45 protein-coding genes and 1 rRNA gene (2 of these 46 cut by a window edge) are annotated in these 57671 nt (G+C 53.9%); 9 read left to right on the plus strand and 37 right to left on the minus strand.

Annotation, left to right across the window (positions count from 1 at the left end):
- Together ACZ52Z_RS19560 and ACZ52Z_RS19565 are read right to left on the minus strand one after the other, a co-directional pair.
- A 16S ribosomal RNA gene (locus tag ACZ52Z_RS19560) occupies positions 1-1359 on the minus strand (it extends 201 nt beyond the left edge of the window).
- A 427-nt stretch (positions 1360-1786) separates the two neighbouring features.
- Entirely contained in the window at positions 1787-2077 is a 291-nt protein-coding gene (locus ACZ52Z_RS19565) for a hypothetical protein (protein ID WP_464268447.1), read from the minus strand.
- A gap of 321 nt (positions 2078-2398) precedes the next feature.
- Between ACZ52Z_RS19565 and ACZ52Z_RS19570 the strand changes: the two genes are divergently transcribed.
- Positions 2399-3457, plus strand: a complete 1059-nt coding sequence (locus tag ACZ52Z_RS19570) for a CNNM domain-containing protein (RefSeq protein ID WP_464268448.1) — start codon at positions 2399-2401, stop codon at positions 3455-3457.
- A gap of 53 nt (positions 3458-3510) precedes the next feature.
- Here the strand turns inward: ACZ52Z_RS19570 and clpB are convergent, their stop codons facing one another.
- The 3 genes from clpB to ACZ52Z_RS19585 all read right to left on the minus strand — a co-directional run bounded on the left by clpB (position 3511) and on the right by ACZ52Z_RS19585 (position 7232).
- Entirely contained in the window at positions 3511-6099 is a 2589-nt protein-coding gene (gene clpB / locus ACZ52Z_RS19575) for an ATP-dependent chaperone ClpB (RefSeq protein WP_464268449.1), read from the minus strand.
- Positions 6100-6429: 330 nt separating this feature from the next.
- Complete coding sequence (locus ACZ52Z_RS19580) at positions 6430-6756, minus strand: IscA/HesB family protein (RefSeq protein WP_464268450.1); 327 nt, start codon at positions 6754-6756, stop codon at positions 6430-6432.
- Positions 6757-6899: 143 nt separating this feature from the next.
- Positions 6900-7232: an IscA/HesB family protein gene (locus ACZ52Z_RS19585; RefSeq protein ID WP_464268451.1), complete on the minus strand. Its 333-nt coding sequence runs from the start codon at positions 7230-7232 to the stop codon at positions 6900-6902.
- Positions 7233-7615: 383 nt separating this feature from the next.
- Between ACZ52Z_RS19585 and ACZ52Z_RS19590 the strand changes: the two genes are divergently transcribed.
- Together ACZ52Z_RS19590 and ACZ52Z_RS19595 are read left to right on the plus strand one after the other, a co-directional pair.
- Positions 7616-8704, plus strand: a complete 1089-nt coding sequence (locus tag ACZ52Z_RS19590) for a 6-phosphofructokinase (RefSeq protein ID WP_464268452.1) — start codon at positions 7616-7618, stop codon at positions 8702-8704.
- A 7-nt stretch (positions 8705-8711) separates the two neighbouring features.
- Complete coding sequence (locus ACZ52Z_RS19595; RefSeq protein ID WP_464268453.1) at positions 8712-9356, plus strand: endonuclease III domain-containing protein; 645 nt, start codon at positions 8712-8714, stop codon at positions 9354-9356.
- 133 nt (positions 9357-9489) lie between these two features.
- On the opposite strand, the gene ACZ52Z_RS19600 is transcribed toward ACZ52Z_RS19595, so the two are convergent.
- The 3 genes from ACZ52Z_RS19600 to rnr form a co-directional block, all read right to left on the minus strand.
- Complete coding sequence (locus tag ACZ52Z_RS19600; protein WP_464268454.1) at positions 9490-10233, minus strand: RNA methyltransferase; 744 nt, start codon at positions 10231-10233, stop codon at positions 9490-9492.
- 100 nt (positions 10234-10333) lie between these two features.
- Positions 10334-10840 (minus strand): hypothetical protein, encoded by a 507-nt coding sequence (locus tag ACZ52Z_RS19605; RefSeq protein WP_464268455.1) that lies wholly within the window; start codon positions 10838-10840, stop codon positions 10334-10336.
- Positions 10841-11088: 248 nt separating this feature from the next.
- A complete protein-coding gene (gene rnr, locus ACZ52Z_RS19610; RefSeq protein ID WP_464268456.1) occupies positions 11089-13209 on the minus strand; it encodes a ribonuclease R in 2121 nt (706 codons plus the stop codon).
- A gap of 304 nt (positions 13210-13513) precedes the next feature.
- On the opposite strand from rnr, the gene ACZ52Z_RS19615 reads away from it, so the two are divergent.
- Positions 13514-15619: a RelA/SpoT family protein gene (locus ACZ52Z_RS19615; protein WP_464268457.1), complete on the plus strand. Its 2106-nt coding sequence runs from the start codon at positions 13514-13516 to the stop codon at positions 15617-15619.
- A gap of 194 nt (positions 15620-15813) precedes the next feature.
- Here ACZ52Z_RS19615 and aat read toward each other — a convergent pair whose 3' ends face one another.
- From aat to zwf, 3 genes are all read right to left on the minus strand, one after another.
- Positions 15814-16494, minus strand: a complete 681-nt coding sequence (aat, locus tag ACZ52Z_RS19620) for a leucyl/phenylalanyl-tRNA--protein transferase (protein ID WP_464268458.1) — start codon at positions 16492-16494, stop codon at positions 15814-15816.
- Positions 16495-16658: 164 nt separating this feature from the next.
- Positions 16659-17315: a PEP-CTERM sorting domain-containing protein gene (locus ACZ52Z_RS19625; protein ID WP_464268459.1), complete on the minus strand. Its 657-nt coding sequence runs from the start codon at positions 17313-17315 to the stop codon at positions 16659-16661.
- A 250-nt stretch (positions 17316-17565) separates the two neighbouring features.
- The gene (gene zwf / locus ACZ52Z_RS19630; protein WP_464268460.1) at positions 17566-19020 is read right to left on the minus strand and encodes a glucose-6-phosphate dehydrogenase; all 1455 of its coding nucleotides are present in this window, start codon (positions 19018-19020) and stop codon (positions 17566-17568) included.
- Between the two features lie 262 nt (positions 19021-19282).
- Between zwf and ACZ52Z_RS19635 the strand changes: the two genes are divergently transcribed.
- Positions 19283-21067 (plus strand): AAA family ATPase, encoded by a 1785-nt coding sequence (locus ACZ52Z_RS19635; protein ID WP_464268461.1) that lies wholly within the window; start codon positions 19283-19285, stop codon positions 21065-21067.
- 48 nt (positions 21068-21115) lie between these two features.
- Here ACZ52Z_RS19635 and ACZ52Z_RS19640 read toward each other — a convergent pair whose 3' ends face one another.
- The 6 genes from ACZ52Z_RS19640 to ACZ52Z_RS19665 all read right to left on the minus strand — a co-directional run bounded on the left by ACZ52Z_RS19640 (position 21116) and on the right by ACZ52Z_RS19665 (position 32816).
- Positions 21116-23074, minus strand: coding sequence for a peptide transporter (locus tag ACZ52Z_RS19640; RefSeq protein WP_464268462.1), 1959 nt, complete (start codon positions 23072-23074; stop codon positions 21116-21118).
- A gap of 38 nt (positions 23075-23112) precedes the next feature.
- Positions 23113-25104 carry a DUF6785 family protein gene (locus tag ACZ52Z_RS19645; protein WP_464268463.1) on the minus strand — a complete coding sequence of 664 codons (1992 nt, stop codon included), beginning with the start codon at positions 25102-25104 and terminating at the stop codon, positions 23113-23115.
- Positions 25101-29963, minus strand: a complete 4863-nt coding sequence (locus tag ACZ52Z_RS19650) for an FtsX-like permease family protein (RefSeq protein ID WP_464268464.1) — start codon at positions 29961-29963, stop codon at positions 25101-25103. The genes ACZ52Z_RS19645 and ACZ52Z_RS19650 overlap by 4 nt, the downstream gene beginning before the upstream one ends.
- On the minus strand, positions 29953-30681 hold the full coding sequence (locus ACZ52Z_RS19655; protein WP_464268465.1) for an ABC transporter ATP-binding protein: 729 nt from the start codon (positions 30679-30681) through the stop codon (positions 29953-29955). Before ACZ52Z_RS19655 ends, ACZ52Z_RS19650 begins: the two co-directional genes overlap by 11 nt.
- Positions 30682-30759: 78 nt before the next feature.
- Positions 30760-31410, minus strand: coding sequence for an ABC transporter permease (locus ACZ52Z_RS19660; RefSeq protein ID WP_464268466.1), 651 nt, complete (start codon positions 31408-31410; stop codon positions 30760-30762).
- Positions 31411-31490: 80 nt separating this feature from the next.
- A complete protein-coding gene (locus ACZ52Z_RS19665) occupies positions 31491-32816 on the minus strand; it encodes a BamA/TamA family outer membrane protein (protein ID WP_464268467.1) in 1326 nt (441 codons plus the stop codon).
- Between the two features lie 129 nt (positions 32817-32945).
- Between ACZ52Z_RS19665 and ispH the strand changes: the two genes are divergently transcribed.
- Entirely contained in the window at positions 32946-33863 is a 918-nt protein-coding gene (gene ispH / locus ACZ52Z_RS19670; protein ID WP_464268468.1) for a 4-hydroxy-3-methylbut-2-enyl diphosphate reductase, read from the plus strand.
- Here the strand turns inward: ispH and ACZ52Z_RS19675 are convergent.
- Genes ACZ52Z_RS19675 through ACZ52Z_RS19715 form a run of 9 tightly spaced genes read right to left on the minus strand, consistent with a single transcriptional unit; the run spans position 33839 to position 43183 of the window.
- Positions 33839-34642, minus strand: a complete 804-nt coding sequence (locus ACZ52Z_RS19675) for a polysaccharide deacetylase family protein (RefSeq protein ID WP_464268469.1) — start codon at positions 34640-34642, stop codon at positions 33839-33841. The genes ispH and ACZ52Z_RS19675 overlap by 25 nt on opposite strands.
- Before the next feature lie 11 nt (positions 34643-34653).
- Positions 34654-35793 (minus strand): glycosyltransferase family protein, encoded by a 1140-nt coding sequence (locus ACZ52Z_RS19680; RefSeq protein WP_464268470.1) that lies wholly within the window; start codon positions 35791-35793, stop codon positions 34654-34656.
- Between the two features lie 5 nt (positions 35794-35798).
- Positions 35799-36416: a histidine phosphatase family protein gene (locus ACZ52Z_RS19685; protein WP_464268471.1), complete on the minus strand. Its 618-nt coding sequence runs from the start codon at positions 36414-36416 to the stop codon at positions 35799-35801.
- Complete coding sequence (locus ACZ52Z_RS19690) at positions 36413-37540, minus strand: glycosyltransferase family 4 protein (RefSeq protein ID WP_464268472.1); 1128 nt, start codon at positions 37538-37540, stop codon at positions 36413-36415. Before ACZ52Z_RS19690 ends, ACZ52Z_RS19685 begins: the two co-directional genes overlap by 4 nt.
- Before the next feature lie 16 nt (positions 37541-37556).
- The gene (locus ACZ52Z_RS19695) at positions 37557-38831 is read right to left on the minus strand and encodes a glycosyltransferase family 4 protein (RefSeq protein ID WP_464268473.1); all 1275 of its coding nucleotides are present in this window, start codon (positions 38829-38831) and stop codon (positions 37557-37559) included.
- A 2-nt stretch (positions 38832-38833) separates the two neighbouring features.
- On the minus strand, positions 38834-39793 hold the full coding sequence (locus ACZ52Z_RS19700; RefSeq protein WP_464268474.1) for a divergent polysaccharide deacetylase family protein: 960 nt from the start codon (positions 39791-39793) through the stop codon (positions 38834-38836).
- Positions 39771-40793, minus strand: a complete 1023-nt coding sequence (locus ACZ52Z_RS19705; protein ID WP_464268475.1) for a polyprenyl synthetase family protein — start codon at positions 40791-40793, stop codon at positions 39771-39773. The genes ACZ52Z_RS19700 and ACZ52Z_RS19705 overlap by 23 nt, the downstream gene beginning before the upstream one ends.
- Positions 40771-42750, minus strand: a complete 1980-nt coding sequence (locus tag ACZ52Z_RS19710; RefSeq protein WP_464268476.1) for an ATP-dependent DNA helicase — start codon at positions 42748-42750, stop codon at positions 40771-40773. The genes ACZ52Z_RS19705 and ACZ52Z_RS19710 overlap by 23 nt, the downstream gene beginning before the upstream one ends.
- Positions 42743-43183 carry a HEAT repeat domain-containing protein gene (locus tag ACZ52Z_RS19715; RefSeq protein WP_464268477.1) on the minus strand — a complete coding sequence of 147 codons (441 nt, stop codon included), beginning with the start codon at positions 43181-43183 and terminating at the stop codon, positions 42743-42745. Before ACZ52Z_RS19715 ends, ACZ52Z_RS19710 begins: the two co-directional genes overlap by 8 nt.
- A 159-nt stretch (positions 43184-43342) precedes the next feature.
- Between ACZ52Z_RS19715 and ACZ52Z_RS19720 the strand changes: the two genes are divergently transcribed.
- Complete coding sequence (locus ACZ52Z_RS19720) at positions 43343-45160, plus strand: response regulator (protein ID WP_464268478.1); 1818 nt, start codon at positions 43343-43345, stop codon at positions 45158-45160.
- Between the two features lie 130 nt (positions 45161-45290).
- Here the strand turns inward: ACZ52Z_RS19720 and ACZ52Z_RS19725 are convergent, their stop codons facing one another.
- The 5 genes from ACZ52Z_RS19725 to ACZ52Z_RS19745 all read right to left on the minus strand — a co-directional run bounded on the left by ACZ52Z_RS19725 (position 45291) and on the right by ACZ52Z_RS19745 (position 50265).
- Positions 45291-46526, minus strand: a complete 1236-nt coding sequence (locus ACZ52Z_RS19725) for a hypothetical protein (protein ID WP_464268479.1) — start codon at positions 46524-46526, stop codon at positions 45291-45293.
- Between the two features lie 221 nt (positions 46527-46747).
- Entirely contained in the window at positions 46748-48607 is a 1860-nt protein-coding gene (locus ACZ52Z_RS19730) for an FG-GAP repeat domain-containing protein (RefSeq protein ID WP_464268480.1), read from the minus strand.
- A 158-nt stretch (positions 48608-48765) separates the two neighbouring features.
- On the minus strand, positions 48766-49476 hold the full coding sequence (locus tag ACZ52Z_RS19735) for a hypothetical protein (protein WP_464268481.1): 711 nt from the start codon (positions 49474-49476) through the stop codon (positions 48766-48768).
- Positions 49477-49601: 125 nt separating this feature from the next.
- On the minus strand, positions 49602-50084 hold the full coding sequence (locus ACZ52Z_RS19740; protein WP_464268482.1) for a hypothetical protein: 483 nt from the start codon (positions 50082-50084) through the stop codon (positions 49602-49604).
- A gap of 1 nt (position 50085) precedes the next feature.
- A complete protein-coding gene (locus tag ACZ52Z_RS19745; protein ID WP_464268483.1) occupies positions 50086-50265 on the minus strand; it encodes a hypothetical protein in 180 nt (59 codons plus the stop codon).
- Between the two features lie 25 nt (positions 50266-50290).
- On the opposite strand from ACZ52Z_RS19745, the gene ACZ52Z_RS19750 reads away from it, so the two are divergent.
- Positions 50291-51526, plus strand: coding sequence for a glycosyltransferase family protein (locus ACZ52Z_RS19750; RefSeq protein ID WP_464268484.1), 1236 nt, complete (start codon positions 50291-50293; stop codon positions 51524-51526).
- Between the two features lie 2 nt (positions 51527-51528).
- Here the strand turns inward: ACZ52Z_RS19750 and ACZ52Z_RS19755 are convergent, their stop codons facing one another.
- From ACZ52Z_RS19755 to ACZ52Z_RS19780, 6 genes are all read right to left on the minus strand, one after another.
- Entirely contained in the window at positions 51529-51969 is a 441-nt protein-coding gene (locus ACZ52Z_RS19755) for a cereblon family protein (RefSeq protein ID WP_464268485.1), read from the minus strand.
- Positions 51932-53512 (minus strand): uroporphyrinogen-III C-methyltransferase, encoded by a 1581-nt coding sequence (gene cobA / locus ACZ52Z_RS19760; RefSeq protein ID WP_464268486.1) that lies wholly within the window; start codon positions 53510-53512, stop codon positions 51932-51934. Before cobA ends, ACZ52Z_RS19755 begins: the two co-directional genes overlap by 38 nt.
- Before the next feature lie 58 nt (positions 53513-53570).
- The gene (gene hemC, locus ACZ52Z_RS19765; protein WP_464268487.1) at positions 53571-54503 is read right to left on the minus strand and encodes a hydroxymethylbilane synthase; all 933 of its coding nucleotides are present in this window, start codon (positions 54501-54503) and stop codon (positions 53571-53573) included.
- Between the two features lie 66 nt (positions 54504-54569).
- A complete protein-coding gene (locus ACZ52Z_RS19770; protein ID WP_464268488.1) occupies positions 54570-55523 on the minus strand; it encodes a GSU2086 family protein in 954 nt (317 codons plus the stop codon).
- A 49-nt stretch (positions 55524-55572) separates the two neighbouring features.
- Positions 55573-56157 carry a D-sedoheptulose-7-phosphate isomerase gene (locus ACZ52Z_RS19775; RefSeq protein WP_464268489.1) on the minus strand — a complete coding sequence of 195 codons (585 nt, stop codon included), beginning with the start codon at positions 56155-56157 and terminating at the stop codon, positions 55573-55575.
- A 103-nt stretch (positions 56158-56260) separates the two neighbouring features.
- Positions 56261-56935 (minus strand): adenylate kinase, encoded by a 675-nt coding sequence (locus ACZ52Z_RS19780; RefSeq protein ID WP_464268490.1) that lies wholly within the window; start codon positions 56933-56935, stop codon positions 56261-56263.
- Positions 56936-57254: 319 nt separating this feature from the next.
- On the opposite strand from ACZ52Z_RS19780, the gene ACZ52Z_RS19785 reads away from it, so the two are divergent.
- Positions 57255-57671 carry the 5' portion of a homoserine dehydrogenase gene (locus tag ACZ52Z_RS19785; RefSeq protein WP_464268491.1) on the plus strand. The gene runs 894 nt beyond the window's last position, so only the first 417 of its 1311 coding nucleotides appear in the window; its start codon is at positions 57255-57257; its stop codon lies beyond the right edge, outside the window.

Here is a 57671-nt window from a genome sequence, read left to right on the forward strand (position 1 = left end):
TTCCGACTTCATGGAGTCGAGTTGCAGACTCCAATCCGGACTGAGACCGGCTTTTCGGGATTTGCGCCTTCTCGCGAAGTGGCTGCCCTTTGTACCGGCCATTGTAGTACGTGTGTAGCCCTGGTCATAAAGGCCATGAGGACTTGACGTCATCCCCACCTTCCTCCGGTTTGACACCGGCAGTCCCTTTAGAGTGCGCAGCCGAACTGCTAGCAACTAAAGGTAAGGGTTGCGCTCGTTGCGGGACTTAACCCAACATCTCACGACACGAGCTGACGACAGCCATGCAGCACCTGTCACCAAGTTCCTTCTAATGAAGGCACTTTTCTGTTTCCAGAAAATTCTCGGGATGTCAAGACCAGGTAAGGTTCTTCGCGTTGCATCGAATTAAACCACATACTCCACCGCTTGTGCGGGCCCCCGTCAATTTCTTTGAGTTTTAATCTTGCGACCGTACTCCCCAGGCGGTGAACTTAATGCGTTGGCTGCGGCACAGAAGGGATCAACACCTCCTACACCTAGTTCACATCGTTTACGGCGTGGACTACCAGGGTATCTAATCCTGTTTGCTCCCCACGCTTTCGCGCCTCAGCGTCAGTATTCAGCCAGAAAGTCGCCTTCGCCACCGGTATTCCTCCTGATATCTACGAATTTCACCTCTACACCAGGAATTCCACTTTCCCCTCTGATACTCAAGCTTGGCAGTTTCAAATGCACTTCCACGGTTAAGCCGTGGGCTTTCACATCTGACTTACCATGCCGCCTGCGCGCCCTTTACGCCCAGTAATTCCGAACAACGCTTGCACCCTCCGTATTACCGCGGCTGCTGGCACGGAGTTAGCCGGTGCTTCCTTTAAAGGTACCGTCAAACATAACAGGTATTAACTGCTACGCATTTCTTCCCTTTTGACAGAGCTTTACGACCCGAAAGCCTTCCTCACTCACGCGGCGTCGCTGCGTCAGGGTTTCCCCCATTGCGCAATATTCCTCACTGCTGCCTCCCGTAGGAGTCTGGCCCGTGTTTCAGTGCCAGTGTGACGGATCATCCTCTCAGACCCGCTAACCATCGATGCCTTGGTAGGCCATTACCCCACCAACTAGCTAATGGTACGCAGACCCCTCCTCATGCAGTAGCTTATATCAGAGGCCACCTTTGCTTATTACACTTATGAAAAACAAGCACATCCGGTATTAGTCCACCTTTCGGTGGGTTATCCCAGACATAAGGACAGGTTATCTACGCGTTACTCACCCGTGCGCCACTCTACTAGTCTTCCGAAGAAGACGTTCGCGTTCGACTTGCATGTGTTAAGCACGCCGCCAGCGTTCGTTCTGAGCCAGAATCAAACTCTCCAGTTTAATATCTTCTGCTCAATCACTAACGATTGGACTTACAAACTTCAAAAAAACCAAAATCAATTGGCCCGCTTGTTATTACTGTTCAGTTGTCAAAGATCAAGGTGCGTCCTATAAGACACGCCTGTAAGCTGCGCGGCACATCAATGCTGCGAAGCTTGTTGCTGTGTTGTTCCAATGTCTCTCTTGCGAGAGAAGTGATACTTTACAGCTCTGTTCAGAGAATGTCAACAGAAAAGAGAGCGGCACGATGATTGCCGACCGCAAATCCGTTGACCCTTTGAAGCAGGGACTAGCAATCTACACTATGCTGCTTTTCTCGTCAATGAAAAAGTATGGTGTTCTTTTTCCGTTCTCCGACTGTGGGCGAGGTACCTACGGGGGGGCGTTTGATAGGATAGAAATGGAGAAGTATCATATTTTGCAAGGGTTATTTCTTGTCAGCTGTCCACCGGGTCAGCGTCTGAATGATTTTTTCCGCCTGGGCGGCGCTGGATATATTAAATTTAGACTTTGGCAGATACTGGCCGTTTCGTTTTTGGTATCGGCGTATGGAGTATTTGTGGGGGCCGTATTCATCCTTGCTCCGGTTGTACTCCTGGTAGCAGAAGAGGATGGTGGTCCATGCGCCTTTGGTCAATATTTCCTTGTCGAGCTCTTTGACGATCAGTACACCGTCTTCTTCGTAATTAATTGTTAAATCGTCTACTTCCGTTGCCATGGGTCAATTTCCTTGTAAAGTAAGGTGAATAGAGAGCAGTAAATTTTCTGCACGCTATGTATCCTACTGGTGATAAAATGGCAATCCTTGAATAATCCGATAAAGATCCTTTTGTTGTCAGTTCGAAACTGGTGTGTGCCCATTTTTTCGCTCCGTTGAGGTGGTTGCTGCCAGCTGGCTAAATTGGGTCTTCATTACGAAAAGGAGGGAATTGGGGTTGTTTTTTTTTCTATCTGCAGTGATATATACAGCAATGATTACGGGAAGGAGATAGCTGCTATTCGGTCCCCTTAATTTATCCATTTTCAGCCGGGAGTAGGCATGTTGCTGCTGATTGTATATATATCACTAGCGCTGGGGGTATCTTTTCTTTGCTCCATCATGGAGGCTGTGCTACTCAGCGTATCCTCCTCTTTTGTTGCCCAAATGGAACAGGAGGGGAAGGCTGCCGCAGCACAGTTGCAGCAGTATAAAAGTAACATTGATCAACCCCTTGCAGCTATCCTCAGTCTCAATACCATAGCCCATACCGTTGGCGCTGCAGGTGCCGGAGCGCAGGCCGCGATCGTTTTTGGAGAGGCATACCTGGGTGTCATCTCGGCCATACTGACGTTTCTTATTCTTGTTTTTTCCGAAATCATCCCCAAAACCCTTGGAGCGGCCTACTGGCGTCAGATGGCTTTGCCTGTGGTATACTTGTTGAAGTTTACTTTGTGGGGGATGTGGCCGCTGGTAAAGATGGCAGAACTCCTGACCCGGCTGTTAACCCGAGGAAAACAGCATGGATTGATTGAACGTAAGGAGTTTATTGCCCTGGTTGATCTTGGCCGAAAAGAAGGAATTTTCCATAAGTACGAGAGTCGGATACTGCACAATCTCTTCTATATACGAGATATCCGTACCCGTGATATCATGACCCCCCGCACTGTCGTTTTTGCCCTTGACGAACAACTGGAGGTGGCGCAGGCGATGCAAATGCACCCGGAAATTCCCTTTTCTCGCATTCCGTTGTCCACTGGTTCCATTGACAGGATTACTGGCTTTGCCTTAAAACACGAAATTCTTCGTGCTGTTTTTGAGTCGCCGAAGGAGCCATTATCCACTATACGTCGACCACTGCATGTGGTGGAAGGTGGGCTTAGCGTGCACGAGCTTTTTGCCAGGTTGATGCAGGATGGCGCACATATCGCCCTGGTGGTGGATCCCTACGGGGGTACCGAGGGTATTGTGACCATGGAAGATGTTTTTGAGACCCTCATCGGGCTGGAAATAGTGGATGAGGCGGATACTGCTGAGGATATGCAGGAGTTGGCAAGGAAACAGTGGGAAAGGCGGACCCGTTTGCAGGAGAAATTGCTGATCGTGAAAAGGAACGGCTAGAGGCTCCGCTTTATGCAAAACGGAGCCTTCTGTGGGACATATTTTTTCTCTGTTTACTGTCTGCAGAAAGTGAGTTGGTTGTTGGCAGCGTCCACCAGGATGTGATCGCCTGGAGCAAATTTGCCTTCAAGGATTTCCAGCGCCAGCGGATCCTCGATATATCGCTGAATAGCCCGTTTGAGCGGACGAGCGCCAAAAGCAGGCTCATACCCCGCATTCACCAGAAACTGTACGGCGTTGTCCGTAAGCGTCAATTGGAATTTCTGGTTAGCCAATCTCTTTTTCATCCGTCCTGTCTGGATGCCGACGATCTGCTCGAGATCATCTTTCGTGAGGCTGTGAAAGGTGATGATTTCATCCACCCTGTTGAGAAACTCCGGCTTGAACTGCCGGTGTAGCAGGTCGTCAATCTGCCGGCGCATTTCCTGTGGATCGGTTTGGCCCATTTCCATGATTAGGTGGCTGCCAAGGTTGGAGGTCATGATGAGCAGGGTGTTCTTGAAATCTACCGTCCTTCCTTTGCCGTCGGTCATGCGGCCGTCATCGAGCACCTGAAGGAGGACGTTGAACACATCGGGATGGGCTTTTTCGATTTCATCTAGCAGGATCACCGAATAAGGGCGTCGGCGAACCGCCTCTGTCAGCATGCCGCCCTCGTCGTATCCGACATAGCCTGGGGGCGCTCCGATGAGTCGAGCAACCGAATGCTTCTCCATGTATTCCGACATGTCGATCCTAATCATCGAGCTTTCCGAGTCAAAGAGGAAATCGGCAAGCGAGCGGGCAAGTTCGGTTTTGCCCACGCCAGTCGGCCCGAGAAAGATGAAGGAGCCCAGCGGTCGATCAGGATCCTGGAGGCCTGCTCTCGCTCTGCGGACGGCGTTAGCCACCGCGTGGATGGCCTCTTTCTGGCCGATAACCCGTTTGGCAAGCACCTTGTCGGCGTGGACAAGTTTCTCCTTTTCTCCCTCAAGCAGCTTGTCTACCGGAATGCCCGTCCATTTGGCGACCACTGCGGCGACATCCTCTTCGGATACCTCTTCCTTAAGCATCTGGTTGCTCTCCTGGATGCCTGCCAAGCGGCTGTTGGCTGCTTCAAGCTCTTTTTCCAGTTCGACAATTCTGCCGTAGCGAATTTCCGCCACTTTGCTGAGGTCTCCGCTTCGTTCAGCCCTTTGCTCTTCCATCCTGGCTTCGTCGATCTGGGCTTTGATGTCGCGAATAGACTGGATAATCTCACGCTCCAGGCTCCACTGGCCCTTCATTGCCTTGAGGCTGTCTTCCAGGTTGGCCAGACTTTTTTTCAGCTCCGTCAAGCGGTCTTTGGAGGCCTGGTCCTTTTCTTTTTTTAGCGCCTCCTGTTCGATCTCCATTTTTATTTTTTTTCGTTCCAGCTGGTCAATCTCCGTGGGCATTGAATCGATCTCTATACGCAGTCGTGAGGCTGCTTCGTCAATGAGGTCTATGGCCTTGTCTGGAAGGAATCGGTCGGTAATGTACCTGTTGGATAAGGCGACCGCCGCGACTGTCGCCGCATCCTGGATGCGGACGCCGTGGTGTACTTCATATTTTTCCTTAATGCCGCGTAATATAGCCACAGTATCCTCTTCGCTGGGCTCCTGAACAAGTACAGGCTGAAATCTTCTCTCCAGGGCGGCATCTTTTTCTATGTGCTTACGGTATTCATCGAGGGTGGTGGCTCCAACGCAGTGGAGTTCACCACGTGCCAGTGCGGGTTTAAGCATGTTGGAGGCGTCCATGGAGCCTTCGGCAGCTCCGGCGCCTACAAGGGTGTGCATTTCGTCGATGAACAGGATGATTTCGCCTGCCCGTTTTTCAACTTCCTTGAGAACGGCTTTGAGTCGATCTTCAAATTCACCGCGATACTTGGCTCCGGCCAGGAGCGCTCCCAGGTCAAGAGAAATCACCTGTTTGTTTTCCAGGGTAGAAGGGATGTCTCCGTTGACGATTCGTTGAGCAAGTCCTTCGACAATAGCGGTTTTTCCCACTCCCGGCTCCCCTATAAGGACCGGATTGTTTTTGGTCCGGCGGGAAAGCACCTGGATAATCCGTCTGATCTCATCATCGCGTCCTATGACGGGGTCGAGTTTTTCCTGCCTGGCCACATCAGTCAGATTGCGGGCATATTTTTCCAGGGCTTGATATTTCTCTTCCGGATAAGGATCAGTAACTCTCTGGTTGCCGCGAACAGTTGTCAGGGCCTGAAGGAAGGCGTCGCTAGTGACTCCCATGCGATTGAGCATAGAGGTAACTTTGAGCTTTGGAGTGGCAAGTATTGTCAGAAAAAGGTGCTCCTGGGAAACATATTCATCCTGCATGCTGCTTGCGGTCTTAAACGATTGTTCCAGTAAAGAGCGAAATTGGGCAGACGCATACGATTGGTTTGCTGCAGCCCCTGTTACCTGGGGAAGGTCATTGATAAGTTTATTGGTCTCATTTAAAATAACACTTGGTGTGATGCCCATTTTTTGGAGTACAGGAACAACAACCCCTTCAGGTTGTTCCAGGATTACCTTGACTAAGTGCTCGGGCTGTATCTCCTGATGACCCCGGTTTTGGGCAAGGGTTTGGGTGCTTTGGATTGCCTCTTGTGACTTGAGTGTGAATTTATCGAGTTGCATCTCTTTCTCCTTGTTATCCTGTGGCAGGTTTAACCCGTATTACGCAAAAGCATTTTGTCTATTTAAGAAAATCTGTAGGAATTCAACTCCGTTCTGTTAAGGCGAATCGGATAAAATTTCGACAAAATGCTCATCAAGGGTCAGGGCCTATGACGCCGCCTGAACTGATGAGCAATCCGGGCTACGGTTCATTGCGTTTTTTCAAAAGAGAAAGTAAGGATGAAAGCAGGGGTGTCAATATTTTGGCATCACTAGAGTATCATTTTGTTATCAATAAAAAAAGCCTCTGCCTTTTGGCAGAGGCTGTGACGTGCTCTCCTGCAGTCGCGATCAACCGCAAGAACCAGAGGTGCAGCTTCCGCATCCTCCTCCGCCTACCGGGTTGGTCGAGGTTATGGAAAATCCTGAACGACTACCGGCTTGGATGAAATCCACTTTTATCTCCCCGCACATTGTAAGCAGGCTCTCCTCAATCAGGAAGTCCAGGGAACCTTCTCTGAAGGTTGTATCGTTCTCTTTCGCTTCATCAAGTGCCAGGCCCAATGCCTGCCCTGAGCAGCCACCAGCCATAAGGGCAACTCGGACGGCAGATTCCACATTATTCTCTTGGAGGTAGGATGTCAGGTTTTCAAGTGCTGTCGGGGTAATTTGAAACATTTTTTCTCCTGATAGGTTTTTTGAGTTAATCAGCAGTTTACCGCTGAAAAGTTGAGGTTTCAGGCAGGCAGCCGGCAGAAAAGTATAAAAAAAAAGCCCCTTGCCGCTACGGCAAGGGGCTTGGTCAAGACCTTGTGTCTCTTTTAGCCGCAGGAACCGGACGCGCAGGATCCAGAACTGCATCCGCCGCCGCCAACCGGATTGGATGAGGTGATAGAAAAGCCGGATCTGTATCCTGCTTCAATAAAGTCTACTTTGATTGCACCACAAGTGGTCAGTAGGCTTTCTTCTACCAGAAACTGTATATTTTCTTCTTCAAATGTCTTGTCGCTGTCTTTTGGCTCATCCAGAGCCAATCCCAAGGATGGGCCTGCTCAGCCCCCTTGCATAAGAGCGATACGGACAGCAGAGTCAATGCTGTTCTGCTCCATATAGGATTTGAGATTCTTGATTGCGGACTCCGTTACTTCAAACATTCATACCTCCTGGGTTTCCTTGCTTGTTCCCAAAACGGGAGATGTACTGTTACATCTATCATGGTAAGCCTCCTAACGTGCAAAGTCAATGCAGGTGGAGACCCATCTGTATCATCTCCAAGAATTTACGCAAACGAAAACTAAGCCCTTTACCACAGAAAGAAAAAAGATGAAAGTAATGTATAAGCCAGGCAACGCATCGGCTATATGGCCCCTGTCTGGTACGGTGTTAGCATGATGTTGAAAGATGTTGTCAAAACGAGGGTTACTCTCTACATTTTATGGTGGGGCTCGTGCCCCTGTCGACATGGGGGTGACTGGCTGTTGATACCTGGTCACCCAAGGGACTAGAGCTCATTTAGAGAGAGATAATAATACGGGATATGGGAAAAAAAATTTTAATATCAACCGGTGGCGGAGATGCGCCTGGACTGAATGCCGTTATCTTTGCGGTAGTGAAAGCTGCAGCCCTGCGAGGGTGGGAGGTTTACGGCAGTAGGTCCGGGTATGGCGGGCTGCTCGAGCGGGACGATCTTATCCGTCTTACTCCGGAAATAGTTGAAGGTATCCTGCCTGTTGGGGGTACTATTCTTGGTTCCACCAACAAAGGCAATCCTTTTGCGATGCCGGTGGAAAACCTTGCCGGTGAAATAAAGGTGTTGGATATTTCCGATAAAATCCTGCAGAATTTCAACCGAATGGGCTTTTACTGCCATATCGCTGTCGGCGGTGACGGCAGTCTGGAGATCGCGCATCGATTCGCACAAAAGGGAATGCCGGTCATCGGGGTGCCGAAAACCATTGACAATGACCTTGAAGTAACGGATCGCACCTTCGGGTTTGATACTGCGGTGGCCACGGCCACCGATGCCATTGACAAGCTGCACTCCACTGCCAAATCTCATGATCGGGTGATGGTGGTAGAGGTCATGGGCCGGGAGTCGGGATGGATAGCTCTCTACTCGGGGATTTCAGGTGGTGCTGATGTCATATTGCTGCCAGAGATACCTTTCAGTCTTGACGCAGTGTGCGAGAAGATTGCTGACAACGAACTGCACGAAAAGCACTACTCCATAGTGGTCGTTGCAGAAGGGGCCTGTTCCAAAGGCGGGCAGATCATCTGTAAGGGCATGGGGGAGTTGGGCAGGGATGAGGTGGTGTTGGGAGGCATTGGAGAATGGGTGGCCTCGGAAATCAGGGAAAGATTGGGCAAAGATACCCGATCGTTGGTACTCGGTCACCTGCAGCGAGGAGGGTCTCCAACAACCTTTGACAGGCTCTTGGCGCTGCGGTTTGGCGCGGCGGCCGTGCGCATGGCGGAAGCAGAGATGTTTGACCACATGGTCGCCTGGACGCCGCCGACAATGACTTCGGTTCCCATAGCCGATGCCATCTGCCGGCGCAAGAAAGTGGATTTAACCTCGGATAAGGTCCTGACCGCCAGGGAAATAGGCATTTGTCTGGGGGATTAGCGAACAGATGACAGCAAGAGAGACGCTGCTCGAGGTGTATGAACGGCTGCTCGACCATTTCGGCCCGCAGCAATGGTGGCCGGCGCAAACCCCTTTTGAGGTGATGGTTGGCGCGATACTCACCCAGAACACCAACTGGAGCAATGTAGAAAAAGCAATTCAGCGGCTTAAGGATGTTGATTGTCTCCGAATAGAGAAAATGGCTGCCCTCCCGCCTGGACTCCTTGCCGAATATATCCGTCCGGCAGGGTATTACAATATCAAGGCCGGGCGCCTGCTCAACCTGTGTCGCTGTATCGCTGATCAGGCGGAGGGCAGGGTTGATGTTTTTCTTGATCAGCCCCTGGACAGCCTGCGAACCATACTGCTTGAGGTGAAAGGTATAGGACCGGAGACCGCTGACTCCATTCTGCTCTATGCCGCCCACCTGCCGGTTTTTGTCGTTGATGCCTACACTCACCGGATATTGAGCAGGCATCATCTGGTCGAGGAAGAAATCGACTACCACAGCCTGCAGGATGTGTTTATGGATACGCTGGAACCTGATCCGGAACTTTTCAATGAATACCATGCGCTGCTGGTCCAGGCCGGCAAGTATTACTGTCGTAAGAACAATCCGGACTGCGCCCACTGTCCCCTGGAAGGGGTATAACTGAAGGCAGGAGTATGCACGGGGCAATGATCTGCCATTTCCGTTGCATGATCCCGGAGGATGGGAGCAGCGTAACCACCATGAGGCGGCTGGTGCCAGGTGGGAAAAGCGGGGAGCAGTTTGGCTGAAATTATCACTGTGATTGGTGCCAGAGCAATTTTCGGCAGATGCCACGGATCATGCTGGCTTCCCTTTTCTTGAGCCGCACTCGGCTGAGAAACTGACGAATATTGCGCATCCAGTAGATACGGTTGTTGTCCTCGAGAAAAGTGACCTGGTGAAGCGCCTCTTCAATATGTGCATACATGCCTTCCAGGTCAAAAGAGTTGGCATATTCCTGATCCTGATCCTGTGGAGGAAATGCCTCGGGAAGAGCGGTGTAGAGCTCGTAGCAATGAATAGCCACGGCCTGGGCAAGGTTGACCGAGGAAAAACCCGCAGTGGGTATGGTGGAGGTGAATTGGCAGAGGTCAACATCTTCGTTGGTAAGTCCGGTGCTTTCCGGACCGAACATGATCGCCGTGTTGTTGCCGGCGGCCAGCGGGGCGAAATCCTGCATCACCTGGCGCGGGCTCATCTCTTGCGGGCGCTGACGTCCCTGTCGGGCTGTGGTGGCAACGATAAAGTGAAAAGGGGCGGTTGCTTCTGCAGTCGTTGCATGGCGCTCCATGGTATGGATCAGGTGCGCGGCTTTATGGGTCGCCATCTTCAGCATGCGCTCCTGGTCGTGCTCTTCATCGGAAACGAGGATCAGCTTATCCATGCCGAAGTTGTAAGCTATGCGGGCTGAGGCGCCGATGTTTTCCGGGTATTTAGGTCGGACCAGAATGATGGCTCGCATTCCGGCTGGAGAGGGGGGCTGATGTTTACGTGTCATTCATTTTCCGGCAGGAGGGGTCGCTTCGGGTGTGCAGAGGGGCAAGCCTCCTGCTCTGGCCCCCTGCAGGGACCAAGGCAGGAGGTCGAGTACAGGCAGATCAGCTACCGGTGGATTCTTCAAGCTCCAGCGGCCGCTTGGACGGTTTCTCTGGGGGGGTGGTCGAGGAGGTGGTCATTCGTTTGAAAAAGGGAATGATCCCTTTTTCTGCCCGTTTAATTTCCTCTTCCGCCTCTTTGAGGGTAATCTGCCAGGCAGGGGCGAAACCCGGAGATTTTTCGAACATAATCTCCACTGCCTTCTGGTAAACCTGGGTTTGGCGCAGTTCCTGCCGACCTGGTTTCTGGTTAAGGACCTGCACCATGTTGCGTAAGTTGTCCCGCTCCTGCTTCACCTTGTCCATTTCCGCTTTACGGCGCTCATTTTCTTCTGAATCTATTTCCAGTTTGGTGTGGAGGTGTTCACGAAGTTTTTTGAGGCTGATATTAAGGCCGCGGATTTTAAAGAGTGCCCGAACCCAGAGAATGAGGGCTATAAGCAAACCTATCAGGAGGCCGCGCAGAAAAGGGTTGCCGAGTATGCTGCCTATCCAGCTTGTTTCTTCCATGTGTATACCTCTTTAGTAGAGCGAGTGATGTGTGTAGTTATCCGGTGGACGAAAATGGTCCGGAGCAGGGGTACGGCCTGGATGCTTTCCGGCCGTGCAGGATGCACGTTGCGGGTTCCGGTGCGATATGTCCACAGTCTGTTTGTTGTTATCCGCCAGGCGCATATCGCCTGTTTATTTTTCGACCAAGCTGGTTTTTTATTTTATATGTTCTGCTTCGTCAAGAGAAACTCGCCGCTGTTCGTTCCTCAGTGGTCAGCAGACAAAGCAGGCTGCTTGAGCGAAAAGGTGAGCCGTTTGCTGAGGATGTTCACCTCCTCAAGTGCAACCTCTACGGTGTCTCCAAGCTGATAGATCCGGTTGGTGCGTTCTCCGATGAGGCGGTGTCGTTTGGCATCATGGAGGAAATAGTCAGTATCCATGGATGCCACCGGTACCGCACCGCTGACAAAGCAGTCCTCCAGTTCCACGAACAGGCCAAACGAGGTGACCCCTGAGATCACGGCAGTGAACTGTTGACCGACCTTATCGTGCATGAAGACGGCCGAAAGCCGTGAGTGAACGTCCCGTTCGGCCTCGATTGCTGTGCGCTCGCAACGCGACAGTTCCTTTCCTGCCTCCGTCAAATTCTGGCCGCCGGCTGAGGCTGGGAAAAGGCGGTCTCCTTCCGGGGCGCGGGCGAGCAAACCGGCAAGTGCGCGATGGGCAATCAAATCAGGGTAGCGCCGGATAGGGGAGGTGAAGTGGAGATAGTGGGTGGCGGCAAGACCGAAATGGCCGCTGTTTTCAGGTGCGTAACGCGCCTGCTGCATGGTGCGGAGCAGCAGGTTGTTGATCACGTATTCACGGGGGGTGCCTGCGGTCGTTTCAATCACCGCTGCAAACCAGGCTGGTGTCTTGGCGGATTTGGGGAGTTCCACCCCCAGGGCCTTGCAGACTTCGAGAAAGCTCTCCACTTTGATCGGGTCGGGCTCTTCATGAATTCTGTACAACACCCGGCGATGGTTGTTCTCCAGTGTTTCTGCGACCGCTTCATTGGCCGCGAGCATGCACTCTTCAATGAGCTGGTGGGCCTGGTTCCGTTCATGGAGGGTGATAGCCTGCACTTTCCCGTCACGCAAACAGATGGTGGGCTCCGGGATATTGAAACCCAGGCTGCCTCGCTCCATTCGTTGTCGATGAAGCAGCACCGCCAGCGCCTTTGCTCCCTCAAGCATGGGAAGGAGGGCTGAATGCTCCTGTTGTAGCTCCGGATCTTCCTCGTAGAGCAAGCGCTGCACCGTGGTGTAGGTGAAACGGTGGTGGCTGCGAATCAGGCTCCGGGTATAGCGGGAGCCGGTGCGTTTACCCTGATGATCGAATGCCAATATGGCTGTAAACGCTGGTCGCACCTCATCCGGTACCAGGCTGCATAAGTCATTGGAAAGGCGTTCCGGAAGCATGGGGAGAACCCGGTCCGGCAGGTAGACGCTGGTGCCTCGGAGGTAGGCCTCCCGGTCGATGGCTGAGCCGGGGCTGACGTAGTGGCTGACATCGGCAATGGAAACGTACAGGGTGAAGCCGACGTCGGTCGCTTCTACGGCAATGGCATCATCAAAGTCGCGAGCGTCGGCACCGTCGATGGTGACATGGGGGATGTGCTGGAGGTCCTGTCGCCCCTCACTGCTGGTGGTGAGTGGGTGTAACTGTTCGGCCTCTGCCTGGACTGCGTCGGGAAAGGTGTCGCGGAGCTCCTGTTGCCGAATGGCCATCTCCGTCTGCACGCCGGCATCGAACGGGTCACCAAGGAGCCGCGTCACCTCGCCCTTCGGTCCACTGCCTTCTGCCCCGTAGTCAGTTATTTCTACAACTACTGCCGTCCCGTCCTCTGTCTGCAAGGTATGGCCTTTGGCTATCAGGACCGTGTAGGGGAGACGGTTATTGTCAGGGGTGACAAACCCGCCGCTGCCGCTGGCGTTGAATATGCCGCACAGAGAGGTGTGAGCCCGGGAAACGACCTTCACTATCCTGCCTTCCCGGCGACCGCCTGCTGAACGGGTGATGGTGACCAGCACCTGGTCGCCATGGGAAGCATTGTTCAGGTTGGCGGCTGCAATGAATATGTCTTTCTCATGAGGAAGCTGATTGTCGGCAGTGACAAAACCAAACCCTTTGGCCGTCACTTCCAGGGAGCCTTGGACCTGAGGCCCGTGATCAGGCAGGGTGTAGCGTTTCCCTTTTTTCCAGATTTTTTTGCCCGATGCCATTTCCTCCAGCAATCCGGCCAACAGGGACCTGTCTCTTCGCGGGAGCCTGAGCTCGCCGGCAAGGGCTGAAAGGGTGAGCGGTTTGCTGGCCGAGGCGAGGATGGACAGTACCCTGTTCTCCATCGGCGATCGATGGGAGGGACGTGGAGTCTTCGTTGAGCGCCGCTTTGCAGCTTTGGCATGAAATCTATTCTTTTTTCTGGACATTGCTCAGGATATTCGTAGATTGAGAAGAATGATGCGGAAAATTTGCTTTGTCGGCCAGGAGCTATCTGCTACACTGCCCGGTGGCCCGCAGGAATGAATAGGGAAAGATACAGGCAATGCGCAGGTTTATGCAGTTTGGTACATTGCGTCCCGATGATCAGGGGTAATCCTACACGATTTGTAGGAGAAAAACAGAAAAAGTCAGCTTAAGGCCGGTTGAATGCAGTACGCTACCTTTGATGTTGCAGGGTATAAAGAAGTCATGCGCGGCTTCATTGGTCAGGGGCCGGAAACCCAGGTGTTCTGGGATGCGCTGGACTTTGCCCTCGAGGCCCACGGTGACCAATGGCGCCGTTCAGGTGATCCCTATATCGTTCATCCGTGCAGTGTCGCCCGGATCCTCGCCGAAGAGCTTGACATCACCGATGCCGAGATGCTGGCGGCCGCCCTCCTGCATGATACAGTGGAAGATGTCGAAACGGTGAGCAATGATACCATTCGCCACCATTTCGGAACAACGGTCGAGGCAATCGTCGATGGGTGTACGAAAGTCACCCACTACTCCGGTGATCGGCAGACCTTTAAGAAGCTGGTGCACCGGAAAATTTTCAGCGGTGCCGCTGCCAGACTGGAAGTAATGCTGGTCAAGATGGCGGATAGACTACATAATCTGCGAACACTCTCTTCCATGCCCCGCCACAAGCGGCAGAAAATCGCTGCCGAGACCCTGGATATTTACGCACCGTTGGCGACCATACTTGGACTGTTTGACATCAAGCGCGAGCTCTATAATCTGGCCCTGGCGTACAAATATCCCCGTCAGGGCAATAAATTGCAGTTAAAAATCAATAAGCTGGAAAATGATCCGACCTCAAAAGAGATTGTCGGCAACGTACACAAGGCGTTGCTCGCAGAGCAGATAGCCAGTGAGGTCAGCCTGCGTACCAAGGGTCTGTGGGGCTATTATGACTTTCGCCACCGTATCCTGGTCCAGGAGATCGATACTCCCCAGGAAGTGTTGATCTTGGTCAAGCAGCGGAAAGACTGCTATGCCGCGCTCGGCACCCTGAACGTTATCTATCCACCGATTCCCCGTACCATTCGAGACTTCATCGCCAACCCCAAACCGTCCGGCTATCAGGGGCTGCATGCCCGGGCCAATATCGGGGGGCGAAAATATCTCTTTAAGATACGTACCGAAAATATGGCCCGTCGCGCCCAGCGCGGCCTGGTACGGGACTGGAAGGAAGGGGGCAAAACCAAAGCCCGCTTTTTCAACGAGATACAGGAAATGTTCGACATCCTCGGCAGCGAAGACTCCGTCTCTTACCGGGATCTGATCGCCGCAAGAGGAAGAAAAGAAATTTACACCTACACTCCCCAGGGAGACCTCATCTGCCTACCGTTGAATTCAGTGGTGCTTGATTTTGCTTTTCGGGTGCATACGGCCATCGGCCATACCTGCATTGGCGCCATGATCGGTAATCGCAAAGTCGGCGTCGACACCAGGCTCAGGGATGGCAATGTGGTCAAGGTGCTTCGCCAGGACCAGCCGGTCAATTTCGATTATGATACCCAGAAAAAATGCCAAACGCCCCGTGCCCGTTCCGAGTTGGCCAAAGCCTTTCGCCTACGTAGGGAAAAGGTGCTTTCCGATATCGGTGCTTCCATTCTTCGCCAGGAGATGCGACGCTATGGGGTTCCCTTTGAGGTGATCGACAAGCCGGGTATGCGTGATATCCTGGCCTATTTTGATCTCGAATCGTCGGAAGAGTTGTTTCTTCAGCTTGGAGTAGGCAGGGTTCGCCTGCGTGAGTTGATCTACGAAATCCGCAACGGGCTCTATGTGGGGCGGCCAACCCTGTACCAGCCGACCGGGGTCTTTAACCGGGTTGACCTGGCGACACTGGATCCCGTGGTGATGAAGTCCTCTGCCTGCTGTAAGCCCACCCCGCTCGATAAAGGGGTTATCGGTCTCCTGAGTGAACGTGGATTGTCGCTGCATCGAAAAGACTGCGAACAGCTGCAGCGGATCAAATTTCAGCGGGAAGATGCGGTGGAGGTGCGCTGGAAGCTCAAAGAGACAAAAATCGAGCGGGTTCAGAAAATGATTGTCATGGAGATCAACCGGCAACGGTTGTTTATGCTGCTCTCCGTCGCCCCGCAGGAAATGAAGGTGGTGGATATCATTTATCTGGGCAAAGGGGCTTCCCTGAACGGCGACTGGGAGATCAACTTCACGGTAACCAACCTCTACGGGCTGAAAAAATTTAACCGCCATCTTGCCCGAGCGGCTTTGCGCTATGAATTCGATCTGGATGTGTAATTTTTTTTCTTGACTTCCACATTGTGGTACTTACAATTAAGGCATGGCAGGAGGAAACAACCTGCCAAGGTTGATAACTGTATGGCAGTGCAGGATCAACCGCACCATTTGAAGAGTTGAAATCCTTCACCTTCAAATGGTGAACATGTCCTTCCTGATAGGCGTCTGTATGCAGGTCCCCTCCTTACCTGATCTTACAGACGCCATTTTTTTTGCGGTCTGCAAGGAGCGATGTGGCTCTCCAGCTGCTCCTGAAACTGTTCCCTGGAAATTTCCCGCGCACCGAAGCGCAGGAGGTGCTCGGTGGTCATCTGGCAGTCGATGAGGGATATGTTATGTTTGGCTGCCGCATTGACGAGCGTCGCCAGGGCCACCTTGGAGGCATCGGAAATGCTGGTGAACATGGACTCGCCAAAAAAGATCCCGTCCAGGCATACCCCGTAAAGCCCGCCGGCCAGGGTGCCGTTCTGCCAGCATTCGATGGAGTGGGCAAAACCCAGCTGGTGGAGAAGGATATAGGCCTGCTGCATCTCCTCGGTGATCCAGGTGCCTGGCTGGTCGCGGCGAGGTGCACGAGCGCAGGCCCTGATCACGTCGCCAAAGGCAGTGTCCGCGGTGACCGAAAAGGTCCCTCGCCTGATGGTCCTACGCAGGCTGCGCGGGCAGTGGAACTCCTCGGGAAACAGGACCAGTCGCGGCGCCGGCGACCACCAGAGCAGGGGCTCGCCTGGCGAGTACCAGGGGAAGATACCGTTGGCATAGGCCATGATCAGCCGCTCCGGCGACAAGTCGCCGCCAATGGCCAGCAACCCGTCAGGTTCGGCCAGGTCAGGGGCAGGGAAGATCAGGTCATCGATAAGGCGAAAGACTGGCATGTGTGAAAGGAAGTGTGCGTGAGAGTGTTTAGTGCCGGTGTGTTGGAGATTGAACTTAAAGGGAATATACCCAGGAACAGGAGAATTGCACTAGGAGATAGGTGCGGAAAAAGAAAAAAGGCAGACCCGAAGGCCTGCCTTGGAAAGCGAAGAGATAGGAACGACTACTTGCGCATTTTTCTTCTGCCGATGCTGGCCAGGGCGGCTATGCCGGTACCAAAGAGGAGCATGGTGGTTGGCTCGGGTACGGGATCGGCGATGAGTTGGCTTTGGTGATACTCTAAAATTGTACCATCATCTTTGTATCTGACTATATTCATGACTTGGACATTTCCGGCTATATTCCAACCTCCTAATCCGTCAACATAGGTTAAAAAAGAGTCGTTGCCAGGATAATTACCCTCTCCTTCAATCTCCCAGATTGATTCCTGTACGAGGTTAGCAAGAGTATCTCCGCTTCCATATGCAGAAAGATCGCCATAGAGGTAGTTCCAGTATATCCAGGCCGTTTTAGGATCAATAGGGTCGTGCCCACTGGCATCGGCGCCACTTCTTCCACCTTCTTCAGCAGCATTACTGATACTGGAGATTACATATTCCTTGCTTAGTGTTATAAACTCATCTCGTTCTAGGCAGAAACTAATATAGTTTGGAGCTGATGATCCGTTGACAAAAATATTGAACTCGCCTCCACTGGTCGTCCCATAGGTCCCCTCTTTGTTAAGTACCACTTTATCCCCAACAGAAGGAAGGGCAAAAGCGTTTACGGAAAACAGTGATATTAGGGAAAGAGCAGTAAGTGCTATCTTGAATTTCTGCATGTTGACCTCTTCTTCCTAAATTTTGGAATGAATACACGTTGAAGCTCGTGTGTAGAGTTCGATGCAGAAAATGTACCGCAGGTAAACTGTTTGCTTAACCTTTTAATATGATTAGAGAAATATTGAAAATATTATGCGTAGTGCTGCGGGATGGCGAAATTCAAAATCATTTTTTTCGCAAATGTGGTGCATATGCGGCGAGTGATTCCGGAATTTTGGAAAAATCGAGATGCGTGTCCGTGCAACCTGTTTATAACTCCTCACTGCCAGCCCTGTAAAAATGGAGTTGCTGGCCATTGTCGCACTGTTCGCACGCCTCCAGTACCGGGGTGAGGAATTCCCAGGAGGCCTCGATCCCGTCCTGGCGCCAGAACAGCATATGGTCGCCGAGCATGCCGTCGAGCAGGACCCGGGCATAGGCATCCAGGGAGGGGGCCTGGTAATGCTCGTCGTAGAGAAAGTCCATGGTCATGGTGCGCAGGCACAGCTGGGAACCGGGGCTTTTGGTTTGGAAGGTCAGGCGGATGGCCTCTTTGGGGTATGTCTCTATTATGAGACTGTTGGCGCGGATGGAGTCGCCGAGCGAGGCGGCAAAGAGCTTGTGCGGCACTTCCTTGAAGCGGATCTCAATCTTAGTCTCCTTGCGCGCCATCCGTTTTCCGGAAATGAGGAAAAACGGGACATCCTGCCAGCGCCAGTTGTCGATGTACGCCTCCAGCCGGGCGTAGGTCGGGGTGGTGGAGTCAGAGGCAACATTCTTCTCCTCCCGGTAGCCACTGACCCGTTCGCCGTCAACGGTGCCAGCGGTGTACTGGGCCAGGTGGATACTGGAGCCGTTGTCCGGGGAAAAATCCCTTAAAGAGCGGATGACCTTGACCTTCTCGTCCTGCACCGCCTCTGCTTCCAGCCGGGACGGCGGTTCCATGGCGGTCAGGACCAGCAGCTGCATCAGGTGGTTCTGGAACATGTCGCGCAGCACCCCGGCCTGTTCGTAAAAGCCGGCGCGGCTGCCCACCCCCAGTTTTTCGGCGGCAGTAATGTGGACCGATTCGATATAATGCCTGTTCCAGATCGGTTCAAAGATGGCGTTGGCAAAACGGAAAACCAGCAGGTTCTGGATGGTTTCTTTGGCCAGGTAATGATCAATACGAAAAATCTGGTGTTCCTGGAAATGATGGTGCAGGGTGGCGTTCAGTTTCCTGGCGCTTTCCAGGTTGTGGCCAAAGGGCTTCTCTACCACGATCCTCGCCCACCCATCATCTTCGGTTGCAAGCCCGGCTTGGCCCAGGAGTTCGGCAATCACCGGATAGAGCTGCGGCGGTACTGCCAGATCAAAGAGCCGATTGCCTTGGGTGGCGAATTGTTCGTCCCTGTGGTGAAGGAACGCACCCAGCTCGGCAAAGCTCTCCGGTTCATAGCTGAGCGGATGGTAGAACAGGCGCGCAGCAAAAGTATCCCACCGGTCGAGGTCGACACCTTGTTCGGTGAGTTTTTCGCGGAGGAGATGACGAAAGTGTTCGTCGTCCATGGAGGTGCGGCTGCAGCCGACAATATAGAAGGTATCCGGCAGCTGTCCTTCAAGGAAGAGGGAGAAGAGTGCCGGAATGAGTTTGCGGCTGGTCAGATCTCCGGAGGCGCCAAAGATGACGATCCCGCAGGGTGTCGGCCGAGGGGCGCTGAGTATGTCGCAGGCATGGGCTGGCATGGAGGCTCCTTGATGGTGAGTTCCGTAGAATATAAATAATAATGGAAAAAAAAGGAATGTCCAGCTCTTTACCGGTGCTGTAGACAATGTCGAACGGTCACCGGCTGGCGGCAAGGGGCACGGAAAATGAAAAAAAGCAGGGGCCGGAGCAAAAAGAGGTTTACAGGAGAGGCTAAGTCATTGATAATCGATTGACTTGTGATAGCATGGAGCGAAAAATGCTGTCTTCTCTTTTTTTCTCAAGATTTTATATATTCGAGCAATGTATCTGGAACACTTTGACCTGCATCAAGCACCGTTTAAGGAAGAGCCTGATATACACATCTTTTATCCAGGCGGTCAACGGGAGGCCGTCTGCCAGGCGTTGATCAGCGATGTGATCGTGGGCAAACCCCTGATCAAATTTATCGGTGAAGAAGGGGCGGGAAAAACCCTCATTTGTCGGGTGCTCGCCGAGCAGGTGCCGACCGACTATGACGTCGTCTATATAGACAATCCCATTGGTTCCTATGATGACCTCCTGCGGGTCATCTGCCTGGATCTGGGAATGCACCCTTCGGGCGGGCATGAGTCGGTAAATTTTGTGCACGAGCTCCATGGCCAGCTGGACAGGCGGCGCCAGGAAAACCGCAAGGTGCTGATTATTGTCGATGAGGCGGAAAAGCTGTTTCTCGCTACCCTGGAGCGGCTGGTTCGCTCTGTGTGCGAGGCCGGGGAAGTGGATGTTCTGCGGATTGTCCTTGCCGGACGTCCGGGCCTGGATGCCAACCTGGAACAGCTCGCCATCTACTGTGCCAATGTGGATATCAATGCCGGCCACTACCTGGAGCCTCTCAGTGCAGAGGAGACCCGTGATTACCTGATGTATCGTCTCGAAGCAGCAGGGCTTGCGCAGGACCAGGTGGTGGATTTTTTCTCTGAAGGAGCTGTGGCCAAGATCCATGCTTCCGCCAAAGGGAACATGCGGATGATCAATATTCTGGCTGAGGAGTCCCTGCAGAATTCTTTTTCCGTTAAGTCCTTTATGGTGCTCTTGGACCATGTCAGCGTCGAAGAAAACCCAGAGGAAAGACCGGTCGGCAGCCTTCCTTCCCTTATCCGGGAAAAGGCGAACGCGGCCATAAGAGTTTTCCAGGAGAACAGATTGCTTGCCGGGGCCGGGGGAGCCGCTCTGGTGTTGATCATCCTGATCGGGTTGCTTGTATCCGGCGGTGAGGAGCCGGCAACGGTGATTGACCGGTCTCAGCCGACGACTGCAGAAGAAGCCGTTAAGGTTCCCTCGCCTGTGGAAAAGGTGGAGATGGTCATAGAGGAAGAGGCATCGCCCCCACTTCCGGTCACAGAGGAACAACCGCAACTCGAAAGCGAAACACCGCCGTCTGCACCTGCATCAACTGAGGTGGCGGAAGTCTATCCCCTGGAAGAGGAAGATCCGCTGGAGGAGGTGATCGAAGAACCGCTTGACACCCCTGCCGAGGTGGCGGAGCAGCCGGCGACGGCCGATATATCACCGCCTGTGCCATCGGTGATCAGAGAACAGGAAAAGACTCCCATCGAACAGCCGACAGTGGTCATTGTCGGGCCTGAGCGAAAAAAGCGTGCGCCCGGTGCACCGGCAGAGGTGGAAACTGCCCCATCATCGGAAAAGGCAGTATCCCCGCCTCCAGCGCTGGAGAAAAAACCAGAGAAGATTATCGTCAAAGGACGCGACGGCGAGCTGTTGTTTCGTGAACGGCGACGGGCCAGTGCCGGGTGGTTGGCTGAAGCGTTTCGCGGCGGATACACCATCCAGTTGATGATGCTGACCTCCAATCAGGCAGAGGAAAATTTGAAAAGAATGCTGGTGCAGGATCAGTATTATGCCATCAGAGATAACCTCTATATCCTGCGCAAGAAGACTACCCCGCCGACCCTGTTTGTTTACTATGGCATATACGAATCAATGGATCATGCGCGGCAGGAGCGAAACACCATGCCGGTATTTCTGCGGAAGCATCATCCGTATGCCCTTTCTATAAGTGATGCGTTGAAAAAGTCAGAAAGTTAGGCCCACGACTGCTATCCCATCTTTTGATCAGCCCCCGGTTGCGGGGGCTCAGTAAGCCATGTAACTCAGTGATTTCAAGATGAGGGCAAAACCCATGGCAAACATACCGGTCAGCCCCATTCCGCAGGAAAAGCCAGCCAGCAGGACCGGTGCATACTGCCGCCACATTGCACCGTAGCGTTTGTGAAAATAGTAACGGCCCAGCAGCGCTCCGGCCACCTCCAGGATAATGCCATGGGGGGTGGATTGCCCAAGCCCCCTGACGACACCATAGATAAGCAGGACCGGTAGCCCGAACAGGGTGAGCAGCATATACATGACTACCCCCAGGCCAAGTCCGGAAAGGACATAGGTGCCTTTGAGCGCCTGAAAAAAGAGGGAATTCCCCTCCAGAGTCGATGTCTGCATCAACAGGGTGTTGAGCGCCTGTAGATGCCAGAGCTCCTGGGCGTAGGGGTAGCTGGAGGAGGGGATGGGTGCAAGCCTCCAGATGAATTGGGAGAAGAGGAGGCTGGAAATCATCACCACTGGAAAGACGACCAGTTCAGCCTTTATAATTCCCCGCAGAGAGGTGCCGGTCAGTTCTATTTCTCGAAAGCCGACTGTTGCCTCTCCATAGTTATGGATGGGAATCGGGGCATACCAGATCTCTATCCCCTGATAACCGAAGTATTTAGCCCCGGCAATAAAACTTGCTTCCCGGACGAGTGGCAGGCTGACGAACTGACCGGCAATCCCTTCCATTCGTGCGGTGATATAGGAGATGATCGGGGTATAGATAAAGCCGTAGCCCAGAAAAAATATCCATGGGAAATTGGGCACCAGCCAGATGCAAAGCAGGACATAGGAGAGGGTTGATGCCACATAGATACCAATGGATATCCAGAAATTGAAATCACCTCGCCCCGGGGGTGGGTGAAAGAGGTCCTTGAGGGTTCCCCGCTCCGACCCGCTGTTGCCGAACGATCGAATAACCGACCATATGCCGATTACCCCTATGGCCAAGCCCAGGCCAATGCCGAAGCTCATGTAAAAATCGAAATTGTTGGCAAACACTGTGTCTACCGTTCCCATACCCTGGTGCCAGCGGTTGAGAATGCCCTTGTCCCAGAGTATGGGGTTGAGAACAATGGTGATGATGAGGCCGATCATGCCGCCGATGACCGCCCAGAATGGAAGCACCATGCCGATAAAGACCAGCCCCAGGTCAAGCTGAATACCTGTGGCAACCGCTGGCAGCACCTCTTCAGTGTGCCGGGTGAGCTCTATCCATGGGATGGGGATCAGGCGGATCGGTTCGGTGAAAATCAGTCCGGAAACCACCGGGAGCAGGACATAAACCCCTCCAAAGGCAAGACCGATCACCGCGCCAATGGAAAAGACCCTCCACTTCCACCCCTGTTTTTTTTCTTCGGTAGATTCTGCCAGGGCCATGGTACCCAGAGCACCGACCGGTGCCATGGGAAAGGGCAGTTTTTCTACATCCGAGGTGATGCGGTAGAGGGCATACCCCAGACCGAAACGATCTACACGCTGAATAATCTGGGAACCGACCAGCAGCAGAATGGGAATGAGCCAGTCACGGTGGAGAAAGGTTCGCTGGAGGATTGATTCGGAGCTGGCGGCCGGTGCGATCCAGGTCGGGATAAATTCTGTGACACCGAGCATTTTCGCAGCATCGGATTGGACAAGGTATTGGTTCCATAGCAATCCCTGAAAGGGCGAGGCGAGAGCTGCTCCGGCCATGTAGTAGAGAATGAAGATTTCCTGCTGCCGCAGATTGGTGTGGGCGCGTTTGGCAATCTCGGCAAAGAGGATGATGGTTACCCACCTTGCCGCAGGACCGATGCCTGAGCCGATAACCAACTGCAGGTACATGGAGCCGGGCATCATGAGAAAACCGATAAAGACCGCACCGACCACGGTCTTCCAATCAAACCCTTCTTCAAAGTGCTCAGGGGTCTGGAGCAGGTCGCGATATTCTTTTAATTCCTTATCATCATACATGCGGTTTTTCCGTCTGTTTTATTCGATACCCTCTACCACTAATCAGGGAGAACTTGATAACTACCGTCGGCAAGCAGGCCGACAATGGCCCATGTGCCGCCCATGAATAAGTCGCCAATGATCAGCCCGATAAAGAAAAAGCGCAGCTTTTTAAAAAGGACTACGCCACCGTACCGCATGCAGAGCGCATTGCACAACCAGCCGAGAAAAAAGGAAAACCAGAGGATGCGCATGGCCGAAGAGTATGCCGTAAGGTAGCCGAGAGGATGGATGGGCCACCAGTAAAATCGGTGGTAACAGGTAACAAGCAATACCATTACCCCAGCCCCAATCACGGAAAAAATGGTTACCCATCGCCCTGGTTCGACCCCGGTGTCGTTGAGGCGGACAATGTTTTCATAGACCCCGAGCGTTGTGCGGGTGGCCCACTCAAGCTGCAGCTCCCGGATACCGTACTTGTAACACAGGGCTAACATGGCAATGAAGGATACCGTCACCGCTGTGAGAAGTGTCAGTCCTATGCCAAAGAGAAGGAGGCGACGGTTATGGAGGGTATGGTGCACTTCCCGGGCATGTAACAACGAAGGCGTCAGGGATTCCCTCAGATCGACAAACAGCACTTTTTGGGCGACTGCGGCTATAAGGAGACCTGCTTTGCTGAATAATGCCGGGCCAAAGATAACCAGCAGGCCGTCAATGGGGGCTGCAGTCAAGGTGAAATACCCCAGGCCGCCCTGGCAGATAATGCGGGAAGCAACAAGGGTGATCATAAAAAAGACCAACACCAATAGGATTGCGGCGATGGGACGCATGCCGAAAAAAACAGCCCAGCCGACAATGGCGGCCATCCCGGCGACAGCGATCCAGAAAGCGAAACGCGTGGAGAACCACTCAGTATTGGTGGCCAGAGGTTTGGTACTGAACGCCTGGCGCACGATGTGCTGCAGATGCTGGCGGGAAAGCCAGACAAGAAAGAGAAAAAAGACTCCGTACGCACCAATCATCTGGGTTTCTTCCGGTCGTGCCAGGGTGGGGCCAAAGGTCACCCCGAGAGATGATGCGGGAATATTGTAGCCAAGAACGGTCAGCAAACCAAAGAGCAGGCTGCCGAGCAGAAAAAACAACCAGAAGGAGAGCGATATCTGCCGGGCAGTAAGAAAGGCGAAGCCAATGAACACCGGATAGATATAGATTTTCAGTTTGATGAATCCCGAAAGCAGGCCGACCTTGGGAAAGTATGGTCCAGCGAGGATCAATGTCGGAATGGAGGGGACCGAAGGGTAATAGTAGTTCAATCCATTAAGCAGGTGGAGGGTAATTGGTACCGAGAGTCCCCATAATAGATAGGGGTTGAGTAGAAAGCCGCGTAATCCTCCCTGGTCGAAACTCTCACTCATCAGCAGAGGAACCCTGAGCAGGGGGAAATTCATGCGCTCGTTGTGGATCCATTGGCGTGACAACAGGTTGATCAGCGCAATCATCACCGTGTAACAGAGCAGAATAAACACTCCCCAGGCGATGAGCGGACGGGACCAGTAGTGCCAGGGAATGGCACCGAGTACCTCCATCCACCCCATTTGACGTCCTTCGGTTAGCCCGTTATAGAGCGCGTCTATGGCTCCGGGTTGAGGATAGAGCAATTCTGGAAGCAGCGGGTGGAGGATGTTCTGCCAATTGTTTTCCGCAGTAGCGAACTGAAAGGGAGCGGTCAGGTTGATGAAAAAGGTGCGGGTCAGTCCGGTATAGGCAATTCCTGAGGCAATGACCATCTGCACCCAAATAACCAGCAGCTCCTGTCCGGTGAGAAATCGCGCCCTGGGAAAAAGTCTGCCGACCACGCCCGCCAGCAGGGTCGTGAGCAGCAGAACGTAGAAGGGGGCCAGTGGAAAATGTCCACCGCCCAGCGGCGTGGCCTGATTGTATACATTGTTGACCGGTGTCAGCGCACAGATGATCGCGGCGAGCAGAGTGCCGATGACTACTGCCCGTACGCGAATTATGCCGGAAGGCCTGTTGGTGGAGGAACTCATGATTGCTCCTTGACGTGATCCGGTGATGTTGCCTGTCGAAGTTCAGCGGCATAGTGGAGGTGGGTTTGTTCGTCCAGAGACCGCCAGACAAGCAGCTGTTTGCGCAGGGTATGGATGAAAGCGGTGTTTACCCGTCGCCAGACACCAAATTCACCGGCCAGCCTGGTCAGCGTAACGCTGATTTCCAGGAAGTCCTCTCCTTCTTTTGCATGACAGAAACGGAGATCGACCCACTGCATGATGCCAAAGTCAAAAGGGGCGAGCCAAACCTTTGCCCGCAAATGCAGGCAATCGTCCACCATGGGAAACCGCTGCAGGCCAAAACTGTTCATTTGGGAAGCGTCAACAATTTCAATCGGCCCAGTGGAAAAGATGCCATGGGAAACATTCTGGTGGGCACCCAAATAGGCGTAAAGAAAGCCGCAGATGGACGCATGTTCATGATATCGCATCAGAAAGGGGAGGGTCACTGTCAGGGTATCATCCTTTGCCTCGGGCATGACCCAACTCCGGTTGACATCGGGAATAGCAATGGCCGCAGCCACCCGGGAAGGGTAGATAACAGAAAGCAGCACCACTCCCATGACCAGCAGCATTGCCGCAACTCCGGCGGTGGATGAATAATTAACGGTCAGCCCCTGCCACAACCAGCTCCCGGCGAGCAGCCCAGCGCTAGTTTGGGCAAGCAGGTAGCCGAGAACCACTGAAATCACAGCAAATGCCAGCGCCTCGGCGATAAACAGAAACGAGACGTGGGTCGGTGCAAGGCCGACAGAGGTATACACGGCAATTTCCCTCTTACGTTCATACACCGAACTGATCATGGTGTTGAGTACGATCAGCGTTGAAATCACCAGCGGGATAAGAATATTGGGCATTCCTGAGTATTGCATGGTGTCGCTGGCATTGTAGACGTAGACGCCATCCGGTTCACTGGAAAACAGGGTGAGGTTGAATCGGTCGGTGAGCATTGTCAGTTGCTCATCGCTGATGGGGGATGGCGTCCTGAGGGCAACACTCTTCAGTTCTCCTCCCAAAGTCAGCAGGGTTGCAGCGGGTAGAATCACAACCTCGCCGGTGCCGACATGGCTGTACCGTCCCTGAAAGGTATGAACATCCTCACCGGATTCCAGGGCCTCTTGTTCCACTTCAGTCATTTCTCTGGAGGTTGCGGCGGGATAAATAGCCGGAGTCACCGGCTCTCCGTCAAGATCGGTAAAGTCCTGAAAAAGTTTATCCGAATAGATTCCGGTAACCTGAAAGGATTGGCCCCAGAGGGTAAGCGGTGGTTGATCCGGACGATCGGGGTCAATATCCATGTGTTCGGCCAAACTTGCGGGAATGATCACCCCGTTTGGCTCGTTTTCTGTAAACCAACGGCCCTTTAAGAGAATGGTATCCATCCCGCTGACTTGTGGTTCCTCTGGAGAGAGGCCGGTCAGTCCCTGGAGCAGAAAAGGCTGGTTTCCGTAATACAGGGGGATTTTTGCCGCCCGTGTCGGTTCATCTGCACTGAGCCAGATCCTTGCTCCGACCAGCGCCTGTCCCTGGAAGAGAGAGTGGAAGGTGGAGAGGGTCTCTCTGGGAAGCGTTTTCCAGCCGATATCTTTAAAGAGTACTCCCTGGTAGGAGCCGCGTTGCTCAAAATCGAGTTTGTTTTGCCTGCGCAGGCTGCTCACCGAGGTGAAGCTCATGATGGTAAAAGTGAGAATAATCAGGGTCAGACAGGTGAGTGCTGTCCTGAGGCGGCGTCGACGGAGGTTGGAGACGCCAAGGTAGAAGGCGGCCATGAATGCCTTCCAGGTGGAAATTTCCACCGTCCGTTTGTGGGATGCCCGTCGCTGGAGGAGCACCATTTCTCCTTCAAACCTGACGACAATGATCATCGTTACCAGAAAGGACAGGCCGATGATGAAAAAGGCAAGGATGACCACCGTGGGGCTGTAAGCTAGAGCAAAGGCTGGATGCACGTTGGCGATAATGGCAATCAACAGGGCCAGTATGATACAGAACGCACCAATTCTCTTATAGATGGAGACAAAACCGCATAACAGGCGCTCCATGCAGAAGGCAAAAGGAACGAAAAGCGCAATATAGAACAGCACGCCGAAAAGAACATCCTTCTGTGTCTTCTCCACCTGGTCATAGACGCGGCTGGCCAGTGCCCATGAGGTGTTGGCAGCCTCACTGAACCGGTTGTATTGCTTATCGGCAAGGGCCTGTCTGGCTTGTGCCAGCATGTCTGTTCCCTGCTGCTGCAGCGTGGTTATCCGTTCATTGTGAATTCCGTGCCGCTCGAGGTTGGCGATTCGTGGAGCCAGCAGGGCCCAATGATCCCTGGCCGTCAGAAAACTGGTGCGGGCAAGGGTGGGGTTGGCATCAATGAGATAGCCAGTTCCCATCGGAGAGCCGGCGTTCGAGTTGCTGAGGATCATTTTCTTCTTGAGAATGGTATCGGACAGCGTCATTTTCATGTGCGTACCGGGCTCAAGAAAAATGGAGGCGATAATGGAGGACCTGGTATCAATCCGACTGTACCAATACCGTAATGGGGGGGCATCTCGACGACCGTCAATGAGCTGCAGCTTGGTCATGTAGCTCAGGCTGCGCGGTTCCAGGAGATTGAAGATGGTCAACTGCCGGCAGTTGAACATTACCAGGTCGGTACGCATGTCATGGCGCGTCATCTTTACCCGGTAGGCCGGCTTACCTGTCAGTTTTTTATCAATGGCCCGCAGTACTTTATGGTCGGTAGTGGAAAATGTATACCCTTCAAGGATGACCTTATCCTGGACATGTTTCTTATCGGCAACGCCTTTGAGCAGAAAGTTCCCCTGGAGGTCCGCAAGGAGATGATAGCGTGCAGGTCCCTGGAAGGCGAGAAGCATGGTGCCTGGCGCAGGTTGATCGGCAAACAGTTCTCCGTGAAGCAGCAGCCCTGTATTTCCGGAAACAGTGGAAAACCCATCCCTGATATAGCCCAGGGGAAGGTTTTCCGCTTCATCCAGGCCGTGAATCAGGGAACGGGCCAGCTTCCACTGACTGGCGGCCCGTTGCCAGTCGATTCGATCAGGAGTGTCAAAAGGGGTTCCCCACCTCGAACGCAAGTCATGGGTTGTTGCCAGGGTTACTCCTGGAAGTGCGGCAAGGCAAGTGATTTCACTGCCGAACTTGGGCCTGTCCGGGAGGAGATCCTGCCAGGGATTGAGTCGATCAGGGCGAAGGGTGGAGATAAAAAGCGGGGCTGTAGCAGGAGCTTGGTTAGCAACCTGTTGCAGCGCGCGATCGATATCACGGAATGCGCCGGTTCGATTGATTCTGCTGCGCAGGGTATGCATGAATCCCCGCTCAAAAGCCCCCAGGCCGTCACCATGACTTGACAAGTGAAGGGAAACGACCACACGCGTCTCGAATTCGACCAGTAGGGAGCGAAGTTGGCGGATTTTTTTCAGCATATCCGCCTGTTCCTCGAGCTCCCGTAAGACATTCTGATGGGTGGTGACTGCCCTGATGGCAAGCGGCTTAATGACTGCAGTTTCTGTGGCCGTGAGATCCTCGAAATGGGTTCGCCAGCCGATTTTCCGTAATTGCAGTCGTTGCTGAGCCAAACGCTGTATCTGTTCATCAGCACCTCCTGCTTCTTTATTCAGGCGCAGGTCGATCAATGAGGTAGAGAGCCTGTCGATGCTCAGTTTGAGCGTCTCTTTCAAACCGCTTTGCAGATCTGCGCCTTTGACATTTGCCAGGTCACCGTCAAGAAAGGATTGCAACGCTTTGATGTAGGCCCTGCGTTCTTTCCTGTCCGCCCGATTGGCTTTGGTCAGTTGCCGTAGATCCCTGGAAGAGGCGCTGGCTGTCCAGATTAACTCCCGCATCCCAGCCAGTTCCTGGTCGTGACCGCCGGTCGCTACCAGCAGAAATGATCGGGCAGGAGGAAAACGGTGGAAGTGATCGGCGAGATCCAGGAGAGAGGCAATGGAAAGGGCCTGGTCTGCTCCCGGCGCCCTGCCGGGAATAAAGGAGGAGGCATCGTAAAAGGCCTCCACAATGAGGAGTTCATCTTTTTTGGAGGCATCAGTGCCCGGAAACAGTGCATACATGTTGCTGGCTGTCGCCTTTTCCCAGCGAATGGAACTTTTCACGGTGACACGTGGCTGGAGAAGCCCCGGTTCTTTTGGAAATGGACCGGAAAGGATCCTGCTCAGCTCCTCTCTGGTCGACCAGAAGCAGGGGAACTGAATGGGTGAGAGCTCCTCTTTGTCAAGAAACTGCATCTTGGTGGCACTGGCATCACCCACATAAATCAATGCTGCTGCGCCCATTGAGGCCGCATTGAGCCAGTTGCGACCAGAGTCGAAATCCATGACCACGACCGCACCTTCAAGGTCAAGGCCATTGAAATCGCCGAGCTTGCCCTTGCCAACGTAGAGAAGCTGACCGTTTATCCCCTCAGCGGAAATGTTTTGCGGAGTAATTGCATTGTAGTAGAGGGGATCAAGGGGCAGGCGGATATCTCCGCTCTGGATGGTACTGCCGAGGTGGCGGCGAACCGGTACGGTAAAATCAATGCTTCCTGTACGGGAGGCTTGTGCGGCAAGGAATCGCTTTTCGATATAGGCCGCTGCCTCGCTGTTGCCCGCAGAGGCAGTCGAGCGGTCACCATGGATGGTCAATGCGAGCACAGCAGAACGCAGGCTTTCTTCGATTGCTAGAGCAGGAGCGGTAGCGGCTGCCGCAGGAATGCTCGTAAGGGATGCAGTAAAAAACAGCACTGTTGCCCATAGCGCCAGTGCCCAAATCCTGCCTGCGGCTCTTTGGACAGAATGAAATAAAACCGTGTTGTACACTTTACTTTTCATTGATCGTGCCGATGGAAATGTCCAGTTCTTCACGTTTTTCGATCTTGTCTATCAGCCCGTCACGAATCCAGATGACTTCATCAGACACATTGAGCATCTTGAAGTCGTGGGTCGCCGAAATAATCGTCACCCCCATTTCAGCGCTCATTTGTTTGAGGAGGTTGATGATTTCCTCACCGGTTGTCAGGTCGAGGTTGCCTGTGGGCTCGTCAGCGAGGACAATGGCCGGATTATTCGCCAACGCACGTGCGACCGCCACGCGTTGCTGCTGTCCTCCGGAAAGTTCGGACGGTTTGTGCTGGTGACGGCTCTCCAACCCGACCTGTTTGAGGAGTTCCATTCCCCGTTCAACCGCTTCGTCATTACCGGTGCCGCCGAAGGTCATCGGCAAGGTGACGTTTTCCAGGGCGGTCATCACCGGAATAAGGTTGAAGGTCTGAAAAATATACCCGATTTTTCTACAACGCAGCCAGGCCAGTTCGTAGGCATCGAGTTGGGCAATATCCACCTCGTCGATAAAGACCTTACCGGAACTTGGTTTGTCTAACCCGCCGATCATGTTGAACAGGGTCGATTTGCCTGAACCTGACGGTCCCATGATGGAGATGTAGTTCCCGGAAGTGATATTCAGGCTGATGCCCTTTAAGACCTCCAATTGATGCTTGCCGAGTTGAAAGCTTTTTTTAACGTCAGTTGTCCGGACTATTGTATGCTGCATGCATCGTACCAGGTTATGATTAGGTCCTTGCTTACGGTCTGTTCGGGTTACGTATTGCTCCTTGGAAAACAGTTTTCCCTATTGTTCAACCCGCATCGCTTCCACTGGTTCCATCCGCGCTGCCTTGATGGCCGGATAGACGACGCCGACCAGGCTGAGCAGGCAGCCTATGGCAATGGCCTGTAGCATGGTCAGCAGCAGGGTATCCGGTGGAAGGGTTTCGATGGTTACCCAGCCGAGAGTGGCCATAGAGCTGATTATTCCGCCAATACAGCCCAGCAGGGACCCGATAGTGGCCCCGACCAGGCCCTGCATGGCCGCCTCGATCACAAAGAGCAACAACACCACCCGGTCAAGAGCACCGAGGCATTTCATGGTACCGATTTCCCGGAAACGCTCGGTTACGGCCATGAGCTGGGCATTGACGATCCCCACTACGCAGACAAGCAGTGAGAGGACCACAATCCATTGCTGTTTGGCGCTCTCTCCAATGGACGTGGTTTGCGGGGTAATATCGAAACCGGCGTTGAGCAGTGTCTGGTACGCTTGCGGAGTGCCGGTTTTCAGGATGCTGTTGGCGAGGTCATTAATGACGTGGATGTAGCAGAGGAAGGCGACGGCCAGCACCAGACTGGTGGTGGTGATCAAGGAACGAAAAAAACGCACCTTGATGGATTTGTAAGCGATTTCAATGGATTTTGTTAACGGCAGGGGCGCTAATCGTTCCATACGCTCATCCCATGAGTTGCGGTGGTTGCCTCGAGAGAAGATGATTGCTTACATTGTAAGCAATATGTTGAGCCGGCGCATCAAAAAGGTTGACCAAACATAACCCACATGCTGGTTCCCTCTTCGGAGACGGCTACATCAAGCCTGGCGACGGAACCGGCAAACAGGCATCGCAGACCAACGCCGGCGTCCACTTTCCAGTCCTGGAAGAGATCGGAGAAATCGTAGGAGTCGGCAACTCTGCCGCCTTCGACAAAACCGACCAGCTGCATCCAGTCACTTTGCAGAAAGCGCAGCCAGGAAATGTTTCCCAGTGGATTCCAATCCAGGGTGTAGCGGTACTCGGCGGTGGTGTAGATAACGGATCGGTCATTAAAACGGTCCTGAGGATATCCGCGCATACGGTAAAAACCGCCAAGGTTGGCTCCCTCGTAAAATGGAGGACGATGGGAAACCGCGGTGATGCCGTCAGCGTTGGTGCTTTCTTCCCAAGTGGGAGTATCCCCGGTCCAGAAGTTTAAGGCGAGGATGCGCTGTCTGGCATAGGCGGATGGTCCGAAGGAAAAATATTTGCTGGCTTCCAGTTCAATGAATGTCCAGTCATCCGGGGATTCCAGCCATCCGAAATCATGAGTGACTGCCAGGTACTGGGAACTGCCGTCGGTAGGATTTTTCGGGAAATCTGTGTTGTCGTAATAGAGGCCGACCTGGATCGGATGGGTGGTGGCTTCGAGCTCACCCTGCTCGGTATCAAAGCTGCGGTAACGGTTATACTGCCTGAGGAGAAGCGTAGTAATCCCGTCTTTCAGCGGGTTCCAGGTTTCGCCGCCCACAGGGGCTGACTCCAGTAATCCGTTTTTTAATCGGTAGGTTACGATAGCTGAATCGCGGGCACTCCCCATGGGGAGAACGTACTCCAGCCTGAAATCACTCCAGTTGTCATATCCTTTTTCTTCTATGTAGTCGTCCTGGTCGGAACTGTTGCTGCCGGGCCGTGTTTGTCCGTCAACGAAAAACGGGGCACTGTAGCCTCGTTGTCTGGGGTAATGACCAACCATTCCCTGGGCGCTGAAAAATAGGCGCTCTGTCCAGGGTGGACGGTAATCCCACATGCCAAGAAAGAACCCCACTGCTGAATCAAAACTGCCGAAAAGGGTTGAACCCAGCAGGAGTTGATCCTGTCCATATCCCTGCATCATTCCACCAACGCCTAGTGTTAACCCCATGGAGTCAGAAGAAAATCCATACGGTAACACCAGCCTCGATTGTTGCCGATTGGGATTTTCGCTGCGGATTGTTATGTTTTTTACTGAGGCGTTGGGGCGTCCTTGGCCAGGTAACGCATGGACCAGGAGAACAAGCAGGGCAAGAGAAAGAGTCTTGAGCAAAAGGTGCATTGTGACCATATCCTCCAATTGGCATTTAGAAAAAAAGAAGGTATTGTCGGTACGGTATCATGTTCTTGCACGTATGGCTACGTTTCCTTGGCTGCAAGGTGAGATTAATTATCAGCAAATTCGGCGAGTAGGAGGATCATGGAAATCTATCTTGCACGACCGCGCGGGTTTTGTGCCGGGGTCAACAGGGCTATTGCCATCGTCAACAGAGCGCTTGATCGCCATAAGGCACCTGTCTACGTGCTGCATGAAATTGTCCATAATACACATGTGATAGAAGAGTTACGTGCCAAAGGGGCTATATTTGTTGAACAGCTTGAGGATATACCCCGGGGTTCGGTGGCTATTTTCAGTGCCCACGGGGTGTCTCCCGCCATCGAGACCAAAGCGGTTGCCCTGGGCTTGCGGGTAATTGACGCCACCTGCCCTCTGGTCGCGATGGTCCATCGCCGGGTGAGCCGGTTGAACAAGATAGGGTACGAAGTTTTGGTGATCGGCCACAAGGGCCATCCGGAAGTCGAGGGGACCTGCGGTCATGCTGCGGGCCGGGTGCATATCATTTCCTGTCCAGAAGATGTAGCCGATATTGCGGTGGAGGATGAGGCCAAGGTCGGCTACGTGACCCAGACGACACTGAGCGTGGATGATACACGGGAAATTCTCCAGGCAATTCATCAGCGCTTTCCGCTCAGCAGTGCACAGGAGCGCTCGGATATCTGTTATGCTACCACCAACCGGCAGCGTGCGGTACGGCAACTGGCCGCGCAGGTCGATAGTGTGCTGGTGGTTGGGTCAAAAAACAGCTCAAATTCCAACCGGTTGCGCGAGGTTGCCCGCTCAGAGGGCGCGCAGGCCTATCTCATCGATCACGCCGGAGAGATTGATCCCGCCTGGCTGCATGGAATTGAGCGGATAGGAATTACCGCCGGCGCCTCTGCCCCCGAGCACCTGGTCAGAGGAGTGATCAAGCATCTGGATGACGGCACATCCCGGGTCATAGAGATGGAAGGGGACGAAGAACAGATCCATTTTCACATCCCTGACCTCGACGTATAGTCGGTCTTCCGCTCTTGCAGCAGGTCCCGATAGGTTACCACGGGGATCGAATGGTGCCTGATCTGGGCGAGCAGGAGATCCAGAAAGGCGAATCCGTGATGATTCATCACCCGGTGGTGCAGCATTATCCCTATGAGCCCTGCAGCCGCACCACGCTCCAATTCTGCATAGAGCCCCTCCCAGCCCTGTTCGGGCGTTTTTTCCTTTCGGGTGTGCAGGTCAACATTTACCGGAATGTCTGGCAACGCAGAAGGTGGAGCCGGTTCTGCACCCGACGATCTGGAGACTGCCATAAAAGCCTCTACCCGAAGGTGATGGAGGGTCGCCTGGCCGCAGCGATTCCATGGGGGGGTGAATACCGGGTAAAAATCTGCGCCGAGAATTGCCTGCAATCGCTGGTTTCCCGCATCTATATCTCTGCCGATTGCCAGCGCATCACGGCCGCCGCCAAACTCCGCCTTTTTCCCGTGCGGCTCATGGTTAACATGGGCAAAGCCGTGCTGGTGCCAACACCACTGCCGACTGTGCGGTTCGAATCTCAGATATGACGCCCAGACTGCAGGAGTGATCCAGGTCGGTACCACTGCCAGGCAGAGGGGAACACGGTGGGCATGGAAACGTTCCATGAGGAGGAAGAATAAGTGGTCCTGCGCCCCCCCGATATCATCTGCACGAAAAAATACAGGGGTTGTGCGGTGCGTTGCAAATATTTGGCTGATGCGCTTTTCGGTGTGCGGCGGAAGGGGGATTTCCCAGAGGCCGGCGGCGTTGGTAAGCATCTGTATTGTCCTCAGGTCTGTGCGGCCAGGGTTATAGTCTGCGCAGAAACCCTGGCTCCGTCCAGGCGGATACCCGCAGCCTTCTTTAGTGGAGAGGCGGCCAGTGCAGTGCGAATGTGCTGGGCCAGCCGTTGCGGTTCCAGGTCCTCCTTTTCAAGGACGGTGAGCGGGAAATGGGAGCCCAATCGTTTGGCACGGAGCCGTTGCTCATGGTTTTGGCTGAATGGATGGATCAGGGCCGGGCATCCGGCGGCAACGACATCCATGGTGGTATTGTATCCGCCCATGGAAATGGAGAGATCCGCTGCCCGCAGGGCGGCCGGCAGATCATCGCAAAAAGGGGCTATGGATGCCCCGGGGCCGGCTGCCGCCTGAAGCCGTTCTCTGCATCTACTGTTCACATAGGGACCGGTGTACAGCTGAAGGGTGCAGGGAAACTGGCGGCTGAGAAGGGCGTGAGCGCGCACCGTTGCGAGCAGCAGGTCTCCGCCGACACTTCCGCCGCCGGCACTGGCGATAATCAATGGCCTCTGGCACTGAACAGACAGTGATGACGATCGCTCGCTTGGTGGACGGTGGATGTAGCCGGTATAGACCGTTTGGGTCGTGATGTCGTGCATGCGGCTGAAGGTTTCATCCAGGGTGATCACCGCCGGGTCGCTGTGGATCAACAACAGGTTGAAATAGCGGTTCATGCGGTTGACTGCTCTGGCTTCAAACTTTTCTTTGTTCGACCGGTCCACGAGAATATCGCGCACGCTGGAAACCCGCAAGCAATGGGGGTTGGAAAGGACCGCCTGCTCCAGCAGCGGAGCGATTTCAAAGTGAAAGCTGTTGCGGCCGAAAGGGTAGAGTTCGACCAGCAGCACATCAGGCTGGAGCATGGCAACGGTCTTGCTCAGGATGTGTTGCCGCTGCTTTTTCACTGTCTCCACTGCCTGGCCCTCCTGGGCGGAGAGTGCGGAGAAATCAACATCCATCATCAGCGGGGGAAGCTGAATGGTTGTCACCTTCTCAGGGGCTGACAGGTTGGAAGCTGAACCGCCGAGCAATAGCGTGACCTGGTGCTCATCCAGGGCCTTGAGGATTTCAAAGGTGCGCACCAGGTGCCCTATACCCAAAACGTGTTGACAATAAACCAGAATACGCATGATGTCTAGCGGGCCAGAGCCAGGGCGTTGAGTTCAGTGAGGGACAGTTCGTTTTGGCACACCTGCAGGCGGTGCAGGTGGTATTTACGGATGATTTTCGGCTCATCGGGCAGGTAGGCTCGTCCACAGAGAGAGTAGAGCACACATTTCATCACACCTTCATGACAGACGACCAGCAGGTGTTTTCCCGGCCACCTTCGGTTCATTTCCAGAAGTGCCTCCCTGCTCCGGGTCAGTACCGCAGCCCGCGACTCTCCTGCAGGCGGCTGGAACTCCCATCCCTTGCCTATGGCTGCCTGCAGGCGCTGAATATCCTGCTGTTTGACTTGCGCAAGGGTCATGCCGGTCCACTCTCCCCACCGTTGTTCCCGTAGCCTCGTATCAACACTCACGGGCAGATGGAGTCGATGAGCGATAATCCGGGCCGTTTCTCTGGCACGACCGAGATCGCTGCAGACTATTCCCTCCCACGTCCATGGTGCCAACTGCTCCGCCCACTTTCTGACCATGCGCACGCCCTCCGACGAAAGAGGGCTGTCCTGTTGCCCCTGAATTCTTTTTTTCTCATTCCACAAGGTTAGAGAATGACGGAGCATACCGATGTGGGTTGGGGCGGTGTTCATGGGCGGCGGTTATGGGCGGCAACAAGGTTCTGGATCTGCTGACCGATGTGGGCGTAATTGGTTGCGCTGTCATGATGCTGCCGGATATGGCTGGCGGCGTAGCTGCCCATTGCCCGGCGAAGCTGCGGATCGGTCAACAGGGTCCGGAGGTTGTTGATGAACCCCTTTTGCTCGGTTTCAGGGGAGAGCAATCCGCTCCGGCCATGGACCACCACTTGAGGGATAGCGCCATTGCTGCAGGCCACCACCGGTAGACCACATGACTGGGCTTCCAGGTAGACCATGCCAAGCGATTCACGAAAACCTGGGAAGGCAAAGATGTCGCCGCCGGAATAAAATCGGTAGAGCTGTTGGCGGCTGACAGCACCGGTGAACACCACATCATGCGGCAATCGTTCCTGCGCCAGCTGCTGCAGGCATGCTCTTTGCGGTCCATCCCCGACAATGACCAGCTGCAGGGCGTGTCCCTGCTGTCGAAGGGCTGCGCAGCATTCGATCACCCAGGCAATGCCTCTGCTTTTCACATCGTTGCGGAACATGGCTGTCGTGAGGATCACCGGCCGCGTCCCGCTCTGCCAACGCTGGTGCATTTCTACGCGCGCGGTCGGGTTGAAGGTGAACTGCTCGGGGCGCAGTCCCGGTTGAATGGTGAACAGGCGCTCCCTGGCGGTGATTCGTTGCAGATTGCGCAGGTCATGACGCCGATCGCTGATATGGAGGGAGGCCTGAAGCAGGGCCGTACGATTGAGGCAATATCCCGGGAGGGTCGGCCATCGGCGACGAAATTTAGTGGCATAGCTGCCCTGGATAATGACATAGGGCAGGCCCAGGTGGCGACTTACGGCCGGTCCAATGATATCTGGAGATTTGTAGTAACAGTGATAGGTGACCCAGCAGTCCATAGGGTCCTTGCGCAGTTGACGCGAAAGGCGATTGATCTCCTGCAGGGCACGGAGTAGCCCGACCGGGTTCCAGTAGATCCAGCGGCATCGAAGCGTACTGGCAACAGTGAGCTGGAGGCCCTGGCTGACCAGGCTGTTGTATATTTCTCTGCCGATCGTCTGGTCACCCGACGGATTCGGGTGGTCCAGGGGTTTGAAGGGGGCGTAAAAAGCGAGACGCATCACACCCTCTAGCCCATCACTGGCTGGCATGAGCCAGTTGGGGAATCGCACCGCGATAATAGTCGGCTACCCGGCGGACCAGAGGCTGATTGTTAAACCTGGAGCGGACATGCTGTTTGCCTTCGGCAATCAGATGCCGACGCAGGGAGTCATTTTCAAGTACCTGCTGCAGGGCATCTGCAAGAGCATGAGGAGCATTGGCAGGCACCGCAAGTCCTGTTTGACCATGTATGAGTATTTCAGGAAGGGCTGAGACATCGGTTCCAACTGCAGGAACGCCCATGGCCAGGCTTTCCACCAGCACATTGGGAATGCCGTCGCGATCACCGTTGCGGGCAATGCAGCACCCGAGCACAAAAGCGTCCGCCTTTTTGAATTCCCGGATTACCTCTGCATGAGGCATGGTTCCCAGCCATCGGCTCTGGCGGTGCAGTCCTGAGGCAACGAGCTGCTCCATGACCTGGTCGCGGTCGTCACCATCACCAATCAGGGTATAGGTAAAGGGGATTTCTCTTTCCTTCAACAGCTGCAAGGCCTGAAGGACCGTTAATATTCCCTTTTTTTCTGTGAGCCGGGCAATGGTGAGGATATTGTAGGGCGGAAGAGCGCTTTTCTTTTCCTGTGTGTCGGAAAACAGGTTCAAGTCTATGCCGTGATACACGCAATGGATGGGGGTGGTGACTGTCTTCTCAAGGCTGCGGAGATACTCCACATTATGCCGGGTACAGGTGAGCACCATCGATGCCAAGCGGATTTTTTCCCGGAGTTGTTCGGGATTAGAGGTGTAGATGTCTTTGGCATGAGCAGTAAAGCTAAACGGCAGCCCGCTGAGCATACTGGAAAACAGGGCTACCGAGGATGGCGAGTGGGCAAAATGGGCATGAAGGTGCACGACTTCCGGAGAACGAGCTAATAGACGGTGGGTCAGGTAGCATCCCTGCATCAGGTGTTTGAGGGTCCCAATGCTGCGGGTGCGGCGAAACCGTGCTCCTGCCTGGGCGAGTACCCGATGAAAGCGTGCCGGGTGATTGACCGCAAAAAAAGCAGTGGCTGCAAACAGGCGGGTATGGTCGAGATAGAGATCTGTGGGCAGATAATCCACCCTGGCCTGGATTTGTTGTACCGATGCGTGGCAGAACGATTCCCGAGGCTGGCGCATGGAGAAAATTCTCACCGGTATCCCCAATTGCTCGAGCAGGAGAATTTCATTGGAGATAAAGGTCTCGGAAATACGCGGATACCCCTTGAGGATCATACCAAGGGTCGGAGTATGGGGTGATGGAGCATTCATGGTTATCGTACCAGATGGTGGACACCGACCACGTCGACGGTGGCGAGCAGTTGTCGGTCGCACTGGGTAAGGGCAACCAGGGTTGCGTTATTGGGATGGCCGATGCCGATAGCGCTTCCCTGTTGGTGAGCAAGGCGGATCAGTTTTTCGATCTGCCGGCAGATTTTTTCCGGGTTGTGTTCATTGTCGAGGAAGATATGGCGTCGCTCCGTAGGGACACCGAGACGAATGGCGGTGGCCATTCCCTGGGAACGGGCAGTGGTAAAGGAATCAATATAAAAGAAATCATATTCCTGCAGGGTACTCAGCACGGTTTCCATGGCGACGGCATCCTCGCTGAAGCGTGACCCCATATGATTGTTGGCCCCTGTGGCATAGGGAACACGGGCAAGCAACCGCTTTGTCTTGGTTTGCAGCTGATCCGGGGCGTCGCGCACATAGAGCGCACCTTTGCCAGGGTCCCAGCGGATGGAATCCTGTGGTTCCATGGGCAGGTGGACGAGGATGTCGCTGCCCCGGGAATGAGCCAGCTGTGCCTGCTCTTCGGTAAAGGGCCCATAGGGCAGAAAGGAGTAGCTCAACCCAAGATCTAGGGACAGTAACTGTTCGCCCAGCAGCTTATGGTGTCCCATGTCGTCGATGATGATGGCCACTCGCGGTCGTTTGGGCCTCTGCGCCTCCTGCACCTCAGTGGGGCCAACCGTTATTACCCCTGATGATTCCGCGTGCTGGGGAGGGTCAGGTTCTTCAAAGATGATCACCAACGGTCCGGGGGCGGCTTCCTGAGTGTGAGGCAGGAGAGCATGGGGAGTGGCAGGTGCAACAGGCTGCGTTTTCCGTTCTGGCTGTTTGCCGCAGCTGCACGTCAGGCCCAGCACTACCATAAGAAAGGCAAAGGTGAACCATCTGGAAAGAAAAGAGAAGGGATGCATGGCTGGCTTATTTTCGTCGCGTGAGAACATAGCGGCTGAGCGCGTGCAGTATGGACAGGCTGGTCTGGTCGCTGGCGCGTGCAAACAGCTGCAGCGCTTCGCCGGCTTCTCTGACGAGGGTGTGGGCGGTTTTTTCGGCAGTGGCAAATCCGTCAAAACGACGGATCAGGTCAACGATCTGGTTGTAGGCGCTGGGATTTGTCCGGTCACCGCTGAGGAGGCCGGCAATCTTCTGGCGGGAAGGCGCATCAGCCCGCTGCAGGGCGTGAATAAGCGGTAAGGTTACCTTTCCCTCCACAAAGTCATTACCCACGGCCTTACCGGTTTCCTCTTCGTTTCCCTGGTAGTCAAGCAGATCGTCAATGACCTGAAAGGCGGCTCCGATTTTATCGCCGTATACTGCAAGCGCCTGGCGCTGCTGTGCATTGGCGCCAGCGTAGAGTGCGCCCAGTTCGCAGGTGGAGGCGATCAGGTTTCCGGTTTTGCATTCGATGATGCGAAAGTATTCCTGTTCTGTTGTCTCTGGGGCGGCAACACAGCGGAGCTGAAGAAATTCGCCATCCACCATGCCTTCAGTCGCACGGCAGAAAACAGCGAGGCCTTCTGCGCCACTAAGCTCCCCAACCAGCCGCATGCTGCGGGAGAGCAACCAGTCACCGGCAAGAATAGCTGAGGCAAAATCGTATTTTTCCACCAGGGAGGCCCTGCCTCGTCTCTGGGGAGCATGATCGATGATGTCGTCATGGATGAGGCTGGCTACATGCAGGTATTCAAAGGCGGTGGCCAGGCGGTAAAGGTCGGGATCGTCCCTCCCGCAAAGGCGTGCGCTCAGGATGGCCAGCAGCGGTCTGATCCTTTTTCCGCCGCTGAATACCGCATAATGGATGATCTCTTTGAGCAGCGGATCAGAGGTGTTCAATACCGAGGAAAGATCGTGCTCCATAGCGGCTTCCACCTTCCTGCCGACGGCAGCAGCAGAGGTTGTGAGCAGCTGGGCGGGATCCTGTTCAGTTGGACTCGTGGATGTCATAAAAAAAATCAGCAACGTGCTGGAGTTCTCGGGTAAGGGGACTGGGCGGCAGGCTTCGTAAAAAACGCCGACCATATGCTTTGGTAAACAGGCGTATGTCGAGGATGGCTATGACGCCCCGGTCTGTAGTGGCGCGCATCAGCCGGCCGGCACCCTGGCGAAGCGTAAGAATGGCCCTGGGGACCTGGAAATCAAAGAAGGGATTGCCACCCTCTGCCTTGATCCGGTTAATCCTGGCCATAATAACAGGGTCACTGGGGACTTCAAATGGTAATTTATCGATGACGACCAAACTGAGTGACTCGCCGGGAATATCAACCCCCTCCCAGAAACTGGCAACCGCAAATAAAATTGAGTCAGTCTCTTTGCTGAAGCGATTGAGCAGGCTGTGTCTGGGCGCCTCTCCCTGGATGAGTACTGTCTGGGGGAGTTCATCGCGAAGAGCGTGGAAAGCGGTTTCCATTGCCTTGAACGAGGTGAAGAGTACCAATGCTCTCCCGCCTGAACTACGAAGAAGCGTCCGTAGCTGTTCGTGTGTTTTGTTCGGGTAGGTCGGAGAAGAGGGTTCGGGGAAATGGGAATCCGGGACATACAGCAGGGTTCGGCCGGCATAATCAAACGGTGAAGGAAAAGAGTATGTCGCGGTCTGTTCGGACAACCCCAAACGCTGACGGAAATACGAAAAATTGCCACCGGTTGTCAGGGTGGCTGACGTGAACACGCAGGCGGCGACTGCCGCATAAAGAGTGGACTGCAGTTCTTCGGCCACGTCGATTGGCGTGGCAAAAAGAGCGATGTTGCGTTCCGTTCGCTCAAACCAGTACGTATAGGATTGCTGCTCAGTGGGCACGTCATCGACGTAGGCCGAGGTAATCAGGCCAAGGCGAGCAGCCAATTCATGACAACGGTTAGCGTATTGTTCCCAGGGCTCGCCACCTCCGTTGAGGGAGTCCAGGTGAGCGCCCAGTTTGTCGAGCGCAGTGAGCAGGACGGATACCTTGTCAATAAATGCGGGGTGTTGATGGGCGACCTGGTCGAGTGGGTAACGGCCCTGCTGCTGGGGGAGCAACAGGGCTATGGCCTCGGTAGCCGTTTGGAGAGCGGTGGTTTGGGCAATCGTCAGTTTTTTGGTGGCGTCCACCAGGGAATCAGCGGCACTTCGTTCGATGTCTCCCACCAGGTCTCGAACTTGATATTTGGAAAAGGAATAACCAAAAAAGGTGCTGGCGACATTTTCTATGTGATGTGCCTCGTCAAAGATAACCGCTTCATATCGGGGGAGCACCTCTCCGTACCCGGTACGGCGTACCGCCAGATCGGAAAAGAGCAAGTGGTGATTGACAATCAGCAGCCTGCACCGAGCTGCGTCGCGACGAAGGCGATTGAGGAAGCAACGACTGCTCTCGGGGCAGTCGCTACCCAGGCAGAAATGGGAAACACAGCAGATGCGGTGCCAGAGAGGAGAGTTGCCCGAAAGCCATCCCAGTTCGGCTCTGTCGCCGTAGGATGTGCGATCTATCCATTCCTGTATAGCTTCGTTGTGGCCGTCGCGAAAAAGGGGGGACTGTTTGTCCGAGAAATACTGGTGCCACCGGTAGAGGCAAAGGTAATTCTGCCTTCCTTTAACACACATCGCATGGAGATCGGGGGCAATGTGCTGCTGAATAAAGGGAATCTCCCGCTCGATTATCTGGTCTTGCAGGTTGCGGGTATTGGTGGAGACAACAATTCGTCGGCCGCTGAGGACGGCAGGAATCAGGTAGGCAAGCGTTTTACCAAGGCCTGTTTCCGCTTCCACCACCAGGCAATGGGCCTGGTCAAAGGACTCATCTGCCCGATCACTGAGGCTGTCGAGCAGGGTATGCACCGCTTGGGCCATTTCCGCCTGGCCAGGCCGCGGCTCATATTCGTCCATGGAGCGAGAAAGGAGTCCCTCGGCTCCGAAAAAATCATCCATGGTGCGATTCGTTAAGGATATCAGTGACGATTTCCACCACCTGGGCCGAAGGATCGTTTTTCATGGTGGCCACCAGCTCAAGGGCTTCCCGGCCTCCGATGGTTCCGAGCAGGGAAACGGCTTCCCCGCGAATCCATGCTTCGTCTCTGGAGAGTGCCGCGGCCAGGGAGGGAACAGCAAGATGCAGATCGTCCGGGCAGTCAATGACCAGCTGCTCATAGCAGACAGCGAGACCAAGGCGGACGGCAAAGCGTTCGTCCTCAAGGAGTTTACCTGTCCACTGGTGGTAGCGCGGTTCGTGACGAAACATGGCAATAATATTGTCGACATGGCCCATGGCAAGAAAGTCTGCAATCACTGCCTGCAGTTCCTGGTCACTGACAGGGCTGCGGGGGGCGGTGGTCGAGGCGAGGGTGTGGCTGTTATTTTTCATAGGGATCACAGGTTATTGAGCAGTAATTCCATACCACGTAGCCGTGGGGGAAGCAATCGGTGAATGCACACGCTCCATACTTGACACGGGATATTATCATGAGTAGAACAAAAATATACTTCAATCTTTCTTCTCCTCCCAGAAAGTTGTCTCCCTATCATGCAGAATACGCACTTTTCCACCAGAGAAAACGAGCAGCAACGCGATGAGCTGCTCCAGAATGATGAAGTGGTTGTGATAGTCGATGACTTCCCTGATATTGTCGAACTACTGCAGGAATTTCTCAACAACGAAGGGATTCCGACGATCACCGCCGGATCGGCGGCAAAGCTAGAGCAGACACTGCAGGAGCGACCTGTGGCCCTGGTGCTGCTGGATATAGGGTTGCCGGATGCCGATGGGATGGAGTTGCTACCGGCGCTTCGGCAACAACATGCCGATCTTTCCATTGTCATGCTGACGGCCGTCAATGACCTGCAGACCGCGCTTTCCTGTATGCGGTTGGGCGCCGATGATTACCTGGCTAAACCGGTGCATTTTACCGACCTGCTGACCACCCTTCAGAAAGTGCTGGAAAAACGGCGGCTGAAAATCAACAACCGGCTCTACCAGCAGCAGCTTGAACAAGCCCGTTTTCGCCTCCAGCTTGCCCATGAACTCGCTATTCGCATGAATACCGCCTTTTTGAGCCTGGTCGAACTGGACGAAATCCTCCAGGCCATACTGGTTGGAATTACCGCGGAGGAGGGGCTGCAGTTCAACCGTGCCTTCCTGGCCCTGTTTAATGATGCCGGCACACGGCTTGAGGGCAGAATGGCCATAGGACCCGGAAATCGAGAAGATGGCAACCGCATATGGAGACATATTGAAGAGCTGCAGCTTGATTTTCAGGACCTGTTGTCCAGCAGCAATGTATTGGTCAGTGATGCGGAAGTCAATCGGATTGTCAAGGCCATCAGTGTGGCCAGTGAAGATGAACAGCACCTGTTTATGCGAGCGATTCACACCCGCCAGCCGGTAAATGTTGTTGGTGGAAAATGTGCCTTTGAAGTGCCGGTGGAGCTGATCGGTTTGCTTCAGGAAGATTCTTTTGTCGTGGTGCCGCTTTTTTCCTCCAATCGTTCTTTAGGGGTAATTGTTGCTGATCACTATGTTTCCCGCCAAACCATTACCCACGAACGGATTAAGGAATTGGAAAGTTTCGCCAGTCAGGCAAGTCTGGCCATAGAACATTGTCACCTGTACATGGACATGGACCAGAAAATCAAAGAGCTGGAAGCCATGACCAGGGAATTGGAAAAAAACAAGGACTTGCTGGTAGAGAGTGAACGCTACTCTGCGGTTGGCCACGTAGCGGCCCAGCTGGCGCACAATATACGCAACCCCATCACCTCCATCGGTGGGACTGCCCGGTTGTTGACCAGAAAAACCGATGATCCGGAGTGGCTGCAGTTTCTGAACATGATGACCAGTGAAGCTGAAAAAATCGAAGGCATTCTCGAAGACCTGTTCAGCTTTGTTGAGACTGCGCAGCCCGATTTCGCCCAGGTCCCGCTCTATTCGGTGATCAACAGATCCCTGCTGCTCCATTACCATGGGTTACAGGAACGGGGTATTCACCATACGCTGGTGCTGCCCGAACAGGAGCCTGTTCTCTGTATCGACCAGCAGCTGATGCAGAAGGTGATGGTCCATCTGTTGCGCAATGCCATCGAAGCCATGCCCGAAGGAGGAGAACTGCAGGTGGAGGTGCAGGTGCATGACAATGATGTGCAGATCATCATCACAGATAGTGGCCTGCCAGCAGGCGGAGCCGAATCAGAAGGGGAGCGAGGCCAGCATTTCACGGCCATGACCGTGGGCACCAGCATGGGGCTGGCGCTGGTTCAGCGTATTATCGATGATCATCATGGCTCACTCACTGTTCAGACATGGAAAAACGGCGGTACCCGAGCGGTGGTCACCTTGCCAGCCTGAGAAATTCGCTGAGAAATTTTTGGTGGGTGCCCTGGCGGAAGCCGGAACCATTGTGACGACAACCGGAAACGAAAAAAGGCGGATCCCGCAGGACCCGCCTTTTTTTATGTTTGCTGGAGAGAGACGTTCCTTAGAAAGATACGTCAAACTTAGCATAGGTACCGAAGGCACCGTCATCTTCGACGCCAGCTGCATCGAGGCGACCATCGTAGTCAGGCTGGAGGTAGCCAGCGTACCAGGAGAAGGTGCAGCCTTTGGATACTGCATACTGCAGGACACCGGAGATCTCGAGCAGGTCGTAAACGCGATTAGCATCTACGGGCACGTTATCATTGAGATCTGCATCAGCCCACACCAGGTTACCGGTGAGGCTCAGTGCTTCGGTTACCGCGTAGTTTACACGCAGACCGGCCCACCAGTAGTCAGCGAGGCCACCACCAATGGAAACGGCATTGATCGGCTCTTCACCACCGATCATGACAAAGCCGTAGAACGGATCCGGTGCAAAACCGTCCATGGTGAAACCAAGATCCAGGGCCAGGGTCAGGGCATCCATCATCCAGCTACCGCGGACGTAACCGCCGTACCCATCATCATCACCGGCTCCCTGTACCTTATCAAGGGTTACACCGTTTTCAGCGTAAGCAAATTCACCTTCAAGACCGAACATGTCAGCAATGGTGCCTTTGGCGTATACTGAACCCCAGAAACCGTCGGCATTGCCGTTGCCGGTAGGTTCGCCATCTACGCTGTCAACGCGATCGTCGGTGTCATAGGCGGCGATAAAACCGAACTGCCAGTTCTCGACCATGTCAAAGGCGGTGGCAACACCAAAACGGTAAGAATCGTTGTCTTCGAATACGTCCTGAGCTATGTCAGAGGACTGGCCTTCAGACTGTACTTCGAGAAACGGGATGATGCGCATCTTCTCTGCATCGTAGATGCCGCGGAAACCGGCCAGGCCGATATCGTCGTACATGAAGCCGTAGCCGTAGGATACACGGTACTTACCACCTTCGAGGGTGAAGGCATCGTTGAAAGGAACACCGATGTAGGCCTTGTCAACGTAGATGTTGCTGTCTGCGCTGATATCGGTTGCACCGTTGAATTTTTCTTCTGCCAGCCGGATACGGCCATGAATGTAGGCGCCGCCAGCTGCGGTTCCGCGTACTTCAAAACGGACACGGGAATCCATGGTGGTGGTGGCATCCTGATCGGTGTTGCCGAAGTCGTAGCTGTCTTTGTAGATAACACGGGCACGAGCGTTACCGGTGATTTTTACACCGGACTGATCGTCCATTTCAGCAGCAGTGGCGATGCTTCCTGCCATCAGCAGCGCTGCGCCGGTTGCGAGTACTTTTTTCATCTTCTTCTCCTTGAGTAAAGGTATTGTTTTCAGTTTCTAATCATGTGAAGAAAAGAAACTCAATCCACAGCATGATTTACCGACAAAGTAAACCGTCGGGCAGGGGGCGTCAAGTTTTTTTTACCGAAAAAGTATAATTTTTTTAACCTCTATGCTGGATAAGGTGAAAATGACCTGTTATCAATGGGTTGTAGAAAGTCAAATTTTGATATGGTTGCCAGCTATTGGTTCTTGATCGTGGGCGTTTGCTCGTTTTTTGCTGCGAGGCGTAGGCGGTAGCTGTTGATCGTTGCTGCATCGGCCTGCCAGAAGGCAAATGGAAAACTTGTCTGTGCTGCGCCGAACAGGAGAAAGAAGTCCTGTTGTTGCTGCCCGTCGGTGAGGTCGGCGGCAATGACCTGGTAATTGATCATATATTCAGGGCGCTGTTCGGTTTCCCAGAGCGGGGTCAGCATGTTGGTTTTCCAGGAGAGGGCCATGATCGATCCTCCTTCAAAGTAGCGCAGTCTGGGCATGAAGCGGACATGTTCCGCCTGGTTGCGTCCCACAATCACATCGAGGATGCCGTCCCGGTCCATATCTGCAGCAATGATCCTGGATTTGATATAGGTGGGTACTTTGATGGCCTGTTCTTCGTTACTGGTCAGGGTCCCGAAAAAGTTGCGTCCAGCGCCGAACTGGCTACTGCTGGTCCACATCACACTGCCGGCATCGTTCAACACCTGCAGGCGATTGCCGGGAGTAATCAGTATGGTTTCCCTGGCACCGTCGCCGGTTATATCAGCCATGATGAAGTCGTAGACCTGCACTCCTGAAGGCAGTACGATCTCTTTGATCCTGGTGAATGTCCCCTCGGAATCGGGCCGAAGCTCATAGATCGGCCCGTCGGTTGGTAAGTTGACGTTACCCGCCTGCCCATACAGGACCGGTGGCTCTCCCGGCAGGGCAACAGCCCGCAGGTAATAGGGGATGTTCCGGTGAATTTTTGCGGTGTCGCCATCCCAGAAAACCACCATGGACGATGGGCGGCTGCCGCTGTTGCCGCTGACGTATATTTCCTGCCGGCCGTCACTGTTCATGTCGGCAAAGGTTACAGAATGGAGACGGAGGTGGCTGCTCAGGGGAATGGTCCCGAGGTGGGTAAAGGTATTTTGCGCAAACCGATAGAGCAGGAGCTGGGTGTTGGTCAGCAGGACCAGCTCTGTTCGGCCATCTCCGTCAATGTCTGCGCCGTTGAAATCCTGGATGCTTTGCTCTATTCGTCTGCTGCGATGAGAGGTAACGAGTTCAAACTGCCCGTTGACTCCAAAGCCCAGAGCAGCATTGCGCATCAATCCCTCCCTGTAGGCGCGTTCAGGATGGATGGTCTGAAAGGCGGCAACCCCATCACCTGCGTCCGACAGAGCTGTGCCTTTTTTCGGGCGAGGGCGATTGAAGATCTTTTCACTGATCGACCATGACATATTGTCAACAGCATCCATTGCCTGGTCGATAGTGGCCAACTGCTCTTCAAAAGAGACCGGTCCGGCAGCGGATGACTTGCCAAAAACGTAGCTGGTCAGCACAAAGATGTTCTCCTGACGATCCAGCGAACCAAGGACAAGAAAATCAGCCTTGGTTTTGTTCAGCATGGTACGGAAAGCGCTGAGTTGTCCCTGGTTGAGCAGGTTCAAAAGCTGTTCTCCCGAACCTTGTTCACCGATGGGCTGAATGCCGGCACGGCTAGCCAGTCTGCTGGACAGGACCGAACTGAGTCCGCTTTCCAGGTAGGCGTACGACCCTGGAACATTGATGGTGAAGGGAAGGAAAAGGACTTTTGTTTTGGCTGGCGGGGGCTCGCTCTCGGCGTAGGCGGAATATACCGGGGCAAGAAGCAAGGCAAGAAGCAACATGCTGAAAAAAAACAACAGTGCTATGAGCGGCAGCCGGTGCAGGCGGACAAGCTTATGCCGGCAATTGGTATGAGTTGGGTACACACAATCCACGGTGTTGGCTCCTGTAGGGTCCAGTCTGTCATCTTCCTGCGGAGAAGACGACAACACTGATGCGAGTGACTGGGTATATTTAGCGTATCGTTCCATGGACGCCTCTGAAAACAAAGGCAGACGAGGGACACCTGTAACATGCAGCAAAAGATGCAATATACCGTATTTTGCAGGGGAGGAAAGGACTATCTTTTCTGCCGGTGCAGGCTGCAAAGGGAGGATGCGCTGGAGGCTGAGGATGCCAGCGGCGTGGTCTAGTAAGAAAAGGAAATGGACAGGCCGCCGAAAAATTCCTGATCCACCGGAGTTGCAGACAAGGGTGACGGCACAGGGTCGGTGAGTCCGCTTTCCAGCGCTTGTGACCAGGAGACCTCAGGAGTAATGGTGACCCGATCGGCATAGGTAATGGGCATGTTGAACAGCAGGGAAAAGGTTTTTTCTCCAGAGGTGATGCGGGGATTTTTTCGCATGATGGCCTTGCTGGTCAGGCGGAAGGAAACCTTGTCGTTGCCGGTGGATAACTGGCTGAAGTTCAATGCCATGTACCATGCGTAATCAGGGGTATCCATGGTGACGGCATCTGGGTGGACGTCGAGGAGGATGGAACGCGAAGGCTGCTGCTCGTCGGATGTATCGGTAAGAATATAGCCGGCGGAAAAGCCAAGTAAACCGGCAGAGCCTTGATAGGAGAGAGTGATGGCCTGCCCGCCCATAGACGATATATCGGATAAAGAGGCGGCGGCGAGTTCACCTGGCGGCAACAGCTGGGTGGAAAGGGACAGGGCCGCAGGCGTGTCGATACCGTACATTCCCGCTGCCAGCAACTCCCCGGCCGACATATCCCGCTGCACGTTTCCGTTTTCCGGAGTCCGCTCGTCAGCCAGGACAGGGGTGCCGGTAAACAGTACGGCGCACAGCAGGCTGAAGAACATACAGCAAAAATGAAAAAAAAGAGAAGGTTTCATAAGCGGCGCATAATTTTTGAGTATATGCTGAACTATAGCGCAGTTGAGGGATGAAGGGAATGGCATTTTCCGAATATTTGCCGGCGAGCCGCTGAGTTTATCCATTGCTGGCGGATCAGGCCAGGTTAGAGATCATCCATAATTCGCTCGCGGTCACACATTGAGCCCGGAGCGGAATAGGGAGGGTAGACCTCAAGCACCCCAGGCTGCGGAGAACGAACGGTGCTGATCTGGTCCTTGGAGTACCAGATGCCGGCAATCTGCTGATCCGGGGTGAATATATACCCTCCCCGATGGGGGCAGTACAAAGAGATGTCGGACCTGTACCAGGCCATCCAGTCATTCAAGACCCGTTGATCAACGGCAATCTCGGCCCAGACCGTAGTCTGCAGAACATACTTGTTATTGATAGCAATAATTGCATCGGGATGCGCGCGTGACCCGATATAATAATAGGTATGATCCGAGAGCAGGGTTGCGCTTTCGAACAACTGTTGCGCTTCCATACTTTGGCGCCATCGTCCGGTAGGACCGCTGGGAACACATCCCCCCAGGACAGAGAGAAGTAACATGCAGGCAAGAAATCTCAACACGATAGACAGTTGCATACTAAGCTCCCGGTGCTGGTTGATAAAAGGTCCCTGTACTAAGAATAATCACTGCAGCGGATGGGACCAGTACCCGGCTGCCGCACATGGCAGATTGCTGCCGTTCGGGAATCGATTTTTCTTGCCCCGACAGGAGGGAAACGGTAGGCTGTGCCTGCTTGACAAACCCAAGCAATATCACCTTTTTCTCCAGCCGGAAAGACACGATGGTCGCCAGGCTGAACACTACCACTGATATCAGCGCCGTGACGGGAACAACCAACTCCTACAATATACTCATCTATTCCCATGATACCTACGGGCTTGGTCATATCAGGCGCACTATGGCTATCGCCGGTCACCTGCGCAGTCCCTCGGTCAATGTGCTGATACTCACCGGATCGCCCATCGCCGGTCGTTTTTCCTTTCCGGAGAATGTGGATTTTGTCCGTATCCCCGGAATGATAAAAAAAACCAATGACGAGTATCATTCACTCTCTATCCGCATAGATCCGGAGCATGCATTGAATATTCGCCGGTCGATTATTCTCACCACGGCCAAGACCTTCAAGCCTGATCTGTTCCTGGTGGATAAGGAACCGCTGGGGTTAAAGAAAGAGGTGCTGCCCACCCTTGAATGGATTCAGTATTACTGTCCCCACACGAAAACGGTTCTGGGACTGCGGGATATCATGGACGATCGGGAGACGGTGCGGGCGGATTGGGAAAATAAGGAAGTGTATCGTCTGCTCGATGAATTGTACTCAGAGATATGGGTGTACGGGCAACGATCCATCTATGATGCGATCGGCGAGTATGCCATCCCTGCCTCGGTGGAGAACAAAATTGTTTTCACCGGTTACCTGCCCCGGCGTATTGCCTCGGAAAAAGTAAAGGCCAAGACCCGAAAAAAATTCTGTGTCGGTGCCAATGAATCGATGATCGTGGTGACAACCGGTGGTGGTGGCGACGGGTATGACGTCATGGATTGCTACCTGCGCATGCTTGAACAGGGAATCTTTGAAACGGGAAAAAGCATTCTTATCACCGGTCCGTTCATGCCGATTCATAAGCGGCGCAAGCTGGCCAAGCGAGGGCGAAAATTGCGGGTGAAGGTGTTGCCGTTTTATCCGCGGATGGAAGAGATGATCGGGGCTGCCGACCTGGTGGTTTCCATGGGGGGGTATAATACAATGTGCGAAATTCTCAGTCAAAAAACCCCGTCGCTCATTATTCCCCGAGAAACCCCTCGCAGGGAACAGTTGCTGCGTGCTGAAGCCCTGCAGAAAAAACAGCTCATCGATTATCTGCCATGGCTGGAGTTGAGTCCTGAAAACCTCGGGCGAAAAATTGCGGCTATGCTTGCTGATCTCACACCATATCAGCAGGCGATGGATACGTTCGAGCTTCGAGGTATCCACTGCATCCAGCAGAGGCTCCAGGCCTTTCGTCACATCACTTGAGTCTATTCTCCTCCCTGGAGCCGATTGGCGATGAGACCGTAGAACACGTCATCAGTACCACTGAAGCGCCATCCGAGATGTCGCTGGCATCCCCTGCAGAGCGCCACTTGCCAGGCGTAACCGGCAAACCAGCTGAATACCTCTGAAACTTCACCATGGGGCAGGACCCCCTCGGCTTCGGCAAAGCAACGGAGCTGGTAGAGAATACCGGCTGGGTTAAAGAAGGTATGTTCGTGGGCATTGTCGACAACAGTGGCATGGCGAGAGGCGGTTACGATCGTGCGGCAACGACGGCAACGCAGCCATTGTCTCCTCCCATCGCTCGTTTCTTCGCGGTCGTCAGTACCAACGTTATCTTGAGGCGTCGATCCAGGATCGAGTTGAAAGCGGCAGGATAAAGACCCTTCAGGACGCCTTGGCCGGCCTGTTCTGGTAGTGATCAACAATAGCTTGTACCATGTCTGCTATGGTGAAGCGTTCTGGCTGGATATCTACCTGCAATCCATGTTCTCTGATGGCCTCCGCCGTGATTGGTCCTATAGCGGCAATGGTTACGCCTTTCAGCAGTTGCTGCAGTTCCTCTTCGTTTTCAGGGTCGACCATGGTTAAAAAGTTGGTCACCGTTGAAGAACTGGTAAAGGTGAGCAGGTCTATGTCGCCTCTGATCAGCTCTTCCCGCAGTTCTTCTTTCCTCCCCTGGGGGGGCACATTCTGATAAACCGGGACAACATCTACTTCGGCCCCGGCGTCGGTCAGGGTTTCCGGCAGTACTTCACTTGCCCGGAGCGCCCGAGGCAGAAGGATGGTGGAGCCGGCGCCGACCTGGTTGTCGAGCAAAGCCTGGGCCAAGCCTTCCCCGGTGAAACGCTGAGGAACAAGGTCAGCACGCAGGCCGTACTTCAGCAGTTCCTCGGCAGTGGCCCTGCCGACAACGGCAACCTTTGGACCGGCGAGGGCGCGGGTGTCCAGGCCACTTTGATAAAGCTGTTTAAAAAAGTAGGTGACCGCATTCAGGCTGGTGAAAAGTATCCACTGGTACTGCTTGATATTAGCAATCGCCTGGTGAAGCGGGCTGTAGTCACTGACCGGCTCTATGTGAATGGTCGAGTATTCAAGGCAGTCGGCTCCATACTCTTCCAGTTTGGCCACGAGCTCACTGGCCTGTTCCCTGGTTCGGGTGACCACGATCCGTTTGTTGAACAGCGATCGTCGTTCATACCAGTCAATGGTTTTGCGCAACTTGACCACATCGCCGATAATAACCAGTGCAGGCGGTTTGATGTCGGCCTGTTGAACCACCTCCGTAATGGTGCTCAAGGTTCCTTCAACCGATCGTTGCTGCGGGGTTGAGGCCCAGCGGACAACGGCTACCGGGGTATCCGGCGATCTGCCGTAGTCGATCAGCTTTTTGGTAATGCTGGGCAGGGTCTTGATACCCATGTATATGACAATGGTACCCGCACCTGTTGCCAGTTTGTCCCAATGAATATTGGAATATTTTTTGGTGGGATCCTCGTGGCCGGTGACAAAGGCTACGGAGGCAGTGTAATCCCGATGGGTGATGGGGATGCCGGCGTAGGTAGCGGCCGCTGTGGCCGAAGTGACTCCGGGGACCACTTCAAAGTCTATGCCTTCTGCAACGATTTCTTCGATTTCTTCACCGCCTCGTCCGAAGATAAAGGGGTCTCCTCCTTTGAGTCGAACCACGGTATATCCGGCCTTGGCATGATCGACCAGGAGACGGTTGATCCCCTCCTGCGTATAGGCATGCAGTCCTCCGCCTTTTTTGCCGGCATAGATGAATTTAGCCGTTTTAGGCACGTGGTTGAGTAGTTTTTTGTTGGCCAGATAGTCGTAAACGACGACCTCGGCGCGTTCCAGAAGATATTTTCCGCGCAGGGTGATCAGGCCGGGGTCGCCGGGGCCGGCGCCGATGAGATAAACTTTGCCGGCAGGTTGTTTTTTTTCTGTAGTTTGCGTGGTCACTGGCTACTGTCCCTTGAAAGAGGAAATCGTGATTGAGAAAAAAGAATGAGGGGGTTGCCTACTCCTGGTTATTGTACACTTCGTCGAGGATTGCCTTTCCCCCTCGCTGAAGCAGTGTCTCTGCCAATTGGGTTCCCAGATCGGCGGCCTGGGCAGCATCTCCTTTCAGCGAGTCTTTGATAATGGTAGTGCCGTCAACGCTGGCTATCAGTCCGCTTAACGTAACGACCCCGTCGGTAAGCGTGGCATAGGCACCGATCGGTACCTGGCAGCCTCCCTCAAGGCGAAGAAGAAAAGCCCGCTCTGCGGTTACCGTGGTCGCTGTATGGTCATGGTGAAGAAACTGCAGGCCCTGGAGCAGTTCATGGTCACTTTTCCGCAACTCCAGGCCGAGCGACCCCTGGCCTATGGCCGGGAGCATCTGTTCCGGAGTAAAGAGGGTGGTAATCCGTTGCTCCATGCCGAGCCGATTGAGTCCGGCGCCTGCCAGAATTATAGCGTCATATTGGCCCTGCTCCAGTTTGTTCAGCCGGGTGTCAAGGTTGCCGCGCAGGTCAAGGATGGAAAGGTCGGGACGCATGGCGGCCAACTGGGACTTTCTGCGTAGGCTTGATGTTCCGATGATGCCCCCTTGGGGCAGTTCATCCAGCGTCCGGTAATTGACCGAGACAAAAGCATCGGCCGGGGTTTCCCGTTCAGGGATAATGGCGACGTGCAGCTTTTCCGGAAGTTCGGTGGGCACGTCTTTCATGGAGTGCACGGCAATATCAACCTCGTCAGCCAGTAACGCATCCTCGATTTCTTTAACAAAGAGCCCCTTGCCCCCTACTTTGGCTAAGGGGACATCAAGAATTTTATCGCCCTTGGTGGTAATGCGAACAAGTTCCACCGTTGTTTCGGGGTATTGACGTTCAATCTGATCTTTTACCCAGGTCGACTGGGTGACAGCCAGAAGGCTGGCTCTGGTTCCTATACGTAACAGGGGGCGCATGCTGGTGAATTCCGCGGTTGAAGGTTGATCAGCGAGTGTTCAGGGTGCCATATACTGGCTCTGGAGTTATTTGTCAATTTGATCGAGGAGGGCGGCGGCGAACAGGGGCAGCATCAATTCGTGGTGGCCGGTGAAATTATAACCTTTTCCTCCCTCCAGAGTTGGGCGGTGCACGACGTTGGTTGCCGGCCGATAATGGCGAATGAAATCAAAGTTTGCCGTGGTGAAGCGGGTTACATCGTGTCCCAGGTTGCGGACAACGGTCAGGGCCTTGAGAAAGACTTCGGGCAGCAGGACCGCGGAACCGACATTGATGTAGACACCGTGCTGCAGTGAACTGACCTGACTGCAGAAAAGGCGAAAGTCGCGGTGACCGGCCTGGCCAATGGCTCCCCCGTCTGCACCGGGGTGGATATGGATAATATCGGTGCCCATGGCCACGTGGACGGTAACAGGTATCTTGAGTCGGTAGGCAGCGGCCAGCAGACTCTGGCTGGCATAAGGGAGGCCTTCGCTGTGCAGGGTGCGGCCGACCGCTTCACCAATGCCTATCCCGTCGGCTGCGCCCTGATTGATGGCCCTGTTCAGCATCTCGCCGGTTTCCCGTGCTGCACCGAAGGCGCCTTGGCCGAGGACGTCGGCAACTTCTTCGGAGGTGCGTCCGGCAAGGGCGATCTCGGCATCGTGAATAATCCCGGCACCGTTGAGTGCAATGGCCGACAGCAGGCCTCGCTCCATCAGGTCTATGAGGAGAGGGTTGAGGCCGACTTTGATCACATGGGCGCCCATGCCAAGGAGAATGGGCCGCTGTTCGTTATAGGCCTTGGCCGTCCGGTGTATGAATTCCGGAAAATCCTTGCCCATGAGCTGGTTGGGCAGGCTTTGGATGAGTTGGCTGACCCTCATTCCGGGCCGTACGGGCGCGGCAAAATCTTCTACACTGACTTTTGAGTGGCGATCATGGATGGAATAGGTATTGAGGTCATCAAAGGTAAGCGGCGAGAGACTGTAGGTGGACATGATGGCGCGCTAGGTTGCTTGGCATCCTGAAAAGAGATGCCGTGGGGGATTAATGAGTGGCAAACATTTCTCGTTCAACTATTTCGCAGAGCAGGTGCTCAACCCAGAGGTGTGCTTCCTGTATGTGAGGGGTTGAGTCGGAGGGAACATTGAGTACCATGTCGCAGATGCCTCCCAGGTCACCTCCCGGGTTTCTCGTGCCACCGGTGAGGGCAACGGTTTTCATGCCGATAGTCTGGGCCGTTTCCATGGCTTTGACTACATTGGGTGAGGTTCCGGATGTGGAAATGCCCAAGGCGAGGTCCTCCGGTCTGCCCAAGGCCTCAACCTGTTTGGCAAAGATGAGGTCAAAGGAAAAATCATTGCCGATGGAGGTAATAACCGAAGTGTCCGTCGTCAGCGCCAGCGCCGGCAGAGGACGGCGGTTGATGAGAAAACGGTTGACGAACTCTGCTGCCATGTGCTGGGCATCGGCAGCGCTGCCGCCGTTTCCGAAGATCAACAGTTTGCCGTTGTTCTCCAGGCTGGTCCTTATCCACTGGGTCAGCGTAACGATCGAATCCGCCGCCTCCCGAGCAAAGGCCTCTTTGGCGGCAATAGATTGATTGAGATTGGATGCAATAAAGGCTTTCATGGCCACCATCAATGATAGAAAAAACCGCAGGTGTCAAACAAAAAAACGTTTCCGTGCACCATATGCATGGAAACGTTTTTTTGTCAGGTATGGACTGTCCGAATTACGGCAGATCTTTCATGATTGCTTCGGAAACTTCCTTGATCGGAGCGGAACCATCAACAGAGATAACCGGGATACCTTCCAGGTTCTTGAAGTAGTTGACAGCGGCCATGGTGCCGGTGGTTTCATCATAATAGATGTTATGGCGTTTGTTGATTGCCTCTTCATCCTGGTCATCTGCACGGGTGGACAACTCGCCGCCGCAAACCCGGCAAACAAGTTTACCGTCTTTTTCCACTGGTTTGATGGCATCAAAGGCTATGTGGTTGGGATGATTGTTGTCATTGGCACAGAGACGACGACCCATGATGCGCTCTTTGGCTATCTCGCGGTCAAGGACGATTTCTACCACGCAGTCAAGTTTCATGTTCGCTTCCTTGAGGGCTTTGTCCAGGGCCTCTGCCTGGGCCAGCGACCGAGGAAATCCATCAAGGAGCCATCCATTTTCTTTGGACTTGTTAAGAGTCTCCAGTACCATGGGAATGGTGATGTCATCAGGTACCAGATCGCCGCGGTCAATGTACTCCTTGGCTTTTTTACCCAGCTCGGTTCCGCCTTTGATATGCTCACGGAAAATTGCTCCGGATTCAATATGGTCGATGCCGTACTTTTCTTTGATAATGGCACCCTGAGTGCCTTTACCGCTGCCGTTGGGGCCGAAAGTAAGAATGTTCATGCCGGTCTCCTTTGAGTTTTTTTCACTGACAGTAAGTAACTAACAGCCTAATTTTTCATGGGAAAAATGGCTAAAAAAAATGAATGGCTTCTCATTAACTGGGCGAGTATACAGCAACTTGCCTGCTTTGGCTATGAAAATGATAGGGCGTGTCGTGCTGGGCGGTGACGGCAATTCAGGGCGATAGGCAGGGTAGAGCAGTGCACATAGGCGACGATTCCCCGCAGAGTGGACCTATACTTTTTGACAACCACGGGTAAAGCGGGTAGAAAAACCACCGAGGTTCAATGTCCACTAACTTCAGACAGGTTGATAGCGAATGAAGAAGATTCAGGTAGGTATTATTGGTTTCGGTACGGTGGGGAGCGGTCTTGCTGAGGTATTGTACTCTCAGCAGGAGAGGCTGAAAAAGCGAACAGGCATCGACCTGCGCCTGACAAAGGTAGCCGATACCGGATTGTCCGAACTGCCTGACCATTTCAAAGATGTGGCGTTGGTGCGTGATGCCGGAGAAATAATCAATGATCCGGACATCGCAATCGTAGCCGAATTAATTGGCGGTATCGAGCCGGCAAAAACCTTTGTTATGGACGCAATTCGCGCCGGAAAACATGTGGTAACGGCCAACAAGGCGCTGCTGTCCCAGGAAGGACGCGATATTTTTCGTGCTGCGGCTGAACATGGAGTGGAAGTGGGCTTTGAAGCCAGTGTCGGCGGCGGTATACCGGTGCTCAAA

The organism is Desulfogranum aggregans, from assembly GCF_055398265.1.

Bases quoted from the DNA above. Each gene is read 5' to 3' on its own strand.
- ACZ52Z_RS19565 (WP_464268447.1), bottom strand. From the start codon at position 2,077: ATGGCAACGGAAGTAGACGATTTAACAATTAATTACGAAGAAGACGGT.
- ACZ52Z_RS19570 (WP_464268448.1), top strand. From the start codon at position 2,399: ATGTTGCTGCTGATTGTATATATATCACTAGCGCTGGGGGTATCTTTT.
- clpB (WP_464268449.1), bottom strand. From the start codon at position 6,099: ATGCAACTCGATAAATTCACACTCAAGTCACAAGAGGCAATCCAAAGC.
- ACZ52Z_RS19580 (WP_464268450.1), bottom strand. From the start codon at position 6,756: ATGTTTCAAATTACCCCGACAGCACTTGAAAACCTGACATCCTACCTC.
- ACZ52Z_RS19590 (WP_464268452.1), top strand. From the start codon at position 7,616: ATGGGAAAAAAAATTTTAATATCAACCGGTGGCGGAGATGCGCCTGGA.
- ACZ52Z_RS19595 (WP_464268453.1), top strand. From the start codon at position 8,712: ATGACAGCAAGAGAGACGCTGCTCGAGGTGTATGAACGGCTGCTCGAC.
- ACZ52Z_RS19600 (WP_464268454.1), bottom strand. From the start codon at position 10,233: ATGACACGTAAACATCAGCCCCCCTCTCCAGCCGGAATGCGAGCCATC.
- ACZ52Z_RS19605 (WP_464268455.1), bottom strand. From the start codon at position 10,840: ATGGAAGAAACAAGCTGGATAGGCAGCATACTCGGCAACCCTTTTCTG.
- rnr (WP_464268456.1), bottom strand. From the start codon at position 13,209: ATGGAGAACAGGGTACTGTCCATCCTCGCCTCGGCCAGCAAACCGCTC.
- ACZ52Z_RS19615 (WP_464268457.1), top strand. From the start codon at position 13,514: ATGCAGTACGCTACCTTTGATGTTGCAGGGTATAAAGAAGTCATGCGC.
- aat (WP_464268458.1), bottom strand. From the start codon at position 16,494: ATGCCAGTCTTTCGCCTTATCGATGACCTGATCTTCCCTGCCCCTGAC.
- ACZ52Z_RS19625 (WP_464268459.1), bottom strand. From the start codon at position 17,315: ATGCAGAAATTCAAGATAGCACTTACTGCTCTTTCCCTAATATCACTG.
- zwf (WP_464268460.1), bottom strand. From the start codon at position 19,020: ATGCCAGCCCATGCCTGCGACATACTCAGCGCCCCTCGGCCGACACCC.
- ACZ52Z_RS19635 (WP_464268461.1), top strand. From the start codon at position 19,283: ATGTATCTGGAACACTTTGACCTGCATCAAGCACCGTTTAAGGAAGAG.
- ACZ52Z_RS19640 (WP_464268462.1), bottom strand. From the start codon at position 23,074: ATGTATGATGATAAGGAATTAAAAGAATATCGCGACCTGCTCCAGACC.
- ACZ52Z_RS19645 (WP_464268463.1), bottom strand. From the start codon at position 25,104: ATGAGTTCCTCCACCAACAGGCCTTCCGGCATAATTCGCGTACGGGCA.
- ACZ52Z_RS19650 (WP_464268464.1), bottom strand. From the start codon at position 29,963: ATGAAAAGTAAAGTGTACAACACGGTTTTATTTCATTCTGTCCAAAGA.
- ACZ52Z_RS19655 (WP_464268465.1), bottom strand. From the start codon at position 30,681: ATGCAGCATACAATAGTCCGGACAACTGACGTTAAAAAAAGCTTTCAA.
- ACZ52Z_RS19660 (WP_464268466.1), bottom strand. From the start codon at position 31,410: ATGGAACGATTAGCGCCCCTGCCGTTAACAAAATCCATTGAAATCGCT.
- ACZ52Z_RS19665 (WP_464268467.1), bottom strand. From the start codon at position 32,816: ATGGTCACAATGCACCTTTTGCTCAAGACTCTTTCTCTTGCCCTGCTT.
- ispH (WP_464268468.1), top strand. From the start codon at position 32,946: ATGGAAATCTATCTTGCACGACCGCGCGGGTTTTGTGCCGGGGTCAAC.
- ACZ52Z_RS19675 (WP_464268469.1), bottom strand. From the start codon at position 34,642: ATGCTTACCAACGCCGCCGGCCTCTGGGAAATCCCCCTTCCGCCGCAC.
- ACZ52Z_RS19680 (WP_464268470.1), bottom strand. From the start codon at position 35,793: ATGCGTATTCTGGTTTATTGTCAACACGTTTTGGGTATAGGGCACCTG.
- ACZ52Z_RS19685 (WP_464268471.1), bottom strand. From the start codon at position 36,416: ATGAACACCGCCCCAACCCACATCGGTATGCTCCGTCATTCTCTAACC.
- ACZ52Z_RS19690 (WP_464268472.1), bottom strand. From the start codon at position 37,540: ATGCGTCTCGCTTTTTACGCCCCCTTCAAACCCCTGGACCACCCGAAT.
- ACZ52Z_RS19695 (WP_464268473.1), bottom strand. From the start codon at position 38,831: ATGAATGCTCCATCACCCCATACTCCGACCCTTGGTATGATCCTCAAG.
- ACZ52Z_RS19700 (WP_464268474.1), bottom strand. From the start codon at position 39,793: ATGTTCTCACGCGACGAAAATAAGCCAGCCATGCATCCCTTCTCTTTT.
- ACZ52Z_RS19705 (WP_464268475.1), bottom strand. From the start codon at position 40,793: ATGACATCCACGAGTCCAACTGAACAGGATCCCGCCCAGCTGCTCACA.
- ACZ52Z_RS19710 (WP_464268476.1), bottom strand. From the start codon at position 42,750: ATGGATGATTTTTTCGGAGCCGAGGGACTCCTTTCTCGCTCCATGGAC.
- ACZ52Z_RS19715 (WP_464268477.1), bottom strand. From the start codon at position 43,183: ATGAAAAATAACAGCCACACCCTCGCCTCGACCACCGCCCCCCGCAGC.
- ACZ52Z_RS19720 (WP_464268478.1), top strand. From the start codon at position 43,343: ATGCAGAATACGCACTTTTCCACCAGAGAAAACGAGCAGCAACGCGAT.
- ACZ52Z_RS19725 (WP_464268479.1), bottom strand. From the start codon at position 46,526: ATGAAAAAAGTACTCGCAACCGGCGCAGCGCTGCTGATGGCAGGAAGC.
- ACZ52Z_RS19730 (WP_464268480.1), bottom strand. From the start codon at position 48,607: ATGGAACGATACGCTAAATATACCCAGTCACTCGCATCAGTGTTGTCG.
- ACZ52Z_RS19735 (WP_464268481.1), bottom strand. From the start codon at position 49,476: ATGAAACCTTCTCTTTTTTTTCATTTTTGCTGTATGTTCTTCAGCCTG.
- ACZ52Z_RS19740 (WP_464268482.1), bottom strand. From the start codon at position 50,084: ATGCAACTGTCTATCGTGTTGAGATTTCTTGCCTGCATGTTACTTCTC.
- ACZ52Z_RS19750 (WP_464268484.1), top strand. From the start codon at position 50,291: ATGGTCGCCAGGCTGAACACTACCACTGATATCAGCGCCGTGACGGGA.
- hemC (WP_464268487.1), bottom strand. From the start codon at position 54,503: ATGCGCCCCCTGTTACGTATAGGAACCAGAGCCAGCCTTCTGGCTGTC.
- ACZ52Z_RS19770 (WP_464268488.1), bottom strand. From the start codon at position 55,523: ATGTCCACCTACAGTCTCTCGCCGCTTACCTTTGATGACCTCAATACC.
- ACZ52Z_RS19775 (WP_464268489.1), bottom strand. From the start codon at position 56,157: ATGAAAGCCTTTATTGCATCCAATCTCAATCAATCTATTGCCGCCAAA.
- ACZ52Z_RS19780 (WP_464268490.1), bottom strand. From the start codon at position 56,935: ATGAACATTCTTACTTTCGGCCCCAACGGCAGCGGTAAAGGCACTCAG.